Below are 57341 nucleotides of genomic sequence, written 5' to 3' on the forward strand. Positions count from 1 at the left end.
GACCTGGGTTGTCATTCCGGGGCTGCGAAGCAGAACCCGGAACCCAGAGCCGCCAACGTCCCAAGCTGAAGAATTGTCGACGGTTCTGGGTTCCAGGCTCGCCTGCGGCGCCCCGGAATGACAAAGCCGGGTGACACGAGCAGTCTCCAAGATCGTACCATGGCCGATCCCGACAGAGTATCCGCTCTTCCCGCCTCTCTCACCCTCGTCGGTGCCGGCAAGATGGGCGGCGCCATGCTCTCGGGCTGGCTCGCCGGCGGCCTCGACCCGACGCGCACCAGCGTCGTCGATCCGGCGCCTGCGCCCGGGATCATCGATCTCTGTGCGGGGCGCGGCATCGCGCTCAATCCCGCGCGGGTTCCGGCGGCCGACGCGCTGATCCTGGCAATCAAGCCGCAGGGTCTCGACGCGGCAGCCACCGCGCTCGCCTCCCTCGCCGGTCCCGACACGCTGGTCGTCTCGATCCTGGCCGGCAAGACCATCGCGGACCTCAAGGCCCGATTGCCCGGCGTGCGCGCCGTGGTGCGGGCGATGCCGAACCTTCCCGCGAGCATCGGGCGCGGTGCGACCGGCGCCGTCGCGAGCCCGGAGACGAGCCCGGCTCAGAGGGCCGGCGCGGACGCGCTCCTGCGTGCCGCCGGCCTCGTCGAGTGGCTCGACGACGAGGCGCTGATCGACGCGCTGACGGCCGTCTCTGGCTCCGGTCCGGCCTACGTCTTCCTGCTCGCCGAGGCCCTGGCGGAAGCCGGTGTCGCTGCGGGCCTGCCGGCGGAGATGGCGGCGCGCCTCGCCCGCGCCACGGTCGCCGGCGCCGGCGCGCTCCTCGATCAGGACCCGCGCGATGCCGGGCAGCTGCGACGGGACGTCACCTCGCCCAGTGGCACGACGGAGGCCGCGCTCACGGTCCTGATGCGGCCTGACGGCCTTCCTGCGCTCATGCGCGAGGCCGTCGCCGCCGCGCATCGCCGGGCCGGCGAGCTCTCCGGCTGAGCCCGCCTCTAACCGATCCGCGCCCGGCACCTACATGAGGAGGCCAGAGGAAGAGGATCGGAGCACCATGGACACGTCCCCGCCCGCAGCGACGCCGCCGCCGCCCAAGCTGCCCCCGCGCGAGGCGGCCGTCGAGGCGCTGATGCGGCTCGCCGCCGAGCAGCCCTGGAACGACATCGAGATCGGCGACATCGCCCGCGAGGCGGGCCTCAGCCTGGCCGAGTTCCGCGACCTGTTTCCCTCGAAGGGCGCCGTCCTCGGCGGCCTCTCGCGGATCATCGACCGCAAGGTGCTCGAGGCCGACAATTCCGACCTCGCCGACGAGCCGACCCGCGAGCGCCTGTTCGACGTGCTGATGCGCCGCCTCGACGCGATGACGCCCTACAAGCCGGCCCTGCGCCGCATCGCCTATGCCCTACGCGGCGATCCGTTCTCGATGCTGGCGCTCAACGGCGTCGCCCTCAACTCGCAGCGCTTCATGCTCGCCGCCGCCGGCATCAACACGGAGGGACCGCTCGGGCGCCTCAAGCTCCAGGGCGTGGTCATCGCCTTCGCCCGCACCCTGGAGACCTGGCTCGACGACGACGATCCGGCGCTGGCGCGCACCATGGCCCGCCTCGACCGCGAGATCCGCAACGGCGAGCGCTTCATGGAGCGTGCCGAGGATGCCCGCCGCCTGACGGCACCCCTGCGGGCGATCGGCCGCTCGCTGCTGGAGCGCCGGTCGAACAAGGGGATGCGGGCGCCCCGCAACGAGGACGACGGCAACCCGCTGGGCGGCGATCCCGCCGCGGCGATCTAGGGCTCGACCCGCCGCAGCACGAAGGTCGTGCCGATATCCGGCTCGCGCCGCCAGCGACCCTCGCCCGCCGGCACGAGGTCGACGCTGTGGCCGCGCTTCGCCGTGAGGGTCAGGCGTCCCGATGCGTAGCGCCATGCCACCGGATCGAACACGGTGACGCCCCCGTCGCGGCAGCCGTCGCGTATCCGCACTGGCGCCCGCCCCGGGTCGCCCTCCATCAATTCGAGGCGGCAAACGTCCTGCTCGCGGTAGCGGTCGAGGGCGTAGGTGCCCGGAGCGGGTCGCTCGCCCGGGGAGAGTGGCTCCGCCCGCGACGGTCCCGGATCTCGGCCTGCCACTGACGCCTCCGGGACAGCGGGCGATGCCGGCGCCGGGGGCGGCTGCATCGCCGCGATCTGGAGCGGAACCAAGCTGTAGGTCTCGCCGCCATCCGTCCGGGCGACCAGACTGCGCTCATCCGGACGGCGGGTGAAGAGAAGGATCGGGCGGACGTCCTTGTCGACGAGGCGGACCACCCCGTCGGCGAACAGCCATCCCGCGATCCCGCTGAGGATGGGCAGCGCCTTGCGGCAGCCGGCCGGGAAGGAGAGGCGCCGCCCGGCATCGATGCGCTCGGCGCCCAAGGTCAGGACGCAGCGGCGGGTGCCGCCGTCGCGGGTGAGGTCCCAGGTGCCCGGCACGCCGGCCAGGGAGTCTGGTAGGCTCGGCACGAAGGCGGCGTCCGGTGCCGGTGCATCCTGCGCAAGAGCCCTGTGACCCGGGCCTGCGCCGCAAAGCAGGGCCGCAAGGAGGAACGTCGCGACCTGCGTCCTCATGGCCCGCCGCTCCAGGGCGTCTCCGGCACCGGCGTCAAAGGGCCTTTGCCGGCAAACCACGAGATGAGGTTGTCGACGACGAGCCCTCCCATGGCTGCCCGGGTATGGACCGAGGCCGAGCCGACATGCGGCAGGAGTACGACGCGGTCGAGCGCGAGCAGCGCCTCCGGCACGTGCGGCTCGTTGGCGAAGACGTCGAGCCCGGCGCCGAGGATCGTGCGGTTCCGGAGCGCCGCGATCAATGCCGGCTCGTCGATGAGGCTGCCGCGGGCGATGTTGACGAGGATCCCCTCCGGCCCGAGCGCCGCCAGCACCGCGGCGTCGACGATCCCCGCGGTCCCGGGACCGCCCGGCGCGGCGATCATCAGCGTGTCCACGGCCCGGGCCAGTTCGATCAAGCTCGGGTGATAGGCGTAGGCCACGTCTGGGACCCGGGTCCGGTTGTGATAGGCGATGCCGACGCCGAACCCTTCGAGCCGGCGCGCGATGGCCCGGCCGATCCGCCCGAGGCCGAGGATGCCGATGGTCCTGCCCCTCAGGGTCGCCGTGAGAGGGTAGGAGCCCTTCGGCCACAGACCGGCCCGCAGGTGCCGCTCGGCCGCCGGCAAGTCCCGCACCGTCGCGAGGAGGAGGCCGAGCGCGATGTCCGCGACCTCGTCGGTGAGCACATCCGGGGTGTGGGTAACCACGATGCCGCGCGCCCGCGCGCCCTGCGCGTCGATGGTGTCGTAGCCGACGCCGAGGCTCGCCACGATCTCGAGCTTCGGCAAGGCGTCCATCAGGGGACCGTCGATAGGCGATTGCGCCGCCGCGGCGATGCCCCGGATGCGCGGCCCGAGGCCGGCTTGCAGCGTCGCGAGGTCCGGCGCCGATCCGACCTGGTGCAGCGTGAATTGGGCACCGAGCGCGTCCATCACCGCGGGCGGCATCGGCTTCAGCATAAGGATGTCGGCGGGATCGCGGCTCAAGGCGGCTCCTGGCAGAGGGGTGTCTTGTGGTTCCTAAAACGCGGCTCAGGCGCGGTCCAGCGCGGTCATGCCCCCTGTTCCCGGCAGCCATCCGCGCCTTGCATCGGCGCCGGCCCTTCCGAAACGCATCGCCCGACATTACTAAGGGAATTCAACGAGACAGCGACCCCGAGCCCCAAGCGATCATGACCGCGCCGCGCACCCTTTACGACAAGATCTGGGACGACCACGTGGTCGACGTCGAGCCCGACGGCACCGCGCTGCTCTACATCGACCGGCACCTCGTCCACGAGGTCACCAGCCCCCAGGCGTTCGAGGGCCTGCGCGCGGCCGGCCGGCGCGTGCGCCACCCCGAGAAGACGCTGGCCGTCGTCGACCACAACGTCCAGACCTCGGACCGCCGCTTCGGGATCGAGGACCCGGAGAGCCGCATTCAGCTCGAGGCGCTGGCCGAGAACGTGCGTGACTTCGGCATCGAGTTCTACGACGCCCTCGACCGCCGCCAGGGCATCGTCCACATCATCGGCCCCGAGCAGGGATTCACGCTGCCTGGCCAGACCATCGTCTGCGGCGACAGCCACACCTCGACCCACGGCGCCTTCGGCGCGCTCGCTCACGGCATCGGCACATCGGAGGTCGAGCACGTGCTCGCCACCCAGACGCTCTTGCAGAAGAAGGCGCGCAACATGCGCGTGACCGTCGACGGCACCCTGCCGCTCGGCGTGACGGCCAAGGACATCATCCTCGCGATCATCGGCGAGATCGGCACGGCCGGCGGCACCGGCCACGTCATCGAATATGCCGGCGAGGCGATCCGCGCCCTCTCGATGGAGGGGCGGATGACGATCTGCAACATGTCCATCGAGGGCGGCGCCCGCGCCGGGCTGGTGGCGCCCGACGCCACCACCTTCGCCTACGTGAGGGACCGGCCGAAGGCGCCGAAGGGCGAGGCCTTCGAGCGGGCCCGTGCCTATTGGGAGAGCCTGGCCACCGACGATGGCGCCACTTTCGACCGCGAGGTCCGCCTCGACGCCGCCAGCCTGCCGCCGATCGTGAGCTGGGGCACGAGCCCGGAGGACGTCGTTTCGGTCTCGGGCCGGGTGCCCGATCCGGCCACGATCCCCGACGAGAACAAGCGGCAATCCAAGGAGAAGGCGCTCGCCTATATGGGCCTGACGCCCGGCACCAGGGTGACCGACATCACTCTGGACCGGGTCTTCATCGGCTCCTGCACCAATGGCCGCATCGAGGATCTGCGGGCGGTGGCGAAGATGGTCGAGGGGCGCCGGGTGCATCCCAACGTCTCGGCCATGGTGGTGCCGGGCTCCGGCCTCGTGAAAGCTCAGGCGGAAGCGGAGGGGATCGACCGCGTCCTGCGGGATGCCGGCTTCGACTGGCGCGAGCCGGGCTGCTCCATGTGCCTGGGCATGAACGCCGACCGCCTCTCGCCGCTCGAGCGCTGCGCCTCGACCTCGAACCGCAATTTCGAGGGGCGCCAGGGTCCGCGCGGCCGCACCCACCTCGTCTCGCCCGCGATGGCGGCGGCGGCGGCCGTGGCGGGCCGCTTCGTCGACATCCGCGAATGGCGCGACGCCTGAGGCATGGGCGGACGATCGGGGCGGATTCCGGATTGACGATCCCGGCCGCCCCGCCTAAACGACCCCATCGTCGGTCGCGCACGCCCGACGGGCCCAGGTGGCGGAATTGGTAGACGCGCTGGTTTCAGGTACCAGTCTTGCAAGAGGTGAAGGTTCGAGTCCTTTCCTGGGCACCATCAGCGGCCTAAAGCGCTGATCCGCATAGAAGTTGTGTAGAGTCAGTAGGTTGGGACTGCCCGTTGGTACAGACGGGTGGTACAAGTGCCTCTTACGATGACTCGTCCCTTCAAGCACCCCGTAACCGGTATCTACTGGCTTCGTCGGGCGGTGCCGGCAGATCTGCGTCCCCTTCTCGGCAAGAGAGAAGAGAAGCGAACCCTCGGAACGCGGGACCCGGTTGAGGCACGGAAACGCCACGCCGCGGAGCTCGCGCTGCTCGAGGAACGCTGGGCGGCAGCTCGCAACACGATGGGCGACGCGGCAAAAGCGTCCGCCGGTTCAAGCCAGCAGCTTGCAAGTTTGACGGAGGGGCAGGCGCACGAGCGTGCGGCCTGGATGTATACGTTCTGGCTGAACGATTACCGTGACCGTCCGGGTGAGCAGACCTTCTGGCCGACGGCCCTGTACGACAAGCTTTGGATTGAAGTGCCAGCTTGGCAACCATTCTTGGATGCCACCGAGGAGCACGGCCCTCCAGATCCACCCCCCGCGGCTAGGCAGGAGGACAAGCGCCTGAAGGCTCTGCGAGAATGGTGCTTTGACCATGCTGACGACGTCCTCGCCGTAAACGGATTGGTCGTTGCAGAGCCGAGCCGCCTCCGACTGGCGAAGGCTATTGCAGCCGCGGTCCAGCGGGCCAGTTTGCGCCTTGAACGTCTAGCGCTGGGTGAAATCGAGGATATCTTGGTGCCAAGGAATGATCGGCGTGTCCACTCTGCTTCCGCTTCGAGAGCGTCAGTCAGCTTCGACGAGCTGGTGCGCGGCTGGATCGCCGAACGGAAGCCAGGGCCGAAGACGATCTATGAGTGGTCGCGCGAGGTGAGGAAGTTCACGACGTTCCTCGGCCATTCGGATGCTGATTGCGTCACCCCAAAGGATGTGGTGCGTTGGAAGGAGGCGCTCATCGAGCAAGGTCTCTCTGCGAAGACGATCAGCGATGCCAAGCTCGCGGCGATTCGAACTGTGCTGCAGTGGGGCGCTGATAGTCGTCGACTGTCCATCAACCCGGCCGAGCGCGTCAGGATGGACGTGAAGAAGTCTGGCAAAGGCCGGCTCGGGTTCTCGGACGCTGAGGCTGCTATCATCCTGAGTGCTGCCCTTGCCGAAACAAATCCGGTGCTGCGCTGGGTTCCTTGGCTTTGTGCCTACTCGGGAGCACGACTATCAGAGGTATGCCAGCTGCGAGCCGAAGATGTGCGTGAGATCGACGGGTTCTGGTGCATGGTCATCGACAGCGATGCGGGATCAGTGAAGACTGCAGCTTCAGAACGAACGGTCCCTTTGCACAAAGCCGTGCTGGACACCGGCTTTGTTGAATTCGTGCGGAAGGTTGGCCGCGGTCCTCTCTTCGCGGATTTATCACCAGACCGGTTTGGCAAGCGCGGCGGCAACGGTACCAAGATGCTGGGTCGCTGGGTACGAGGTTTGGGCCTCACAGACACTCGGCTGGCACCGAACCATAGTTGGCGACACCGCTTGAAGACGCTTGGACGCCGTCATGGCTTGGCGCTAGATATCGTGAACGCAATCACCGGTCACGGCAGTCGGACCGTCGCGGATCGCTATGGGGAAGTCGAGGTTGCCGCGATGCAACGCGAGCTGACGAAGATCCCAGAATTGCCCCTCAAGCGTTAACGCCCGAGGGCCGCGCGCTGGTGGAAGCAGTTAATCGACAACTCGCCATTCTCGCGGCTGACGCGGTCTAGCTGTGGGCGGCCAAGTCGCCTTAGGGTCAGGACTCACTACCGGGGCAGCCAGAAGATGACCGTCGCCGCGAGTGCGATGGCGGACATGAAGGTGTGGGCGCACCGGTCGTAGCGGGTTGCCACCCTGCGCCAGTCCTTCAGCCGGCCGAACATGATCTCGATCTTGTGGCGGGAACGGTAGAGCTGTTTGCCGTGCCGGATCGGGCGGGAGCGGCCCGAGCGACCGGGGATGCACGGACGTGTGCCCCTGTCGCGCAGCGCCTGCCGGAACCAGTCAGCGTCGTAGCCTCGATCAGCAATGAGCACGGGTGCCTCCGGCATGGCGGGCAGCATGGTCGCCGCGCCCTTGTAGTCGCTGACCTGGCCTTCGGTCAGGAGCAGAACCCGCGGGCGGCCTTGCTCGTCGCAAACTGCATGGAGCTTCGAGTTCAGGCCGCCTTTCGTGCGCCCAATACGGCGCGGAACAGCCCCTTTTTGCGGAGCGACGCCGCGGTCCGGTGCGCCTTTAGGTGCGTGGCATCGACCATGAGCTGGTCCGGCCTGCCGCCCTCCGCCGCAAGCCCGGCGAAGATGCGGTTGAACACGCCGGCTCGGCTCCACCGGACGAACCGGTTGTAGAGCGTCTTGTGGGGGCCATAGGCGGGCGGAGCGTCGTGCCACATCAGCCCGTTCCGGATCACGTAGATGATGCCCGACAGCACTCGCCTGTCGTCCACCCGCGCTAAACCCCGCTGCAACGGGAAGAACGGCTCGATCCGGCGCATCTGCGCCTCTGAAAGCAGGAACGGCTCAGCCATGAGGGCACCTCCGGCACCCCGAATCCGCTACGCCGCGAGCCGTTCCACACGAGCGTTATTGGGTCCTGAGCCTAGTCGTCTACAACATCTTTCACGCGTCGTTTTGCAACAAGCTCGCCGTCAAGTTGAAGCTTTCTCACGAGAGCGCCAAGGCAACTACTCAAAAGCACGGGCATAACCCTTTTCCTTGTAGCGGCTGATCGATACTTCCATTTCGTTTCCGTCGTCATACTTGACAACAACGCGATCTTTTTCAGGTGTGTCACCCTTCAGCCGATAAATGCCGTGGGTCATCTGGAACTCCTGGTGACTACGCATGTCAACGATGTTGGAGGCGTGAACCGGACGGTCTAAGCCGAAGCTGAGTTCAGATGGCCCTTGATCTTATTAGTTCATCTACGGCGCCGTTGCGATTGCGCCTAACATCAACACGCGCAGTTGTATGCTGCGGCCTGACAGCGAAGATAGTGACTCTCTTCGTGTTCAGTTCGCCGCAATTGCTGGTTTCCAACTGCCTGAAGACAATTCGTCGGTCATGATCCGGAACTTGTCCAGAGCCACGACCACCACGCGCTGCCAGAAAGCATGCTGGGCCGGCTGTCGGATCAGCTCGAAATGCACTTCGTCAGACACGTACTCCACTACGGCAAAGCGTGCGACATCATTCAGCTGTGTGCAAAGAAAACTGTGAAGGACGGCGTCGATCTCGTCCTCCGTCGCGTCGGAGCGGTTGGCAAGCTCCCGTAGGGCCTGCAGGCACGGCTCAGCATCCTGCATGGTCAAGCGTCCAGCGCCTCGGGCTTATGCTCCGGCCGCGCCTTCACCGCTGAACGCGACCGACCCGCTTAGCTTTCGGCGATACCCCTATCACGTACTAGCTTGGCCGCAAATGAATCGCGGCGCCTCCAAAGCACCCTTCCTCGCGAGGCAATGCAGCGGGTTGCCGTCATCATGTGCCTGAGGCTGCCGCGTAGGGCTGATGAGACGAAACGCCCTTACTGATTTGCTAACTGTGTCTCGACCCAAGCTGTGCTGCTGTACCTTCAGAGCGGCATGGCCCTGCTGGCGATCGGTGACACCGCTGGTGCGGCCGCTCGGCCCCTGGTGCGGCGCAAGACGGTAAATTCCTGCGAGGTTCGGCTATCGGACAACGCTCAGCGCACCACAAGACCCAGCAGCTCGCAAGCAGCTTCGTTCATGGCGACCCGCGTTGAGGCTCATCATGTCCGACGATTTCGACAGGCTTCGCGACGAGTTCAGGAGGTTCAGGATGGTGCTTGCACGCATGGTCGAGGCCAGCGATGCCGTGCTGCAGGGCACGTCGGTTGCCAAGGCGCTGATCAACGACGGTGTCCCCGCAGGCAAGGGCAGCCTCTTCCAGCTACAACTCAACCACGAGATCCGCGTCTTCGAGAAGCGCCAGGAGCTGACCAGACTGATGCAGCGCTACGATCGGCTTCAGGGGAGTTTCTCCACGATCTGACGGGAAGCTCATCTTCTCTCAGATAGCGGCCGTCAATACAGCCTTTGTCGTCTCATCCTGTACAAAGTCCCCCGGTGTGTAGCTGAGCACTTCACTGAGTTTTAGGCGTGCTCGCGAGACACGGCTCTTGATCGTGCCGACCTTGCACTCCATCACGGCTGCAGCCTCGTCGTAGGACAGGTTCTCGACCGCAACGAGCACGAGAGCATCGCGCTGCTCCGAGGGCAATTTGTCCAGCGCCCGCCACATGTCCGCCACGTCCAAGCCATGTCCTTGCGCCGGTGCGATACTGAGCTTGGACTGATAGACGCCGTCGGCATCCTCAACCTCCACGCCCTTGCGGCGGTACTCCGAGTAGAAGGAGTTGCGCATGATCGTGAACAGCCAGGCGATGAGTGTCGTTCCCAGCGTGTACTTGTTGCGGGATTGCCAGGCTTTCAGCAGCGTCGTCTGCACGAGATCGTCGGCCGCCGGCGCATCCCGCGTGAGGGAGAGCGCGTAGGCGCGAAGGCTTGGCAGGTGTTTCACGAGACCTGAGCGCATCTCGGATGTGAGCGCTTCGCCGTGGGCGATGAGCACCGCATCGAGTTGTTGTAGCAAGCCGGCGAACACGTCGGGTGGATCAGCCGATCTGAGTGTGTCGCCGAGATGATTGCGTGCGTCGGCTGGCAGGTCTGCTCTGCGTGTAGAGCGCTGATCGATGTGTGATGGCGACACGAAGCTGCGTCTTTCTACGACCTGTCAACGCTGCCCGAGCACCGCGCTTGCATGGATCTCTGCTCGGGCGACGTCATGCGGCAAGGCTATCGCATGACGCGTCAGGCTGGGCCCATGTCCAGATGTCCCGGTACCTGTGAAGTCCAGTTTCAGGTCGTCTTGTCGTGCCGGCCGTGAGGGTTGCTCGTCAAGCGCTTCACCGAGGAAGTCGGTGCTGGTGAGTTTACGCATGGCTTCATCGCTGCCCGCGATCGTCACCCTGACATCGCAGCGGCCATCGGGATGATGGAACGAGATCGTTACAGGCTTGGCCGCACCGAGCACGGCGACCAGATGCTCCACCTCGTCGATGAAGGTCTGCCTAGCCCCGGCACTCAGCCCCCGCCGTACGAAACTCCGTTTCGTTCTCATCATGAACCTCTTATCTTGGGATGCCTTGGCATTGTGCGAGCGACCCGCCCCGAGCGCTAGCCGGCGCCCGCTTCGCCGAAGCCGCGTTGCAGCGCGGTTCTTTGCGCTCTGACGCTCGCGCCGCGCTTCTAATGATCCTGTGCCGAGACGGGGACGTATACCCCCGATGCCAAGCTCCATCAGATGCTCGAGGCTGTCCAGAGTGGGTTCAAGTCAGCGTGGCAGCGCTCTAGCGTTTCTGCCACCGTCACAAGCTCATGCGCACCCATGTTTCGAAGGATCGACAGCGAGCCGGCCAGCAGGGCTGATCCCAGGCCATTTGGCCACCTTGCTCGGCGCCTTCGGCCTGTCCTAGGCTAGGACTATGATGGACGACAAAGCTTTTGGCGGAGAGATCGAGATCGCCTTGTTAGATAGGGCCATAGACGCGCTGCGAACTTCCGGTCGCTTCGTCCGGAAATTGCCCGGCTCACGCGACAGCTACTTTATCGACGACGGCTCGCTCCTAACGGCAGCGCAGGTGGTGGCGCTCGCATGGAGCGCCGGCCTAATGGGCGGGTCCGAGGGCATGCAGTAGCGAGGACCGGAACACGAAAGCGATATCTCGATAGCACATCCTACAAAACGCTTTGGCGATGAAGGTCGGCCGGCGATACGAAATCGACCGGCGTACAATGCAGGCGGTCTTCGGACGGCAGGGCGTTCTGAAGGCATGGCGTACCCCGGAAGACGACTTCTTGGATCAGCTGCGGGGCGTCGATGTCAGCGCTTGGCCGTGCAGGCAGGACGTTTTTACCGATGCTTCAGGATCATGCAGTACGAAAAGCCGGGCAAGCCTATCTTAATAGCCCGGGACCGATGCTAGACAATGACCTGCCAGCCTACCTTCGGCGATCTATTGCGCCGAGGTGCGATCACCAAGGCCGACATTACTAACGTCGTCGACGCCTACATGACCAATCTTCAGCTCAGACGGCTGAGGGTGGGCGATGCCTACTTAATCGACCCTGCTGCCGCCGTCCGGGAATGCGACCACGCCATTCTGGTGCTCGCCGACGCTGAGATCGAAGATTGTCGTAAGCGGAGTGCGGTCCGCACCGCGCTTCTACTTGCTCACCCTATAAAGGCGTGATGGTGCAGCCATGCGAAGACCGCGAAATGTCGGGATGGGCTTTAGCATGCGGGGGGCGGTAACGATCAGCGCAGCGCTTCGAGTGAAGCGAGCGGACGTTGAGATGGAAGCTTAGTGCCTCGACAAGTATTGCGATGTCACTACTTATTACAGTTGTGTACTGACAGGCAAACCCGAACGAGCAAGAGGCGCTGGTCGATCGTGCAATGAGGATGATCCAGGACGTTGTAAATTCGCGCTAGTGGTATGAATCTGAAATGTTTTTGCGATTTGAGGTGACGGGATCGAGGCTGCTTTGGTCCTATGATGGAAGGCAGCCGTAGTGCGCGGTCGCAAGCCGGTTTTGCTCACGCTGAGCGACGAGGAGCGCGCGGCGCTGGAGAGCATCGTGCGCCGGCGCGGCAGCGGTGAGGCACTCGCTCAGCGTGCCCGCATCGTTCTGGCCTGCGCCGAACCGGACTCGACCAATGCGGGCGTGGCGCGAGCGCTGGGCGTGAGTCGCTCCAGCGCGATTGTTTGGCGCCAGCGCTTCCTGGCCCACCGGCTGGAGGGCCTCGTCGACCAGCCTCGCTCAGGGGCACCGCGCCAGGTCGGGGATGATCAGATCGAGCGCCTGATCGCGCTGACCCTGGAGACTCAGCCCGACAACGCCACGCACTGGTCGACGCGGGCCATGGCCCGGCAGGCCGGCATGAGCCAAACTATGGTCTCGCGTGTGTGGCATGCCTTCGGCTTGGCGCCGCACCGGCAAAAGACCTTCCCGCTGTCCTCCGACCCGGCTCTCGTCGACAAGGTGCGTGACATGGTCGGCCTTTACATGGCCTCGCCCGACCGGGCGCTGGTACTGTGCGTGGACGAGAAGCCCCAGATCCAAGCCGTCGAGCGCACTGCGCCGGTGCTGCCGATGCGCCCCGGCCAGCCCGAACGCGCAATCCACGACGACAAGCAGCACGCAACCACCGACCTGTTAGCAGCGCTGGACGTGAGGACAGGCACCGTGATCGGCGCTCGCAAAGGTCGGCACCATGCGGTCGCGTTCTGCGCCTTCCTGGACGAGGTCGAGGCGGCGGTGCCGGCCGAGCTCGACGTGCACCTCGTTCTCGACAACGCCGCCACCTACAAAACCCGGCTGATCTTCGACTGGCTCGTCAAGCGCTCGCGCTGGCACCTGCACTTCACTCCAACCTCGGCTTCCTGGCTCAACCTTATCGAGGGCTGGTTCGCGCTGCTGACCCGCAGGCGCCTGCAGCAGGGCGTGTTCACCAGCACCGCCGACCTTGGGGCGGCGATCCACGCATACATCGACCAGACCAACGCCGACCCGAAGCCCTTCGTCTGGACCAAGACGTCCGACGCCATGGCTTGGCCGACCCTGAGGCGGAGTGTGCCTTGATGCGTAACGCCGTCAGCACGGCGATCCTGATGAGCCGTCCCTCCAAGGCATGAATGCCGACGTGGCGAGCGCGTCTGGTTACGGCTGTGCGGGCTCCTAGTGTGAGAGCACGGTGTCGGCTGAGCTTGGGCCGACCCCCTCGGGCACGGGCACGTCCGTGCTGCCGTAGCGCGCGTTCAGCATCAGGTTGGGGCCGTCATACAGGTTGATCTGGCGAGCCACGATCACGGTGTAGGCGGATTGGTCCGCCACCGGCTTCTTGGAGTCTATGATCAGCCGACCGACAGGCAGGTAGATGGTGCCTAAAAGCGTGCGCGCCTCGTCGCTGATAATCCGGTACTCGCGCAGACCTAACGCACCCTCAGGCGCGTTCTTCGCCTTGCCCTTGCCGCTGGCCGGCAAAGGAAGCGAAATCGGGCTTGAGGTCTCCGGGTCCTCGGAGAACAGCAGCCCGGCCATGTCACCGTCCCTGGGCGCAGTGAGGCTTACCACACTATCCTGGTCAAACAGCAAGCCTGCCTTGTCGCCGGTGAAGTAGAGGCTGACGTTCGTACCCGCGAGCGAGCCCTTCTTGTCGACGATGAGGGGACCATCCTTCATGATGTAGGTACCCGGCCGCAGGGTCACCGATGCCTTCTTCGTTAGGCGTAAACCACCGCAATAGGTGCCCGGATCGAGGGTGACGGTGCCGCTCACCACATTCGATCCATAGGCGGGATCATCCGGGCCGTCGTCGCCCTTCTTCGGGTTCGTGTAGGTTGGGAGCACGATGCAGGGGCCAGGTGATGGACGTGCCCGGCCAGCCAGTGGGTCCTTCAGCGGCGGGCAACCCGTGGCGGGCGGCGGCGTGAAGTTCGCGCTGCTGCCCTTGTAACCGCCCGCCGTGCAGGTGGAGATCGAACTGGCCACGGCGTTGTTCTCCGCCTGGATGCCGGCCGAGCTCGTGGAGTTCGAGTAGAGCGAGCAGTCGGTGGCGGTGATCCGGGCCGAAGCCTCCAGGTGGAAGGCCCCCTGGCGCGTCGGGTCGAGCGCGAGCAGGCAGAGGCGTGTGGTGCCGGCGAGCTTGGCGGTGGAGTGCACGACGAGCTCCACCTGCGGCACGTTGAGGAGCTTGCCGAAGGCGAGCGGCACGCTCTCGCGGACCGTCACCTTGACCGAGGAATGGTTGCCCAGCACCTCGGCCTGGACCTGCGGCTGGCGGTCGGTCGAGGCCTGCGCCTGACCCTGGGCCATGGCGATGGCCGCGCGGATGGCGGCCGCGTCGTCCGTGTTGGCGAGCTTGAACTGGTTGACGCCCGCGATGCTGCCGCCGTCGGCGGCGCGCTGCAGCTCGGTGCGGCGCTTGACCAGCGAGCCGTATTCCAGGGCCGCCGAGGTGAGACCCATAAGAACGGGGATTGCGAGCGCAAAGATCAGTGCCACCCCGCCATGATTGTTCCCAGTCAATGCTCGTACGTAATGGTTCATGGCTCGCGCTCCTGATCGCACGAAGATGCGAGGGCAGCTCCTTCCAAGTTCTAAATCCTGACGAATGAACTCGGGTGTTACTCACGATTTGAACGGAAGGATTCGAACAAAATTACTAGCTTATGTTTGTTTGTATGACTCCATACCGACGACTGTAAGTGACTGGATCTAACACGCACGTACCGTCGGTGGCGAGCAGTGCGCGTCTCGCACACTGCGCTGAGACTTCGATTGAGTGCACCTTACCGTGCTGCCCTGAGGCGGCTAAGCGGCTTCAGAGCTGGTCGCTCATGAAGCGCGGCGGCGCGGCGATGATCGGGAGGTCTCAGCTTCTGGTGCCGTAACGGCTGCGGCAGTGCTGTCGGCGCTTTCGTGCGAGGCGGGTGCCGGTAGTGCAGGTATGGGCCCAGCCGGCGGCCGCTCCTCGCCATGCAGAACGAAGCGGGCGAAGGCAGGGCGACACGTTCTCGTACTCGTTGATGATGCGCACCGTCGCGTACATCTCGGGCTTGAGCAGGTTGTTGCTGTTGTCGATCTCGCCGCGCACGACGATTCGGCGCGTCGCCGGGTCGACGGAGGTGCCGATGAAGTTCACTCGCGCCTCGAAGACCCGGTCCGGATAGGCGAGGACCCGGAATTGCAGCCGCTCGCCCAGGCTCACCTTGGCCGCGTCGGGCTCGCGAAGCTGAGCCACGAGCCAGACCAGCGACAGGTCGCCGATGACGTAGGACGGGTCCGTCCCGCCCGTGGCCACGTATTGCCCGGGTCCGATCTTGCGCTGGATGATCGTGCCGCTGAGCGGTGCGTTGATCATCGTCTCGGCATTGATCACGCCCTTCTGCTGGAGCGCGGTCATGTCGGCATCCTTGAGGCCGAGGATGCGCAGCCGGTTGCGCACCGCCTCCAGTCCGACCTCCGCGGTCTTGAGATCGTTCGTGGCGTTCGAGAGGTCGTTCTGCGCGGTCTGAAGCTCACGCAGGGTGAGAAGCGGCGAGACCTCTCAAAGGCAGTTAGGCAGATCGCCATTACCGCGATGATGCCCGTGCAGGGACAAAGATTATCGGTCCGGAGGTCCGAACCATGATCAAGTGTTACGGAAGATGCGCAGGCGTTTTTCGACAGTATGTTGGGTCAGTGCGTATGTGGTTAATAGCAAAGCATGGGAAACACCTAAGTCGAATTTTTAGTGTCTGTAATCTCGCGCATGAGGGTACATAAGAAGCAAAATGATAAAATGTTCAACCGCGTGCGACTTTGTGAAAATGTGACTGTTCTATTTGGCCTTCATTCCAACTGAGCCACAAACACAATTCCTTGATCGTAAGTGAGATGCAATGCATGGCAAGGTCCAGCGACGCCGCCACATCCTCGCCACTTCGGGTTGCAAGTTCAAGATGCCGCGCGACGAAAACCATTCTCTCGCAGCCGAGAAAGCCGGCGCTGGAAATCAAATTGTGCGCGTCGCGGCACACTGAGGTCGCCGTCGAGGACTTCTCGTCGAAGGAGGTTTCGAATTGTTTGATAAGGCTCCTGACGAGTCGAAGAACACTTTGAGAACCGATAAGGTCCCGGACCACCGCGAGCTTGGCGTGATCAAGAATCGTTATTTTGGAGGAATGTGCGGCGAGTTCTTCTGCCTTTTCGCCCTCAACAACTGGGTATCGCGGAAGATCAGGTGGTGTCGGTCTGAGTCTATCACGAACAGCTGTGTCGCTCTGCCTTGAATGTGGTGAAGTGTTGTCGGCAAGAGGGACAATAGTGCGGCTCGTCAGGACATCTGCGCCGAGCTGGGATATCTCGAAGCTGATGAAGTCATCCGCCGCCTCTGCCTCTACAAGACCGTCAACAGTTAATCTCATAACTGCATCTATCAGTCGTTTGCCTGTGAGGCCGAGTGCGTATTCTGAGCCATATCCGCTATCGGGCGTTCCGTGGACCGCGTGCGTGCGAGAACTGACGTAGAGGAGAGCGAGCAATTGCAGTGCGTCGGAATCAAGTGCCTCGATGTTGGGACGCAGCTGCTTACGACGTAACGAAAAGTTTCGAACTGTCTTGGCCACAGCAAGCCACGATGCTTCTTCTTCGATTCGGAAAGAAATATCGCACAACGCCTCATGACGTCCCGATACGTCGATCGAAGGGAGCAGGAAGCACGGCACCTTCTCGCGAAGTGCCATCAGTTCTCTTGCACTTGCATCGTCGATCACGAGGACCGCATCGGCGTTCGTCTCATCGGCATCGATGAGTTCGAAGCAGAGCCTGAGCGCTGCCGCATGTTGGGCGGGCACCTCGGTGGGCAGTATCGTTCTTGGCAGCCCTGAGAGGCCGAAACGCTGCCATCGCAGCAGCGGATTTCTTCGGCCATGCTCCAGGGTTGCGATTTGGGACGGAAAGGATCGATCGACTGGGTTGACGGCCGGAATAGGAAGCTTCGCGCTGAGCCGGTCCAGGGCGGCATACAGCACGGCCGGCTGGATCGGCTTTACGAGGATGGCGTCGAACAAGCCGTCGGAGCCGCGACGGGCCGCCAGCCCTTTACGGTCGGCGGTGATTCCGATGAGGGGCACATGTGTCTCGGCGGATCTGCTATTCAACTCGCGGAGGAGGCGAGCTAAGGCGTAGCCGTCCATCTCGGGCAGATGATAGTCGAGTAGGACGACATCGTATCGCTGGTCGTTGAAGGATCTGAGGGCACGAAAACCGTCGGCCACGATCTCGACGGCATGGCCCTTGGCTCTGCACAGTATCGAGACGACTTCCTGCGCGAGGGAGTCGTCCTCAACCAGCAAAATGCTCAGTCCATCCATTTCCCGCTCTCCCTCGCGCCCGTCGTCTGAGCGACTTCGCATGCAGGCCGTAAGCATCGAAACATCGATCAAGATCGGCAGTATGCAGCCAAGTGAAGTTTTTCCGTACTTAGCCGAGTCCAAAATATATCTGGCATTCGCAAACCAAGACCGCTAACGGATCGCGAGCTCAATCTCTAGCTTATCGGCGCTTTAGCTGAAATTTCTGTCCGCATCGAATGCAAGTTAAGCCAAGTCTTGGGCTGATTTTTATGTGCAAAGAGGTAAAGCAGATCTGGTTAAAAGATGATTTAATTGCCAACGTAGTCCAGCATATATAACGGCTTAGGCCGGACGGCATACCGCGTAGTACCTTAAGTCGTAGGCGAATTTGCCGTATTGATCATCCGTTATGTTGTTAGGCGTGTTGCGACGATGGGAAAGTTCGATCAGGTTTCGAATGGCTTCCTGCAGTGCGTAGTGGCAAGCCCCGAATAACTCGGGCGTCGACCTCGGAGATGTCCGAGCTTAGATCAGGCTGTCGGCCCTGCTAATGCCGCGATATGCCGCCAAGCCGACACGCAAACCTTTCCTCTATGGGTCTTTGTGGCATGCCTTGCCGATTGCACTTGAGGAGCTGCGAAAGATGCGGTCAGTTGCAACCCTGTGATGGTCAGGAATGAAGGGCCTACTCAACGCAACACTCGATTTCGTCAGCGACGGAATTCGTACTTCGCCCTGGGTCTTTGCCGTGACACACGAGCGGCTGTTTCACACCGCATGATGGAACCGGCCGCAGCTACCATGAAAACCTCGAGCTACTCGAGAAGCTGAGCGCCTCGGACCGCCGCCGCAGACCTATTCGCGACCTTTAAAGTTCTGAGTAGGGCAGCGATGTGCACCTTGACAGTGCCTTCGCTCAGAGAAAGCAATCGGGCGATCTCTTTATTCGATTTTCCAACCGAAACAAGTCTCAGGACATCGCATTGCCTCTTGGTGAGTTTTGAAACCAGAGCCGCGTCATCTTCGACCGTACCGCTGGACTCCTTAGACGATATCACGGATTTTCTCATCGCTTGTGGCAAGAGCATGTCGCTGGGAAAGCCGTCGGATGGGATCGTTGCAAGAGAGGAGGGTACGAAGATCTGTCCGGACACGATTATTTCGATGGCTTTTGCGAGTTCGCCGACACCGAGAATTTTTGGAACATACCCATGTGCTCCGGCCTCCAAAGCCCGAAGTATGTTGATCCGGTACGCGGATCCGGAAACGATGGCGACGCGAACTTCGGGGAAACATTCCCTAACCGCGCTAACGGAACTGGCGTCGGCCATTCCCGGCATCTGAAGGTCGAACAGGGCGAGGGAGATCGCACCGTCCATCTCGCCCAAGCGGGCAAGAGCCTCATCTAAAGAACCGGTTTCAATGACCGATTCAAATCCTAGACGTTGAGTCAGGATGGCGCTTGCGGCAATCCGGAAGAACTCGTCGTCGTCCGCCACCAGGGCGCACCTGTTCTGCAACGATCGCTGGTTCATGGTTTCCACAGTTCACCTTTACGCGAACGCCGGTCGCGGCTGTGGACCGTTCACGGGCTTCCTACCTTGCCGCCTCCCGCTTGGCGACCAGCGGCGCCGCTCGATGCGCCGAAAGCTTGAATGCGTTACGTCGATTGTCCCGCGTGCGGCCAAGGGTGCGTCATGGAGAGCGGCCACCGATGCGCCTTGACCAGTGGGCACGTCGTTCGCAACCCTCCGATCGATCTTCGCAGAGATCGGCGACGGCAAGTGAATGCCTGATCTCGGGACCGAGGTCATGCTGTGCGTCAGCCGGGTCCGAGCACTCGAACGAACGTGTCTCGATCTACGGTGGCTTCAATCCGTTTCAGCGTTTCGTCGTTCGTCACGGCAGAGACACCGCGTGGAGAAACGGCGATGTTGACTCCGCTCTCGCAGTGTCTGCATGACACGAAGCCAAGGAGTTCAAGTCGAACAATCGCTGCCGTAAGCTCTTCGCCCGAGTACCCAGTGACGTATTCGCTGGCTGAGTCGCCCCGGTTCATCTGTATCACGATCTCCTTTCCTGCCGTGACGAGGAGGCTCATGAGGCGCCATGAGATCGGATCGAAGCTCGAAATAGGCTTAATCAGACGGCTGCGCTGCATCGCGAAGCTCAGCTGCGCTTCAGCGACCATCGACCACGATGCGGGATCGTCGATCTTGAAATGGGTGTCGCAGGAGCCTTGGAGATGCCCCGACAGATCGGCAGAAGGAATAAGTTGCGAAGCCGACGATCTTCGGTGTTGCGCCAGTCCCTCAAGCCCTCCTTCGTTCAACACCAGTACGAGATCGGCTTTATCCGGGCTTGCGGCAAGATCGAAGCACTGACTTAGCGCTTCCGCTTGTTCCGTAGTCGCTGCCGGAAACGCGACGATCGTGGGACGGCCCTTCAAACCTCGACGGCGCCAGAGGACCGACGCGATGTCGAGCAAATCCCCGGCGTTCCCTCCACCGCCCAGTGACTCCATGCAGATCGAGGTGTCGGCGGCGCGATCGGACAGCCTTGAATGTGGCTCGAGACTGCCGAGCAGCGCTTCCGGATCGAGCGGTTTCGGCAGTACAGCGTCGAATAGCTTGTCCGCACCCCGACGAGCAGCGAGGCCGTCCTTGTCCGACGTCATGGCGATGAGCCGCAGGGGCTCACCGCCTCGATCCCCGATTTCCCTCATCAGACGGGCCAAGGCGTACCCGTCCATCTCTGGAAGATGGTAGTCGACGAGCGCAAGGCGATGGCCGGCCTCGCTTAGAAGGCGCAGCCCCAGGAAGCCGTCGCACGCCACGTCGACCCGATACCCCTTGGCTTCGCACAGGAGTCGGATGAGGTCTTGAGAGATGGGATCGTCCTCGACGACCAGGACCTGCTTGTGCATCGTATTTCTCTGCCGAACACTTGTTGCGGGCCTGCGTGGCGAACCAACACGATCCGAAGCGGATGATCGATTGCGAACGGTACCTCAGTTTCGCGTCGCGGCGGCGTTCGGCTTCGAGGGACCGCGGAAAGCTTCCATCGGAAGATCGGCGGCAATGGCGCTTGGCGCGGCTGCAGCAGATCTGAAGGTGCCAAGACCCGTCGGCATACCGGGTGTCGCTGGCGCCGGGAAAGTCGCGGGCTTCGATCGCTCCGCACGGGAGGGCTCCGGCAGCAACGTGTCGCTGGCGAGGTAGCGCTGCCGTGGTTCGTTCATTGCGACATTCGCGATGGGCTGTCGAGGCGGCGTGGTGGGCATTTCCAGGCGGCTCCGATTGATCCGCTGCCTTGGTTGCCGGGGAGGCTGCGACGCGGCGAAAACCGGCTGGTTCGGTCGCAGGAACGGGGTGCCCTCCCTCCGATGCACCAAGCGGATCCGATCAATCGCCGCGGCCATCGCCTCGAATGTGATGTCGCTGCGGCAGAGACGAACCCGGAGGGAGACGGAGCTCGGTGCCCCCTCCCGATCCGCGCTCTCCTTGGATTGGCCGAGGTGATCGATCCACTGCCAAGCGTACAAACACCGCGTGCCACCGCGAGTCCGCCCGATCGCCAAGCCGTAGGGTCCGTAGGCGTTGGCGGCAGGACGCGTGACGACCTGCATGTCGGTATCGGGAAAATGCTCGACTATTTCCGATCTGATGCCTGCCTCCGTTGGCTTCGCAATCTGCTGCGGATCGACGGCCCTGGTGTTGAGCGAAACGAACAATGGTCGGTCGGCATTGCGATGTTGTACGACACGTATGAAGTTGGCCTGGCGATCGCCGCGAGCTGAGGAGGCTAACTCGGTCGTCTGCTCGACGACCTCGTTGCCGACGCGTTCCCGAGGAAGCGAGGGACGGCCCACCCAGTCCGGCAGAACGGCCATAGGCGCGACGCCTCCGAGCGTCCCCTCGCCTCGTGCGAAGGAACGCGAGACGGCAGCGTCCAAGCTCGCGAACTGGCCCACCCTAGTGTTCGCGACGTTGTCGCGTCCCGTACAGGCGCCGAGCAGAACGGGGAGTATGATTAGGACGAAGTGTCGGATCATGGCTGGATCGCTCGGATCGTCATGGGAGATTGAGGATTGACGCGTGCATTGGTGGAGAGCGTCCGGTCCGGCGACGTTCCGTGTGGCTCATTCGCATCCGGTACGATCCCTCGGGTCTCGGAGTGCCAGAGCGTGCCTATCGGTGGCGGCTGTTCAGCGGCGATCGTGCCGCTTGCCGCCTCGGCACCGTTCCAACCGACCTTGAGAGTGAAGCCGAAGCGCTCGTAGGGCATCGCGCCGACGCCAGGGACGCGTCGAGCCACGACCGATGGCCGGCCCATCGACCGATCGGGCCATCGCAGATCAGCCACCGCATCCCGACTGGTCGCTGAAGAGGGTGCGAACCGCAGATCGTTCTCCATCTGCACAGCGATGGGAAACTCATTGCGCTTGACGAGCGGGGCCGCGGCGGGGCGTGCGAGATCTCCGGGCTGTGGGACCACGATTCGGGTCCGGCGTGCGTCGACCGGAGTTACGAGATCAAGGTACTCGGCCGTGCGCACGGAAGGGATTTCGTTGGCGCGAATTGCTTTTGCTTCACAGGCAAGCGGCTTGTCCTCGGGCTCCCGAAACAGAAGGTCGACCACCTTCGGGAACAATCCGTCGTAGCGGTTGACGACTTCGACGAACTCGCGCTGTCGCTTCTGGCGTCGCAGAGTCAATGCGTAGCCGTAGACGGTCGCTTCCTTCGGAAACCAGGCGACGGCCCTCTTGAACCAATGCAGCGCGGTTTCGAACTGGCAGGTGTTATACGCATACCAGGCGAGCGCCTGCGCACCCTCGCCGGAGGCGACAGCCGCCACGACCTGGGCATAGCGGAGCAATCTCTCGGCCTCGATGGACTCCGGCGTCGAGCGCGTTAGATCCGCTTCGAGGATGTCGAGGAACAGCAAGGTGTTGTTGACGAGCGGCTCGCGCCAGGCATAGGCGACCTCCTCCGCTTCCCGCCTATGGCCGAGTTGGCGGAGCGTATGGGCGAGACCATGCGCGATCATCGCGTCGCCGCCGCGCGCGATGGAACGCTTGAACCAGGTCAACGCCTCGGGGAAGTCGCGACGCTTGAAGGCGTGCCACGCCACGAGCCCTGCCTGATTTGGATCGTCGGCCGATGCAGCGTAGACCTCGAAGACCGCAAGTTCGGTACTTGACAGGGCGACATCCGGCACGTCGTGGAGCCGCGCGCTAATCCGCGCGCGGGTGATGTCGATCGCGATGGCGTCAAACTCGCCCGGCTGCCCTCGCGCGAGAAGCTTTCCGACGTCCAAAACGGGGAGGACCGCCAATCCCCGCAGGATCGTGGCACGCCGCTCTTCCGGCGTGGTCCGGGGTGCCGCCATGACACGCGCGAGCAGCGCGTTCGCCTCGCTGGTTCGATCTGCCCGGGCAAGTGCTTCGGCAATCGCCCAGGCAAGTTCGACATCGGTCTCGTCGATATCCGCCGAGCGGGCACGCACCAGACCGACGAGGTCGATCCATCGGCCGGCATGGGCGAGTCCAAGTGCGTCAGTCCGCAACTCGCGATGCTTCATCTGCCGGCTTAAGGCATGGGACGGTCGCCACTTCGCGTCGGTCCGCGAGCGGGCGGCGAGCGCTGCGCGCAGCTCGTCCAGCCGGCCCGCCGCAAGCATGTCCCAGTACGGTCCTTCGTCCTCCTGGCCGGGCTCCGCCGTCCACAGATCGGCGGGAGGCTGCCAGCCTGGATGACGACGACGCAGCCGCTCGGTCTCGGCATCGACGCGTGCCGTCAGCTTCTCGGCCGCGTAGTAGCGAAGCGCACTCTCGTCGGGTTTTGGCGCGGATTCGGCGTGGCGCCTCGTCATCAGGATCGGGGACTGCGCCATCGCCGGTCCGGCAGCCAGCAGAAGCAGAAGGGTCAGCGCGCGACGCATGTGGGATACCTCATGCGAGCCGCGGCAAGCGCCAGCATGTGCAAGGTGACGGGATAGTAGTGTTCGGTGGCGACGCGGACCGAGCGAAGCGAAGCGGGCAATGGAGTGCCGTCCGCCGCGCATGCCGCGAGCGATGCAATGGCCGCGTAACCGCTGTCTCGCATCCACTCAATGGTTCGGCCGGTGCTGGTATCCACCACGGGCAGCCCTCTTTCGTCGCGCTTCTTCCAGAGCGCCAGAAACGGTCCGTAGAGTTCGGGAGAGGAGACGCCGGCCCACGCAAGGTAGAGGGGGATGCGTATGGAGTTGTAGGCGAAGGTCGGAGCGAAGCCTTCGGCTGCACGCGGGCTCTCGCCTCGGAGCGAGATCCATTCCGTCGGCAGCCGATCCGTGCCGAAACGTGCAGACTCGACGAGCCGGCGGCCACTGCGGGCTAATCCCATCCAGTCGAACTCCGGAGCGACACGGGCCATCCGGTCGAAGGCCGGGAACACCCAGTAGGACAAGTTGATGACAGGACCGTCCTCCCGGTCCTCTGCCGAGAAGCCGAAGATCCCGGGCAGCAGCAAAGGGCCGTGCGCCACCTTCGGCAGGATCAGCTTGCGCCCGAGCTCCACCGCAATCCGACGACCCGCGACGCGATGCGAGGGATCAGACCAAGCCTCGACGGCCTCGACAAGCGCCCAGGCGACGAGGAGATCTCCGTCGGACGCGTCGTTCATGTCAGCGACGGCCGGGCGCTTGTCGGGCTCCCAGCGCCAGGCGAGGAGTTGGTCGTCGCGCACCATCAGGTTGGCACGCGTCCACGTCCAAATCCGTTCGAAGGCAGCTCGGTCATTTGCCGCGACCGCGAGCAGCATGCCGTAGCCCTGACCTTCGCTGTGACTGATGCCGCCGTTCGCCGTGTCCACCACACGACCCTGCTCGGTGACGAAGCGGGACTTGTAAGCTCGCCAAGCCTCGGCATCGGCCAGCGAGCCGGCGAGCGGAACGAGCGGTTGCGCGACAACGCCGGTCGCCATGGCCAGAAGGATCAGGAGGCTTGCAAAGACGTTCATGGCGATTTCCGTCCGAGGCTGCCGAGGAGCCAATGTGTCGAACCGGCAAGACAGGCTGCCACGAGTAGTGCGAGGAGCGCGTAGAGTCCGGCGTTCAACGAGAGCCATCCGGCGGCAATCCGGCGAAGGTTGCCGATCGACAGAGGTGCGGTGGCGACGTAGCGGGGGGCGTCAGGCGTCAGGCTCGCGATGGCGCCGGAACCCGACAGGGTGGCGAGGCGCCCCTCTGGCGCATGCCAGACGCGTGGGTGGACCAAGCACCTCATGGCCATTTCCAGCGACGGAGCGTCCGACGCCGTTGCGACGGTGAGGACGTCGTCCGGCTCGGGGCCGGTGATGGCCTGCGCGACGACCCCGAAGGCGCGGGCGAAATCGGCGGCTTCACGGTTGCGCGAACCGCCGACTGCTTCGGACGGTGCGGTCGCCCCATCCCAGGCGTGACACGCTTCGATGCCGTCCTGGCGCAGAAGGCGCCGTTGGCGCGCCGCACTGCCGTAGGCCGTTTCCGGCGCCCCGCCCGCCTCCAAGGGGAGCCGCGTCCGCCACGCGTCGCGCAGGAGATTGGGGTCAATCCCGGCCGCGGTCAGGAGCGAGGGGTCGAAGGCGCGGGCAGGCGCGATCGCGATCGTGGGACCTGACCCACTTAACCGGGTCGCGGAAAAGCGAAACGGAACGGGTTTGCCGCCTGCGCGTGCAAGCCTTGCTGCTAAAGTGGCCGCAGCCGCCATCGACGAACGATCCGGCGCAGGCACGAGGAGGGTGGTCGGACGATGCGCGGCTGCATAGGGGTAGCCGGCGCCGAACGTCTGTCCGATGTCGGGCTGCCGAGCGATGCGAGCCAGCGGCGGCACGACAATTGTGGTCGAGGCGGACAGCGTCATCCGCTCAGCCTCGGGTGTGGCTGCCACAGGGCACGTCGCCTCCCCCTTGCGAGGCAGCTGCGTGGCGACGACGATTCGATTGAAGCCCGGCCGCATGAGACGCAGAGGCAGGAAGATCGTCTTCCTTGTCGGCTTCGTAGCGTCCGCTTGGCCGAGCTCGACGCTGGCGGCGTTGACGCCGTTGATCTCGGCAAGGATCTTTGCATCCGTGGCTAGGCCGGCCGCGTACCGTCCCGTGACCTCAAGAACGAGCTTGGCGTAGTCGGCGACGAGCACGTCGTGCGGTAGAAGAAGATCAATGACGATCCGGTGTTGACGCCCCGTGAAGGAGACGTCGGCGAATCCAAACTCGTGCAAGGTGATGCGCTCGCCGCCCTCGACCGGTCGGCCTGCGGCATCGGCCAGGACGCGCAGGCCAGGCTTGGTTCCAAGGGGCTTCGCTTTATGAATCGTAGCGAGACGCGCGAGAGCCTGCTCGACTTCGGCTTCGGTCGTACCGGTTGCCAGGAGCGTCGGGCGCCTGTCCGGGCGCGAAGGCAGGAGCGCCAAGTGCGGTCCGACGATACCCTCAACGGCTCTAGGACCGAGTATCGACGCCATCGTGCCTGCCGTACCGACGGCGAAATTGATGCCCTCCGTGCCGCCTGCAGGGGCCCCGAAGTCGACGACAGGCTGGACGACCCGACCCGCAAGAACGAGTTCCTGAACGGCCGTCAGCAACCGTTCGACCGCCACCTCGGTCAAGCGCTCCGTTCCGTGAACTAGTCGGATCGGAGTCGCACCGTCCGAGGCAACGCCGAGAGCCGGCAGATCGCGCAGGTCGGTGATCGTACCGGCGCGCTCGGTGCCGACCAGAAAGCCTGTGCCGTCGACGTCGATCTGCGTCCACAGCTCATACGTCGCTGCGAGCGTGCAATCGACCCGGTGCCTCTGGTCCACGGACACGCCGACTGCGTTGTAGCCGGGCACGAAGCGACCGGGCGGGATGTCGAAGTGAATGGTTCGGATGCCGCTCGCGCCCTCCACCGGCGCGGTACCAACGACCTCGTCGTTGATAGCGAGCGTGATGGTCGATGCTTCCGGGAGCACCGAGATGGCGGACAGATAGCTTACCGCGAACCGACCCCCGACACGCGCTTCGGTCTCCGTGACGTAGAAGGCCCAAGACGCGCGACCGTTCTCGCCCGAGAGCCGAAGGCTGGCCGAGTTCGGCTGTGGTCGCCGGATATTTCGCGAAGGCAGCACCGAAGGAAAGTTCTCTGCCTCGGGCTTGGGAGACGCGTCGAGGGAGGGCGGCAGAACGAAAGTCTGGGTCGGCCCGCTTCCTGAGAAGACTTGGGCGATCGCAGCCGGCATGGCCGTGCAGGACAAAAGGCCTGCCGCAAGGGTGATGAGGGCGACGCGCATGACGAGCCTCACGCTGCCTGGCGGGTTTGAGCGCTGGAAGGAAGCGGACGGGAGGTCTCGGACCTGTCTGCGAAGGGTCGCTCCGTCTCGTCGAGCTTGTACAGCCATTCCATCCACTTGGCGGGATCGAAATCGGTGCTGGTCGATGCCTCGGGCGCAGCTTCCGAAGTTTCCGCGACGACGCTCCCGCCCAACTCTTGACGCCCGAGCGCGGCAACGACTTCGCGCCAAACGTCGGCCGCGAGAGCGGGGGCTTCGAAGAAGGGTTGCGGCGGCGAAGCTGCAGCGGCGACGAGCTGTCGGGACGGGACGCCCTGATCGACTACCTGGACATCCAGAAGCGTCGACTGAGACGTGTCGTTCGCCACACGTTCCGCGAGCGGTTGCACGACAGCTGCCTTCGCCTCGGCAATCGCGCGAGCTCCAGTCTCCGCCGACGCGATGGATGTTGGCCGTCTCGCAAGAGCGTAACGCATCGCTCGGATCGGCTCGGTCAAGCCCCAGGTGAGAAATCGCAGACTTCCGGCGACCAGGCCAGGCGACCGACGACGACCGGCAAGAAAGGTTTCTAACGCGGTGGCGTCGGCGTACATGAGGTCGGCGAGGGCACGGAAGTCGCGATCGGCAAGGCTCGCGAACGTCACGATCCGCGTGTCGACGCCCGCCGTCCCGGAGACGTGAAAGGCGAGGGCGTCCAAGGACGACCTCGACGGAATGGACGTACCGACGAGGCGGCCGTCTCCGCCTGTCGGCCAGACGCTTCCGTCGCTCCGCCGAAGCGTGCAGCCGCTGACGGAGATGCTCTCGATGGCGACGGCGAACCGGTCGCCGTTCAGTTCGACCGTGCCTTCGCGCGCAACCCGCAGACTTGGCCAGCGGTCGGGCTGTCGGCGCTCGGCGACGACACCGAGTGCGGCTCCCGCGACCACGAGATTGAAAAGGCACCAGAGGCCGACGACGATCATCAGGCCCGTGACCCCGGGTTCGTAGAGATACCGCCAGGCTGCGGTAGCGACGCCGAGTGCCAGCACTGCGAAGATGACGAAAAACGGAAGGGCCAGGCTCGAAAGGTGGTTTTGATCGAGTGTCCTCCCCTTGGCCGTAACGGTGAAGCTCGGCTTGCGGGGAGCTACGATAACCGAAGCGATCGAGCGGGCGAGATAGACACCTTGCACGTACTCGTAAAGTTCAGAGACCCAGGGCCAGCGTACGTGTCCATAAAGATAGTTCTGAAGCATCAAGTTGCCGGCGACATACATCGCCGTGAATGCAAGCGCTTCATCGATGGAAGACACGAATATCTTTACGTCGAAGAAGATGTGCAACAGGGGGGCCAGCATGAAGACCAGGCGAGGAAGCGGAAACAACCAGAACAGCATGCTCGACAAGTAGCCGAGGCGTTGGATTGGCCTCAGCCCCGGCTTCATTAGCGGGTTTTTCAGGATGAGGATCTGGAACATGCCCTGGCACCAGCGCGCCCGCTGGCCGATGAAGTCGGCAAAGTTCTCCGGTTGCAAGCCTGCGATCAACGGCGTGTCGACATACGCACTCGTCCACCCCCGCGCATGAAGCTCGAGCGCGGTCTCGCAGTCTTCGGTGATCGTGATCCCAGAGAAGCCGCCGACTTCATCGAGCGCCACGCGTCGTAGAAGCGCGGCGGACCCGCAGAAGAACGACCCGTTCCACTTGTCGAGCCCACGTTGTGTGACTGAGTAGAACATCTCGTTTTCGGAGGGCATGCGCTCGAAGGTGCGCAGGTTTCGCTCGATCGGATCCGGGTTGAGGAAGACGTGCGGCGTCTGAACCAGGAACAGCTTGGGATCGGCGGCGAAATGCCCGATGGTCTCGCGCAGGAAACTCCGGAAGGGCGCATGGTCGGCATCGAGAACGACGACGATCTCACCGTCCGACGAGTTCAGACCGCTGTTCAGGTTGCCGGCCTTGGCGTGCTCGTTACGCGCGCGGGTCAAGTAGCGGGCGCCCAGGTCCGCGCAGAGCGCCTGCAAGCGTGCTCGGCGCGCCCTCGCGCCTGCGGCCCGGTCCGGATCGGCATCGGCGCATTTCTGGTCCGTGCCGCCGTCGTCGAGGAGCCAGACGGTGAAACGATCGCGTGGGTAGTCGAGGTTGCATGCGGCGGCGACTGTGGTAGCGAGAATCTCGGCATCTTCGTTGTAGGTCGGGATGAAGATGTCGACGCTCGGGAGGTCCTCCTCATCAACCGCCGAGAGCTTCGGGCGCACGAGCGGGTCGGCGTTTATCGTCAAGCTCACCGCCAGGATCACCACACAGTAAAGTTCGGCCGCGAGCAGGAGGAGCCCAAGGCCGAAGCTGACAGAATCCTCGGCGGAGGGCAGCGTTTCTGAAATCCGCCAGTAGACGTAGCGGAGCACGACAAGGCTTCCGAGCGCGATGAAGCCCATGCGCGCGACGCCCCTACGCGGCGCTACGAGCCACAGCGCGGCCATGCCGGCGAGGGCACTAAGGCTGAGAATGAGCTGCGCCTGGACGCTGACCGGATGAGTCAGGAAAGCCAGCGCGAGCGCACCGGATGATCCCCACGCCGTCCAACGCAAACCTACAATCGCCCGAGAGCGGATCTTGGCGGATTCGCACCGCGGCGATGCGGTTTGCGGTGCCGATAGGACGGAGGCTGACGTCGCAGGCATTAGAAGCCTGCTCGCATGTCGACGGTCGTATAGAAGCCGGCTTTGTTGGCCTGATCGTGCAGATAGCCCGCGGCAAGACCGAACTGAACGGCGCCCACCTGCATTCCGGAGAGGTGGGCGCCGACGCGCCACTGCCGGTAGAAGTCATCGCCGAGCAGAGCGAATTCGGGGCCGACATAGCCACCGGCAAACGTAGCCATCCCGGCCCGGACGCGACCGAAATAGGCGTTGAACGTGGTGGCGTAGGAGCCCGTCGCATGGATCATGGTTCGGGCGCTCGGGCGAGCATAAAGGTCGAGCGCCGCCTTAGCGCCAACCTCCGTTCCGGCGGGAGTCGCGATCAAGTCCAGCCCCGACACGGCGTTGTGGCGGACATTCAGTCCGACGAAAGCGGAAAGGACCGCGTCCGGCCAGACCCAGGCATAGCCCGCCATGGCCGCAACCTCGGCTTGTTGTCCGATCGTCGCGCGTCCCGCGACGGTCGGGGACCGATAGGAGCCGATCAGGCCATCGAACCGCAACCGCGGACCACTGTGGGTAAGCGTACCGACCGGAGCGGCCGTCAGCGTCGCGCCTGCGAACTGGGATCCTTGCGAACTGAGCGTGGTCGAAGCGTCGACGGCGACGATCCAATCATCGCTGCGCTCGGACGGCTCGGCGCCCCGATACCAATCAGCGGCGTGGGCGGACGCGCCGTAAAGCACGGCAAATGCCGCCGTGAGCCATAGCAAACTCTGTTGCATGTCGATACGCCACGAAACCTGCAGAACGACTGCAACGTTTGTCGGGGGCGGTTAAGGAAAGCCTCTTGGAAGCGCTCGGATGCACCACGCTGAAGACCTAAGCCGAAAGACATAGGTCGTCTAAAATCGTTCTTCGGCGGATATCGACGGTGCGTTTTCCGGCTCCAACCTGCAAATCCTTGGGGTCGTTCTTGTCCCAGCCGTATGCAGTGCCGCTCCTAACGCGCGCCTTGGCTCCTTACGCCTCGTCCAAGGCGGAGGCCGAGCGCGTGCTGCTCACGGCGAACGGCTCCCGGCCCGGTTTCGAGACGCTCGCGCTGCGTCCGCCCCTCATCTGGGGCGCAGGCATGCCCACGCTCGACCACATGGTCGAGCGCGTGCGGGCCGGCCGCTGGCAGTGGGTCGGCGGCGGCGGACAGGCCATGTCGACCTGCCACGTCGACAACCTCTGCCACGCGCTGCTGCTGGCCGCGGATCGAGGCCGAGGCGGCGAAGCCTACTTCGTCTCGGACGGCGAGAACGGTACGCTCAAGAGCGTGATATCCGACCTCCTCGGGACCCGGGGGGTCGTGCCGGAGGACCGGGCGGCGCCGTTTGCCGTCGCCTGGGCGATGGCGGGCGTCTTGGGCGTGGTCTGGGGTGCGCTGCGCCTCAAAGGCGAGCCCCCGCTCACGCGCCAGATGCTGCGCCTCATCGGCAAGCCGTTCACGGTCCGCAGCGACAAGGCGGGGGCTGAACTAGGCTATCGTCCTCGCATTACCTGGGTCGAGGGGATCTCGGCGATGCGGCATGTCTCACCCGACGCAACGGTCTCGGCGAGCGCCTTGGTCACTGGCAGCCAAACAGGCCCGTCGCACCTCGCGCCCAAGATCTCGTGACGGCTGTGCGCGACCGCACCTTCGCCGCTGCGAGTTCGAGCGCCTGATGCTTGGACCCATGGTCAGGAGATGACGATGTTCGCCTCAGCCGCCGTCCGAAGCCTGCTCGTTTTAGGAGGAATGGCCTTCGTTGCCGCCGCGCAGCCGGCGGCCGGACAGACCATCGACGCTTCTTATGGCGCTAGGCTTGCTGGGGTCTCCGTCGGGCAGGGCAGGATCAGTGGCGCCGTGACCGCCTCGTCTTACCGTGTCAGCATCTCGGGCCGCTACTCCCTGCTCGGCTTCGGCGGCACCTTCGAGGCCGGGGCCAACGGCGCGGTGGCGGGCGGCTCGCGTGTGGTGCCCGAGAGCTATCGCACGACGGGCTCCGGCCGACGGACACGAACCACGATGGTGACGTTTCAGGGCGGCAACGCTGTCGACGCGCGCATCGAGCCGGCGCTCGATGCCGAGGAGAAGGAGGGCCGTGTGCCGCTCGACGACAGTCACCGCCGTGACGTGGTCGATCCTCTAAGCGGCCTCGTCGCCCAGGTGCTGCGCGCTTCGCTCGGCGACGATCCCTGCGCGGGACTGGCACGCGTGTTCTCAGGCATCACCCGCTTCGACGTGAGTCTTGCCCCTGCGGTGAGCAAACCCGACGGTGAGCGCACCTGCCAGGCAACCTACCGACCCATCGCCGGTCATCGTGCCGACGGCTCGGTCGCGGCCGCCGGTCGGGCGATCACCGTAGCCTACCCGGTAGCAAGAAGAGCGGGCGAGGCACGGCTGCCGAGCCGCATCGAAGTTCCGCTCGCCGTCGGTACGCTGGTGATCGAGCGGGTGCTATAAGGGTCCAGTGGCGGCTGCGTGACGGCGCCCTGCGTGGTGGCGGTGCAGGGGGGGCCTGTCGTCACCCGAGGTGATCAAGGTCAGCGGCACGGCGGGCGAGCATCGCGCGGTCATGGGAGGCACTCAGGGAAAGCGAAGCCGCCTGGGAGCTGGAGAAGCGCTTCTGGCTGGAGGGTCCCTCGGTCTACGACGACCTGCTCGATCCAGCGTGCCTCATGGCGTTTCCCGGCATGGGAGTGATGCGCGCGACCGACATCCTCGCCAGCCTCAGGGAGGCGCCTCGCTGGACGTCAGTGGTAATGAGCAACCGGGCGCTGGCCCGGCCTCGCCGGGACGTGCTCGTGCTGGGCTACACGGCGGAGGGTCACCGGGACGGCTCGGAGCCCTACCGCTGCCACTGCACGTCGACCTACGTGGAGGACGGCGGACACTGGAAGCTGGTACAGCATCAGCAGACCATGGCGGCTTGAGACCCGGCATCCGTTCCGACCCAGCCGCGGAAGGCCGCCTTGTCGTCCTCGAAAGTGGACCTCCGCAGGTTGCGAACCGCAGCCGCAAGCCGATCCCCTAACCAGCCTGAACCTGAACAGGTCAGGCCGGTTCAGGAAGGCCACCGGCCCAATCCGAGCGGATGCCACACCAGGGTTCGACAAGGCACCCGACATCGCGTCAGATTGGCGGAGAACCGATCCCGGGTCCTCGGAGGCGTTCATGCCGACCTACACCTGCCAGGCTGCACCCGCCCTACTCACGTCCTCGCGCAGGACGGCCCTCGCGCGCGCGATCACGATGGCCCACGCGGAGGTCACGGGCGCACCGGCCTACTTCGCCCAGGTGATCTTCCAGGAGGTTGCCGATGGCTCGCACTTCATCGGCGGCGCGCCGCTCACGGACGACCACCTCTTCGTCTACGGCCGCATACGTGCGGGGCGCCCTGCCCAGATGCGGCGTGCCCTGATCGAGCGCCTCGTGGCAGACGTCGCCGCCGCTGCCGCCGTTCCTCCCTTCTCGGTGTGGGTCTACCTCCTGGAGCTGCCCGCGAGTGCCATGGCCGAGTTCGGGCGTGTCCTGCCGGAACCCGGGGATGAGGCGGCTTGGGCGGCCTCCTTCCCTGAGGACGAGCGCGAACGCATGACCAGCCTCGCTCAAGGGACCTGAGCATTCGTCCGACGATCGTCGTTCTCGAAGGTTCCGCAATGGTGGACGAACCCATCGACCCTCCCCACAACGATAGGGAGAGCCTGTCCCGTGAGTGGGCCGATGCGGCCGTGACTGCGTGCCATAACCTCGGCTTCGACAAGCCGCCGTCCCGCCTCAGCCCGGAGCACTGGCAGCAGGTTCTGGCGAGTGTCGCGGCCCGGATGCGGATGCGCGGGGTCTCGCCTCCGACGGGGTGGGAGAGCGCCCTCGCGCGGCAGGTCGGGCGCGATGTCGAGTGATCCTCTCCCTGCGTCGATGGGCGACGGCCGCCCCTTGTCTGCTGTCGCGAGCATCATCCTTGGAGAAGGCTGACGACGTGAACGCACGCGACCGACGCCTTGCATGGATCGGAGTGACGGGCGGTCTCGTCGGCATCCTCGTCATGAACGTTGCCCCGCTCGACGCGCTGCTTCCCGTGAACCGCGCACTCTTCGCTATGGTCTGTATCTTGCTGGCGATCTGGGTCGTCTTGGCCATAATCCCTGACGGCGACGGATCATGACGAATATCGTGGCCACACGTCTAGGAGCGATACGCGCTTCAGCAGAGTAACCGTCTCAGAAAAGTGAGGCCCGGCGCTCGCCCCGCATGGCAAAATGCAAGCCTGGCGCGCCAGTGAAGCGGTCAGGCTCGTAGGTGGCAAACTGGGTGGCCTCGCTGCCCATGATCGGGGGATGCAAGACAGCGAGGCCGTGCCGTTCACCTGCGGTGCTCAGCGCCTGCAATCTGCGGGCCGGCCTCGGTTCTCGCAATCACGTACACTAACCCATCATGGAAAAAGCCTGTTGCGGTGCGTGCCGGGCGAGCAAATTGCGTAGGTGTCGGAGCCCGCGTCAGTGTGTTCAGGGCGAACCGTCGAACGGGAGGCACAGGGCGAGCATGACGACGGCAAGGGACGAGGACGGCATCGCCTCATGATCCAGGGCAATCCTGCGACAGCGTCGAGCCGTGCATCAGCCACAAGGGTCGACACCGAATGAGCCGCGGCATGTGCCCCACAGAGCGCGCGGCGCATGAGGTCGTTGGGGAGTTCGCTGCCGTTGCGGTATTCCTCCGGATCGGGTCCGGGGTCGCCGGGTATGGGAGAGACGTTCGGCGCGGTCAGGTTCGTGGGCCCCCTTGCCTCGTTCGAAGCCATCGCAGGGTCGAGATTGCCACGCAGACTAGCTTGCGCCAGGGCCCCACGTTGATCTCAGCGTAACGGCCCTAGCCCACCAGGCTGGTAGGTTTGATCCGCCCCTCCTGACGCCACTACGATACCTGCGGGCGCTTCACGTTACGGAGGCGCGCGAACTTGAATTTAGACGCTATGTGCTGGTGCGAGGCCGTTGGCTGGTACTATTGCTGTCAAGGGCGAACTTTCGCGAATTGCGTCGAGGCGAACAGTACCGCCCTTGGTCGATGATCATGGGAAGTGCTATGTCGTAGCTGCCGAGCGAAAGTCTCTGCTCCGGGTGGATCGCTTGTTTCTGTTCGCTGTTTCGGCGAGTCCTCGGACCTGCAGAGAGCCAAAAATCGGGAGCAACTCTGCCTGCAATGGGGCGTATTGCCCAGGCATGAGCGGTGGTATACCAGTTGCTGCTGGGGAACTGGACAACGGCGGCTGAGCGTGACGCACCTTCAGTGGCCACGTGCCAAGTCGGGATTGATCGTGATGGTAATTTCGTCTCCGTTGCGAACACCGATGGCAATGGCTTCTAGAAGGCTCGCAGTCCCTTCCCGCCCCATGCCCTTCATCATCTCCTCAACGGCCACCATGAGCATGCCGGTGACGGCCGGCTGGGCGCCGGCATCTTTAGTGGCCTCGGCGAGCGCTTCACGCCAGGACGCAGCAATCGCGCTGCCGACCATCGCTTGCAGCCCCTCAATCGTCGGGATGTCGTCGGCCATGGCAGTTCTCCAATGCTGTTCGGGTATCCCGATCTAGGGCAGCGTAGCTCGCCGGCACTTCGCGCATGTCGAGTGGGGCAAGTGCCCCGGGGCGCGTCAACTGCATCGGCGAGCGCAACACCGTTCGCTTCCGCTCGCGTCAGGCGGGCCTTCAGCTCCGCGTCGCGAACTCCGGGCGAGACATGTGCGACAGTCGTGAGGCATGTAGCGCGAGAAGTCATCGAGCACCGTCGACAGGTAGTACCAGCCCCAGCCGTCGAACTTCAGGTAGGTGAAGTCCGTCTGCCAGAGCTGGTTGGGTGCGGTAGTCTTGTTGCGGAACTCGTCGGCGGCTTTGACGACGATGTAGGCCGGGCTGGTGATCAGGTCCTGAGCCTTGAGTAGGCGATAGACGGTCGCTTTCGAGACGAAGTATCGTCGCTCGTCGGTGAAGCGCACCGCCAACTCGCGCGGGCTGAGCTCCGGCTGTTCCAGGGCGCGGGCGACGATCTGCCCGCGGACCTCATTCGGCAGACGGTTCCAGACCCGGCCGGGTCGGGACGGACGATTCGCCAGGGCCTCGGGGCCGCCGCGCTGATAGGCGTCGTACCACCGGTAGAACGTCGCCCGGGTGACGCCGAGCTTCTCCAGGGTGGCGCGCACCGGCAGGTGGGATTGCTCGACCAGCCGAATGATCTCCAGCTTCTCGGGGGCCGGGTACCTCATGCCTCGTCGCCCCCCAGCCCCGCTCATGCTTTTTTTGAGCAGGCGGTTCTCCAGCACGAGATCGGCCACGACCTCCTTCAGCGCGCCCGCCTCGCGGCGCAGATCCTTGACCTCGTCGGCGGTCGCGGCGCGGGTTGTGTCGCCGGCCAGCCGCTTCTTGCCGGCTTCCAGGAACTCCTTGGACCAGCCGTAGTACATCGAGCTGGCGATGCCCTCGCGCCGGCACAGTTCGGCGATGCTGTCCTCGCTGCGCCGGCCTTCTCGCACGATGCGGATCGTCTTCTCAGACGAGAACTGCCGACGTGTGGCCCGGCGGATATTCTTGATCACCGCTCCTGCCGGCTTCCGTGCCGGCCCGGATATCTGTTTCATCTTCGCTCCTGAGGGCTACGATGAACCAGCCATCCTCCGTTCGTGAAGACCCTCAATCTGTCTCAGGTGTGCTGACGGCGGACAATGCATTGGCAAAACCGCCTTAGACACGAGCGGGACGGGGCATCTAGGAGGTATCCCGTCTGTCCCGCTCACTCCCTGACAAGGCGTTCCAAAACAACTCGTCAAGGCGCCTCGGGACCGCGGCATCGCGGCTGCCCAGTTCAACAGAATTTGGAAAGAGATTAGCGACGGCAAGCGAAACGCTGCTGTAAAGGCAGCTGGTTACCAGGTTCTTTTTATAACTAACAAGAACATCGTCAACCGATAGAGAAAAATGGACCAGTCCGTTAGCGTTGTGGCGCTCTCCTGACACCGGCTGCCGTCATGTCCAGGGTGGATGACATCGCGGACACGCTACTTCAAGCCAAGCCCGACACTACGTCGTGATGGCTCTGGATGGCAGCCTTAAGGTCAAGCCGTAGCCCCTGCTGTCCTCAAAACTGATCATAGCTTCTGGCGTGATCGCCTTCTTAATCTGCGCAGGCGTAGCTTTGGCGGCCGGACTTCCACAAGAAGCGGAGACTTTGTACAGGCTGGCCAATCTTGTGTGGACGGACAGGTTCAAGTCTCGCAGGTTGGGATGGCGGCACGTGGTTGTTTGACACGAAAGCCGAGACAATCTTGGCCTTAGCTTTGCTGAATAACTTCTGCTTCTGTCCGCTCAGCCATCGCGCACCTTACCTGCTGGCTGATCGGCATCGTCTAACAAATGGTGATCCGGGATCAACGGCGTGACGTTGACCTCCGTGCGACGGATTCGGCATTTAACTGCCGGACCGTGCAGGGCAAGCGCCTTGCGCTGGGCATGCAGCAGGTCCTCTACGCACGCTCGACTTCGAGGTACCCGATGACCCCCGAGGCATCTTCCGTGTAGGCGATCTTCCGGACCTCTGCCGGTACGAGTTCCCTCGCGAAATCCTCCACTTCCTGCCGCGTCCTGTAAAGAAGATACCAATCCATGAAGACTTCCATGTAGGCCTCCTCACGGACGCCCCATAGGAAGTTAGGGATCAGGAGGCGCCCACCCTCGTTTAGGTGGTCGAAGAGGACACGGGTGAGGCGTGCCGCAACCTTTTCTTCGAGGTAGTCATACAAGCCAGCGGCGTACACCAAATCGAACCGTCCAAGATCCGTCTTGCCGGCCAGGATGCTCCGAACATTGACTTGTTTCGTTTCGACGGCCGCTGAGATCGATGTGCTGTACTTGTCGACGGTCGCGAGGCTCAAAGGATCCTGATCGATCGCCAACAGGCGACCGACACGCCCCTTCCTGAGCGCCATGCTCAACTCTGCTTCACGAAGATGGCCGCTGGCCACAGCCAGGATGGACGGCGCCTCGCGGCGGTCGGCGGCCTCGTCAATCTTCGCCGCCAGGATCGAGCGCCGGGCACGAACGGCCTCGCAGGCCGTCACGTCGACGGTCAAGGTCATTACCGTGCGCCCAGCGTCCGTTGCGGCCTCCCGCGCAGCCGTCGCTGCCGGGTGCCGGTAGACGAAGTCCAGAAGCCCTGCATCACCCGGGTAGCCCCGCGGCTTCGTGAACGAGTGGCGGGTGAAAGGACATTCGTGCACCAGTCCTGCAACGGCGTGTCCGCGGGCTGCCGGAAGGACCGCCTCTCGCCAAGTCTTGTCGCTGAACGTGTCCTTCAACAAACCTAGCAAGTCGATAACGGCATCCGTTACCTTCGTGTAATCTTGCGCCGTCCCAAGCTCGAGGATCGCGTCGAAGGCACGACCGACATCATCGGCCACGACAGGGTGCAGCGCTTCTGACACCGTTGCGGCGAAACGCTTTCCGGCTGCATCCGGGTAGGCGTATTCCCGGAGCGACGCGAACGCATTCAGGCGATTGTGCGCACCATTCAGTGACGCTGCCCCCGCTGCCATTTCAGTTTCCTTGAGCCGGCGGAGGCACGCCCTCCCGCAACAAGCTTTACCTTAACGAATGGTTAAGCTTTGTCCAGGGACGGGCTTGGCAGCCCGTCGTTTCGAGCCGGCTTCGTCTCAAGGCAGCTGGTGGGAGACCATGCACATCATTCGGAGTTGCCGCGCCGGCGGGCGTTCCAGTACGACCATCGGCTTAAGCGCTCCCTTGTCGCTTGATCTGAGCGGCCGCTCGCCACAGGCAGCTTCGGCCGGCCGGGACATCCGGAGTGACGCTTCGGCGGCATCCAAGGCCGACCGACGATCCGCCGGCCGCGGATGCGTGACCCGCGTTCTCTTGGGTTAGGAGTTTGGACAGCCTTTGCGGGTAGTCGTGGCGCAACAACCGAGAGCCGCGATGAGTACAGCAACAGTAGATCTGCTCGATCTGGAACTGGGCAAACGCTGGTTCGAGCGGCGTTCGCCTCCATTACATGCAGCATTCAAGGCGCATCACTCGCAGGCCGTGCGGGCCGAGATCGCAAGCGCATGCACCCTCGTGGGCCTCTTGTACGTCGCCTTCGGTGCGATGGACGCCCTCTTGATCCGGGACATGCTGCCCTACGTTCTCACGCTGCGCTTGTGCATCGGCGTGGTTTACGTGGGTGGAATCCGCTTGCAGGCTCGGCATGGGGTCGACGCACGCATCCTTGAACTGCAGTGTTCCCTCGGAATATATCTTGGCTTCGCGGCGTGGCTTTGTCTTGCAGCGCAAAGCAGCGATACGGAAAACATCCTGTATTACGCGGGATACGGCCTCATATTTATGCTGGTAGCCAATCTATTTTTCAACTTTCGGTTCGAAGTTGCCCTACTGTCATCGGGCCTCATAACACTCACTTTTCTGGTTTGGGCCTTTACATTTACTGATGATCAAGATTACTTTGTGTGCTTCGCATCCCTATACATACTTAGTTTCGTTCTAACAGCTTTTCTGAACTTCAAGCACAATCGAGAGCGCTATCGCGTGCACTTGAACGCTCGCAGGGCAGACCTGCGTCAGCGCGAGGCGGTCCTTCGTGGGGAAGAACTCTTTCGGTTATCAACGACAGACGCGCTGACCGGCTTGGCGAACCGGCGCGCGCTTGATGATGTCCTGCAGGAACTCTGGCACGGGTATGTGACGACACATCATGCGTTCGGCGTGATCTTGATCGACGTGGATTTCTTCAAGCTGTACAACGATCGCTACGGCCATCAGCAGGGAGACCAATGCCTGGCCGCAGTCAGTCAGGCGATGCGGTGCATCGCGGAGCCTCATGGCTACGCCCTTGGCCGCTTCGGCGGCGAGGAGTTCGCCGTGATGTTCCAAGCGGACTCCGCGCGACAGGTCGTCATTTTCGCGGAGGAGGTCCGGCGAACGGTCGAGGCGTTGCGGATCCCGCATTCGGCGAGGCGCGATCAGTTCTCCATGGTCACGGTCAGCGTAGGAGCAGCGTTCTCGGCGGATGTCGCAGGTGAGAAGCCCGAGCGGACGATCACGGCGGCTGACCTTGCGCTCTACGTCGCCAAGGAGGAGAGAAACCGCATCCACCTGTATGACCAGCGGATGCATGCTGCCGATGCCAACGACGATGTAACGGCAGAGTTGCTTCGGTCGGCCGTCAAGGAGGGCTTGGTCTCCGTGGTGTTTCAGCCGATCGTTGACGTGAGATCGGGTCGCATCTGGGCCGCGGAGGCGCTCATGCGTCTGAAGGATCGGCATGGTCGAGCGATATCGCCCGACAGGTTCATACCGCTGGCCGAACGCACCGGGGCCATCCATGAACTGGGCGAGTGGATCCTGCGCGAGGCCTGCGACCTCCTCGCGAACGAGCCCTCGCTGCCGGTCGTCAGCGTGAACGTGTCTGCGAAGCAGATCTGTGATGCCGGCTTCGCTGATGCCGTCGAGGCGATCGTGCGCGCCGCGAAGATTGAGCCGGCGCGGCTGGCTCTCGAGATCACGGAGGGTGGACAGATCAGCGGCAACCCCGAGGTTTCCAGGTTAATGGGTAGGCTGTCCGCGATTGGCATCCGCGTGTGGCTCGATGATTTCGGGACGGGGTTCGCGGGTTTGACCTGCCTAAGTGAACTACGATTTGATATGGTCAAGATTGATCGGTTTTTCGTACAGAACTGCAACACGTTACGCGGTGCAAAGCTGTTAAAGAACATCGTAGATCTCGTCGGCAGTTGTGCGCAGAGCACCATCGTTGAAGGGGTCGAGGAGGCTGAGCAAATCGAGCTCGTCACGTCCTTTGGGGTGGAACTGTTCCAGGGGTATCACCTGGGTCGTCCGATGCTGAAGCAGGAACTCGTGAGTAGGCTGCAGGGCGAGGCCGAGGCGGCATCGGCCGCCTGATCCTCTTGCCTCGTGTTCGTTGATCGCCAGCGGATCCAGGCTGTGGGGCGCGACCAACATCTTAAGCCGGAAGGTGCGGGCACCGAACCGAGCCTCGAGCTGGTCGAGGACTTGCCTCTGCGCACGCCAGTCGGCCTGCCGGATCGTGTCGCCGAAGGGGGACTCGTCCGGCCGGGTCACGCCGGGTGGGTCCGGCGGGAGCCGTGTGGTCCGACGGGCATCCTCGCAACCGCCCACGGCCAACAGCATCGCCGCCAGCAACAGGGAGCTTACGGCCACCCTCATCGCTTGGCGCGATCCTGCTTGAGGTAGTTGCCGCCGTTGATGACGAGCAGGCGGTCCGAGCCATGCTCAGGAGCGAACAGGCTGAGGCGCTCGCTGCGGCCGTCATCGCCCAAGAGGGTGAGCGCATGCCCCATCACCTCGTAACGGCCCTCCTCGAGGAGACGCTTGTTGCTGCCCGCTAGTCCGGTTGTGCCGGTGCCGGTGTCGGTGGACGAGGAGAAGCCCACGCCGCCGGTGCGGCGGAAGCGTCCGTCGCGCGAGAAGGAGAGGGTGCGCTCGACCGCGATGCTGCCGGATGAGAAGGCACCCGACCCGCTCTGGGCGAAGAGGTAACGCCAGGTGCCCTCGAACGGGCTGCCCTCCGGCAGCGGCGCGATGCGCCGGTACTCCGCCTCGCCGATGACGAGGTCCTCGCCCTTGCGCGTGAGCGGCTTCTCCTCGCGCGAGAGCATGCCGAAGCGGTTCTCCACCTCGGTGAGCTCGATGCGCTCGGCTCCGCGCATCCAGCGACCGGACAGCCGATAGGTGCCGCAGTCGGTCGGGGTCGCGCGACAATGCTCGGCGAGGGTGAGGCCATCCTTCGGGATCTCGCGGCTGTAGAGGCCGGAGGGCGCAAACATCATGATCTCGTTCTCGGCGTAGAAGTCCGTGCCGCCGAACGGATTGGGTCGGATGCCGGTGCTGAGGTGCGTGTAGGTGCCGTCCAGACCACCACCGTCCTTCGGCGGCTGCAGGGCGAAGGGACGGTCGTCCGGACCGGGCCGCAGGGAGCGCACCACCGCCTCGAACTCGGCCTCCACGGGCTTGGCATCGTCACTCGACAGCTGCAGCGTGGTCAGCGAGAGGAAATGATGCGCCCTCGGGCTGCCGACGCCGACGAAGACGCCATCGGCGCGCACCTCGTTCGGCTGCCCTTCGTTGGCGCGTCCGCAGCAACGCCGCTCGAAGGCGAAGGCATGCCCGTTCACCGTCACGCCCGTGCCCTTGGTGATCGGCTTCTGACGGGCGAGGGCCTTGAGGCCTGCGACGTAGCCCTGGAACGCGGTCGGGAAGGGGGTGTTGGGCGCCGTCGGCTTGGTGATCTGGATGAGCGCCGCGCCGGGCCGGCGCCTGCCCTGTGCTGGATCAGACGGTAGTGTCTTCTGCAGGATGACGCCGTCGCTGAGATCCTTGCGCGTCCAGCCCTCCGCGGAGCCTGGGAGAAGGAGCGTCATGCCGTAGATCGTCGTTGCCTCGGTGGCATGCACCCGATCTTCAGGAAGGACGAACCCGAGGACGAGCGTGGCCGCGACGGCGGCGCACATGGACCAACGCTGACCCATGCCTCGATGACCTCTCCCGTTCGAGTGTACTGAGCCGGTGATTGCCAAGGTGCGTGCCCAGTACTCCCTCATTTTTTACCTGCAAACTTCCGACCCTGTGTGACCGGCGTCGCCCAGGCAGCACGACATTGCCAACCTTGTTGCCTTCGGCAGGTCGCCGGACCGGACGTGTCCGACTGAGGCGCTGCAACCCCGGCTTGGCGGTCTGCTGGCGCTACCACGCGTCCGGGGTCATTAAGCGATTTTCGCCGACAAAACGGCGTCTGTCTCTCCCACGTGAACGCGGGGCACCTTGGCAGCGACATCTCTGCCCTCTAGGCAGCCCCGATCACGTGGGAGAGCATGGCATGATCATCTGGTCTGGCTGGGGCGCGCTGACCGCGCTGATTGCAGGCGCAGCCCTTTTCGGCAGCATCTTGCTCGATCCCGCCCTTGCGCGACTAGGGGTGCCTACACCAACGGGCGTCGTTCTCGTCTGGGTGGCTGCGGCCGTTCTGAACTGGATCCTCGGTACCCGTCTGAACAACCGGCCAGGACGCGAACTCGTCGATCCTCGCACCGGGCAGGTTGTCGTTCTGCGCCCTCGGCACACCCTGTTCTGGATCCCGATGCAGTACTACTCCGTGCTGCTCCTGCTGATAGGAGCGCTCGCCGTACTCGGCTCGCTCGGTGGCGGCGTGTCACGAACCCGGGTCTAGGGTGTGATGCGGCGCGCCGACCAACCCAGAGTTCTCAGCCTGCAGGACGCAATTGACGTGCACGTTCGAGAGTCCGAGCGCATCGGCGAGATCGAAGGCCGCTCGTGAGCCGGGCTCATCCCACAGCTGGCGCCACGACCATGGACAGCATCAGGCATGGCCTGAGTTGCCTGCGCATGCCGTATGCTCTGGAAGCCTCGACGCTACGCTCCGGCGCATCGAGTAAGGTGAGAGCGTCGGCATCAGTGTCCTCGACGAGATCCTCGTCGAGGAGCTTACATCATCGACCTGTTGTTTGCGGAACGGGTTTCTTGAGAATGCCTGCTGTCCGGACTCGTAGACAGCCACTTGTTCAATGCCGTGAATAGTACGTCTCGCTTGAACGGTTTGCCGACATGGTCGTCCATCCCGGCCGCCAGGAACTGACGGACTTGCTCCGGCAGAACGTTGGCCGTCATGGCGATAATCGGTAGCCGTGTTCCTGGTCGCTCGTTTCCACGGATGAGCCGCGTTGCAGCAAGGCCATCCATACCCGGCATCTGCACGTCCATCAGCACGAGGTCGTAGCGCTTCGCCTGAACCGCCTCGACCGCGCTCGCGCCGTCGCCGATGACATCGACCCTGTAGCCGCCGGACTCCAGGACCAAGCGCGCAAGTTCCTGATTGATCTCGACATCCTCAACGAGGAGCAGATCCCTCCCTTCGCTGGCGCGGTCGATTGCCTTGGCGCCAGGAATGTGAAGCTCCGCGACCAGCCTCGTCCGCGGTAGGACCACCGTGAACCAGAACGTCGAGCCGCAGCCCTCGTCCGAGAATACCCCGATCTCGCCGCCCATCAACTCGACCAGGCTCCGGCAGATCGCCAGCCCGAGGCCCGTGCCCCCGAAGCTGCGGTTGATCGCGCTGTCCGCCTGGCTGAACCGCTGGAACAGACGGGCCTGCTTGTCCTTCGGAATGCCGATGCCTGTGTCGCTGACGGAGAACCGGAGGCGCTCGCCCTGATACAGGCTGGCCTCGTGACGTACGCTCAGCGCGATGTAGCCCTCGTGGGTGAACTTGATCGCGTTGTTGAGAAGGTTCAGCAGGATCTGGCGCAGCCGGGCCTCATCGCCGAGATACGCCGACGGCAGCCTCGCATCGATCTTCACCTCGATGTCGAGCGGTTTGTTGCGGATCGAGCCGCGGCCGATCGAGACGCAGTTGTCGACGAGCGCGGCCAGGGCGAATGGCCTCTGCTCCAGCTCAATTGCGCCGGACTCGACCTTGGCGAAGTCGAGGATGTCGTCGACGATGGTCAGGAGCGCCGCGCCCGCCGACTGCACCAATTTCGCATGGCGGCGAACGTCGCCCGGCAGGTCCGCCTCTCGATCGATGATGAGGCCGGTGAAGCCGATGACAGCATTGAGCGGCGTGCGGATCTCGTGGCTCATCGAGGCGAGGAAGTCGGTCTTGGCCTGGCTCGCCTGGTCGGCGCGCGCCTTCGCGAGCTCGGCCACCTCCTTGGCATTGCGCAGTTCGTCGGCATGCCTCTGGCGCTCCGACACGTCGCGGATGGCCGTGATGATGCGAACGTCGCCCTCAGTCTGCACGTACTGGAAGGCGGCCTCGGCCCAGATGTAGGCGCCGTCCTTGCGCTTGAGCCGGTAGATGACCGATCCAGTCGATCGTTCGGCGTTCAGGCCGCGCGTCGTGGCGAACACCGTCGCGACGTCGTCCGGGTGGATCCACTCGCGCATGGAGATCGCGTGCGCCTCCTCCACCGTATAGCCGAGCATCGCCGTCACGGCCGGCGAGATGTAGGAGCGTTCGCCGTTGGGACGGCCCAGCACGATGAGGTCCGAGCCGTGGTCGGCGAGCAGGCGGTAGCGGGCCTCGCTTTCCTTGGCCGCGCGCTCTGCGATCCGCAGGTGCGTGATGTCGCGGGCGCTGGCGAAGATGCGACTGATCCGACCGTCAACACCACCCTCGCGCAGCGGCACGTGGATCAGTTCCCAGGTCTGACCATCCTGAGCGCTCGACGCCCCGTGCTCGTAGCGCATCGGCTTGCCGGCAGCGAGCGTCCGCTCCAGGTCGGCGCGTGCCCTCGCGGCGGCGGCGGCGGGCAGCACCGCCTCCAGCGTCCGCCCACAAACGCCATCGGCTGCCACACCGATCGCCTCCGCCGCGCGCGGATTGAGGTCTTCCAGCGTGAACGAACCGTCCAGCCCGACCTGATGCACAAACAGCAGGTCGGTCGCATGATCGAACAGCCCGCGAAACAGCGTCTCGGCCTCGCGCGCCGCATCCTCGGCGCGCGTCAGGTGCGTGATGTCCGTGAAGGTCTGGAGTACGCCCCCGTCGTCGAGCGGCACCGTCCGGATCTCGAGGACGTGGCCGTCGGCGCTGCGGCGTTGGCAGCGGACGTCGCTGGAGCGGCGGTCGTCATCCAGGTGCCACGCCGACTTGGCCTCGCAGATCAGGGTACCCCAACGGCGCGCTTGCCGCTGATGCTCCCGGACGAGGCGGTAGCTCGGCCCCGACGCCATCAGGTCGTTCGGCAGTTCGAGGAGCTCGCTAGCCCGCCGATTGGATACCGCAACGTGCCCATGAGCATCGACCAGGATCAGGCCCTGGTCCATGTTGGCGAGCGTCGCCTCAAGAAGCGTGGTCTTGCGGCGAAGGTCCATCTCGACGGCATGCAGACGCGTGACGTCGCGCGCGATCGCCACCAGCCGCTCCGGAGCGCCGTCCACGCCGCGGATGGCGGTGATCAGCACGTCGACGTGCAGCACGTTGCCCTTGCCGGTCAGGATCGGCGCCGTGAACCGCGCCGGCACGCCGGAACGAGCGAGCTCGACCATCTCCGCGGCGAGGCCACGCGTCTCCTCGGGCCACATCTCGACGAACGACTTGCCGATGACTGCATCGACGTCGTCGACCTCCATGAGGCACTGACCGTTGCGGCTGATGAACTCAAGGTGGCCCGACAGGTCGAGCACCTTGATGCAGTCGCCCGAGCCGTCGATGACGCCGCGCAGGAAGGTCTCGCTGTCCCGCAGCGCCCGACCCGCCTCGACCAGCGGCTCGACGAAGATTTTGCGTCCGGCAAGCCAGATCGCGCCGGCGAGCAGCGCGCTGATCGCCAGGAACAGAAGGCCCGAGCGGAGGATGGCCGCGTCGATCGGTGCCAGGACGGCGCCGCGGTCGAGGCTGACCATGAGCCGCGCCCCGGTCTCGGGAAGGCGCAGGTAGCCGAAGATGCGCTCAACGCCGCCGATCCCGCGTCCCTGGTACACGCCGGAATCGTGGGTCAGCGATTCACGCACGGCGTCGACTTGCGTCAGATCTTTGCCGACGATCTCGGGAAGAGCCGGGAAGCGCGACAGACCCCTTCCCTTGTCGTCGACGAGGAGGATGGTAGCCCCGTTGTCGCGGCCAAGGTTGGCCGCCAGCTGGTCGAACCAGCCGAGGTCGAGATTGACCATCAGCACCGGCGGCGCTGTCATTCCGACTGCTGTCGTCAGCGGCAGCGCCGCGGCGATCGTGGGCTGCTTCCGCACCAAGGAGACGTAGAAGTCGCTGAGTGTGAACGCAGCGCTCGTCAGCGTCTTGCGGTACCAGTCGCGTTCGGCGACATCGAGCCCGATGGCCCTGGACACAGTCGAGCAGGAGATGCGTCCGGCTGCGTCGACGAGGAAGAAGCCGGACGCCCAAGGGCGGCTGGCCAGGACCGTGTCGAGGAACTGGCTGCATGCCTCAGGAGAGCCATCGACGACCGCCGGCACACGCGCCAGGAGATCCAGTGTGTTGCGGGCGTCACTGATGGCATCCTGGTAGCGTTCGGCGCCGATGCGCGTTGAGAGCTGCACGCCTTCGATCGCCTCCGCGATCAGGCGCTCGCGTTGATGCAGCAGGTCGTAGACTTGGAAGGCGGCGAGCGGTCCAAGGGCTGCCAGCACGAGAAGGACGAGCCGGGCTCGCAAGCCGATATGTCGGCGACGGGGAGCATGGACCGACATGGTTCTGGGTCGCCAAAACGAGGACGCGATGGCATGCCGCGGCGCATGCGCGGCGCTGCCAACCGTGAGCAAACAGCAATTGTCTTAAAACAGTTGACCACCAGCGTCAGATGCGGCGGCAATCGCGATGCTTTGCAAGACCCCTGCATACGTGACGGGTCACACCATCGGACGACGCGCGTTCGATCATGCTCAACAAGGTCTCATGAGGCGCGGTGTTCGCCGGCGTCCTCGTGGCACTTGTCATCCAGCTGCGCCCGAACATGCTCGGGATCGGCATCGGTGCGGCGAGCAGGTGTGGCGGCGGACGCGCGGCCGGGCCGTCAAACGCTTAGGGGCGAGGCAGCACAAAGACGGTGGTCGCCAGGAGTCGGACGATCGCATCTGCGCCGAGAACTCTGTCTCAGTCGCAGAGTGTGATCAATGGGGATCGTTGAGAATATGGCCAAGTTTTAGCCCCATTCTGAACTGTAGCCTGCGTTCCGTTTGATTGGGGGGCCGTCCGATGACGATACTTGATCCCGTAACCGGCAAGCTCGTAACAATTGCGGTGCCACAACCCCGCCCGCGCTGATCCATGGTCATGCTCCGGGTGTTCAAGCGACCACGACGGGGCCTACACCCTTCCGCAGCTATAGAAACGACCTCGTATTCACCCCTTGGCAGGCAGCAGCCGAAGCAGGCGGTCGCGCAACGCGTCAGCCGTGAAGGGCTTGAGCAGGAAGTCGTCCGATCCTGCCCTCTTTGACGCCATCGCAACCTGATGCTCGCGGCTTGCCGTGACGAGCACGACACAGATTGCGGCAAGCTCCGGTGTGCTTCGGATCGCACGAACCACCTGCAATCCGCTCTCGTTCTCAAGCTTCTCGTCAACGATCACGAGATCGAACCGGCCTGCCTGAAGCTCGCGCATCGCCTCGCGGCCGGTGTCGCACACGGTGATGTGCCTGAAGCCGATCCTTGCGCACACGGCGGCGATGATCTCACGCATGACGAAGAGATCATCCACGATGAGAACGTGGAGATCGGCGAAGTGCTTTGTCTCGGTGACCGAACCGTCTGACATGCTGACCAAGCTTTGCACAATCCAGTCGCTTTGCCCGAGATGGATGGTTCGAGCAACTGCTCGATCAGAAATCGGTAGGATCATCAAGAGCAAAACCAAGGCAGTTGGAGAGCGACGATGTCGCGACACTGGAAAACGCGGTCGCCGCCGCAAGGCTCATCGCCGAACGGCTGGAGCATCATCCCTTGTTACTGGTCGGGGCAGATGCCGTGCGTGACACGACTCATGCATTTCTGCACGACCTGTAGACCATCGATCCAGCTTCTGATCCCGGCGATACTGAGGCGTGAGGACGGAGTAGGCGCGGATGGTCACCTTCGTGCCGCCGCTGCGTTGACGACGCATGACGAAGTCCACGCAGGCCCTCGCCGAGGCACAAGCGATCACGGGCAAGCTGCGCCGCCACCAACGCATCCTCGTCGATCTCGGCCGGTTGGCTGCCCAGAAGCTCGACCTCGACGGCTTCCTCGCTCAAGCCATCGCGCAGGTGGCCCGCGCGGTGGAGATTGACCATGTCAAGGTGCTGCGCCATCGCGCCGAGCGCGCCGACCTTCTCATGGTGGCCGGCACGGGCTGGAAGCCGGGCGTGGTCGGCCACGCCCGCTTTCCCACCGATTTCGCCTCAGCGCCGGGGCGCGCTTATCAGACCGGCGAGCCGGTCACCGTGGATAATCTGGCGCACACCCCTGACCTGAAGCCAAGTCCGACGCTGACGGAGCACGGCATCGTGGCGTTGGCGAACGTGTCCGTCCCCGTCGATGGCACTTCCTGGGGCGTGCTGGAAGTGGACTCGACGGTCCCGCGGGACTTCAGCGCGGACACCGTGCAGTTCCTGACTGCCACCGCAAACCTGATCGGTGCCGTGGTCCACCGTGACCAGATCATGCGGGCCGAGGCCGAGCGGCTCGCCGCTGCGGCCGCCGAGACCAAGGCGCAGGCAGTGCTGCTCACCGAGATGCAGCACCGGGTCAAGAACAACCTCCAGATCATCCTCGCGATAGTCGCCATGCAGAAACGGCGGCTGCCGCAGGAGGCGGCTCAGCGCGCGCTCGACCACATCGCCAACCGGATCACTGCGATCTCGCTGGCCCATGACCAGCTCAACCCGGTTCAGAGCGCGGGCGGTGCACGCACCGTCAACCTCGCCAGCTACCTCGAAGCACTCTGCGCGGCCATTCAGCAGCAGCACGAGGGCACGGTCTCCATTGCCATCGAGGCGGACGACATCGACCTGCTCATCGACCGTGCCGTGCCGCTGGGATTGTGCGTCAACGAGTCGGTGGTAAACGCCGTCAAGCACGCCTTTGGGGCTGACGATACAAGTGGCCGGATCATGGTGCGGCTCACCGCTGGCATAGGTCGGGGCGAGGCGCGGTTGACGGTGGCCGACAACGGGCGGGGCATTGATCCCGAACGACCGAAAGGCTCGGGCACACGCCTCATCCAGTCGCTGGCCGCTCAGATCGGCGGCACGGTGGAGACCGCCAGCTCGGATGAGGGCACGACCACCACGGTCGAGTTCCCGGTCGTGACCTGAGGGGATATGGAGAACGTCAGTACTAGCTCCGGGTCACAGGATCTTCGCACGCAAGAGCTGCTACAGCTCGCGCCGCAAGGAGCGTCGACTGCGCGGTATCCTCCTGGCACCTAGGGCACGGTAGCGTCGCGAAGGCGCGTGCAGCAGAACATCGAAGTGGAGGTTTAGGGGCTTTCCTCCCAGCTGATTGGACCACTCAGGTCACGTCCTCCCCAACGATGAACTTCGGGTTGACCAGATCGCCGAGGTTAGAGTCGTTCGCCATGTTGAATAGGTAGGGCCGGCGAGGCTCAGCGGCCAAGCAGCCCGCCACCTGATCCGATCATAGTCCAGCGGTAGCCTGTCATCATATTGGAGGGCGGCGGTAAGGCTGGAGTGCGAGTAAGGAGGTCGCCTTGACCCTGGCATACCAGCCTGCAACAGTTCGACGTCATCCCAGGACGCTCTCAACAATCTGAGTCCCCCCGGTTCACGCCGTGATGGGTCTTTTTGCTACCGTCCTGCGGCCAGCGATTGAACATTTGGGTCCGCGGCAGCCTCAGCGCCTCAGAACCGTCGAGCTGGAGCCACCCGCCAAAATGAGCGTTGCCCGCCCATTCACACAGCGCTTGGTCCTCTCTTGCTCGGATATGCGTTCTGCGAGGCCGATGGGCTCCTTGTCGGATGGTCGCGAACCGATGTTTTTCGCCGGTCCGGTGCTTTCGCCCAGCTGCTTGGTCTCCTGCTGGGGTGTTCAGCTGGCACCATCGCTGTGAGCTGCGCGATCACCTAACCAGACGTCGTCCTGCGCTGTCGCTTTGATCTTAGCTCTTCATCGAAACATGCCAAGGCACAGCGCAATCTATTGAGCTAATGGTCGCTCCAGCCGGTGGGCTGTCACGATAGCATTGAATGAAATCGGTGCTAACCCAGCACCGAACCGGCTGTCATGACAATCAGGCACATTACGATGCTGGCGAGCCCAACCATCAGCGAGGAGCCAATGGTGGTGAAGAGGCGCCTCACCCCTTCAACAGCTGCGCGAGCATGGTCGCCGCGGCAGCAATAACCCATGTAAATCGAACGAGAAAATCTCTAAATAATGAAGAGAATATCTACTCATATTTTTACTATTCATTAAGTGTCTGCTTCGGATATTAGCTCGCAGATGGCACATTATTGCAACACTTCGGAGATGCGAGATGGCCGAGCGCCGGCGTGTACAAAGGCAGCCTTGTGACTTACCTGCACGTATCTTCGTGCCCGGCTCAAGCAAGCCTATCAAATGCAACATCACGGACATCTCAACACGCGGAAGCTTCGTGCGCACGAATGCCCATGACTTCATCCCTCCAAACTTTGATCTCGCCATCGGTCTGAGCAACCTACCGCGTGCTTGCCGCATCGCGCGCTATGAGGCTGATGGTCTGGGCGTCGAGTTTCTTGATCCCGTGCGTCGGGAAGTCGAAGAGATCCTCGTCGAATACGCGTTCAAGGAGGAACTGGTGTTTGAGGCGCTCAGCCCCTCTCTGACGGGTGACGCAACGATGACCAGGGTACGTCTTCGTCAAACGGTGGACGCCCTCATGGAGCTGATTGAGCGTCGCCATGCCATGAGTTGGCAGCACGCCGATGCGGCCTGAGCTGGAGAGTTGATGGCCTACACCCTTCATCGTCTTGCAGCCGGCAGCTACGACCTCGCCCTCGATGATGTCATGGTGGGTTCTGTCGTTCGGGAGGTTGGGCCAAGCGGGCACGGCAAAAACGGCACGGCGAGTTGCTGAATGACCTGCCGGCAGTGCTGAAGCAACCGCCCTTCACGCAAGCAGAACATCACTCTCCGACGCTTGACGCCGCGCTGGCAAGGCTCGGTGACGCCTCAGTGATAGAGGATAACTGAGGTGCTGCTGCTCCGAACCTTAGGTGTTCTGGGTCCGCGCGGCTCTCGCCATGCGGATGAGTTCGTTTGCAGTCAATTTATAGGCCGGTAGGTGCAACTCCGGCTCAGAGCCAACCACAAGACCTGGGCGACCATTGACCAAGCCGGTTGCGCGGATCGTCAGATCGCGACTTCGCCTGAGGCGACGCAGCCTAGCGGCCTTCCCTAAGGTCTGTTCGGTCATTGCGGCTCCTCAGGCAAATCATCTGGGCCGAAGTTAGCAAAGCGTGGCTGTGAGCGACATCCTCGAACTGGGGGGAGCACCGTCACGCGACATGGAACTGCGAAATCCGTCGCTGGGTCTGTCTCAGGTACGTTGAGCCTGCAGGGCCTCAAGCGCTGCTTGCAGCCGTGGCGTGAGACTATCATGCCAAACGGCTGGGAAGGCCTTCTCCAGCGCGATCGTGATGCCTCGCCCGCATGAACACCTTCGACTGCTCGGGGGCGGGGTCCAGATGAGAGAACGAATCTGCGCCATGGCTTCGCCTTCGATGACCGCTCCTGTCTGCTCAAACTGCGCGCTCACGAGCAGCCTGCCTCCCCGTTAGGATGAGCAATGGTCTGAAGCCTGCAGAAGTTTCACCTTGACCGCGCTTGATGGTCACCGCTGCCGATGTGGAGCGATCTAAAGCACTGCCTCACGGGCCGGTGTAGCCGAGCGCCGCGGCTGCATCCTTCAGCCGAGGCATCGAGGCGGCGTAGCGCATCGACAAGGTGCTGCCGGCTGGAAGCGTTCGGACAGCGTTGGCGTCGTCCTCGTTGTCGGACGACCGGATCAGGATCGCGCCCAAGTTGGCGCTCTGGATCAGTGCGGAGATGCGCTCGGCATAGCTCAAAGGCTCATCCGTGCTCGTCGGCAGCTGGACCATCACGACCGCGCTTTCAGCAAACCCAGCCCGTCGCAACGCTTCAGCCGTAGTCTCTGTGTCTTCCAGAACGTCGTGAAGGTAGGCCGCCTGCAGGACGGCTGCGGGATTGACCTTGAGGCCGTTAGTCAGCCGCGCATGGCGAGCCCGCGCGTCGGCCGCCGCAGCCACACGGTTGATGTGCCGGATGTGAGGCTTGCCACTTTGGTCCAGCTGCCCAGAATGGGCGTTGGCTGCGAAGCGATGAGCGTCAGAGGCCGTTGGCACGTCAACTCCTCAGCGGCCGTCGGCAGGATCGTGGTGCCGAACGGCCAGCCCCCTGAGTGACGGGTATTCGGGATTGGATACAGCTTTGCTCAGTCGGCCGTCGAGGCGCTCGCGCCGTTCGCTCACGACGTACCTCGGGTGAGCTGCTGCTGCTCGTACTTCAAGCCAGCGTAGAGCCGACGCAGCCATTGCTGCGCCTCCCGTTCACGCGCCTGGGCTGCTCGGGCCAGCTCCTCAGCTTGCTGCAGCCGCTCCTCTGCAAGACGCAGGCTCGTCTCAGCGCGATCGGCACGCAGGTTCGCCTCATAGGCTTCCGCTTCAGCCATCTCGGCCCGCCGTTCAGCCCCTTCCGCTTGCTGAACGGTGCGTTGGATGAGGGAATGCGCCTGCTGCACGATCGCCTCGGCTCGGTCCCGCTCACGACGGACTTGCGCGCCAACATCGCGGATCAGCTGGAGCGCACCCGGCCAGTCCGGATCCTGTAGGTCCGCATCTGAGTCCAGAGCCTCAAGCTCAACAAAGAGCGGAACGACATTCGGAGAGGTTGTCGATGCCGGCGAGATCAGGGCCGCTGATGACGCACTTCTCGTGCGTGAGAACGCAGCCGGGGTTGTCTCGACCGAGCCCTCGTCGGAATGATCCGACTCACCCGACATCAGCCATGAGGATCCCTGCATCATCGCGGCACCTGCTTCGTGCCTGGCTCGACCACGAACTCGTGAGAAATCGTGTCGTAGACCCGTGCCAGCCACTCCTCGGCGACGCGAGCACGCTCCTCAGCCGCCGTCACGCGCTCGTCGGCAGACTTGAGCAGCTTTTCAGTGCGAGCCTCCATCTCAGCAGCACGCGCATCGGCGGCGCGCACACGCTCAGCGGCGGCCTGAATGTCCTCCCGGGCACGATCCAGGAGATCCTGAACGCGCAGTTCCTGCTCATGGGCCTGTGCCTCGACTTCGCGGGTGTGCGCAGCAGCCTCACGGATGCGGTCGATCAGCTTAGCCCAATCCTTTGCTGAGGATCGCCGAGGCGGCGGCGCCTCGCTCTCAAGATCATCGAAGGAGCCCACCAAGCGCAGTACTTTGCTCAGGCTGCCGTCCCCAACTGCGGCACGGACCTCGATGGCAGGTGTCACGTCAGAAGTAAGGTCCCAGGGTGCTCGCTTGATCGGATCCATGAACATGACACCTCTCACAACGCAGCACACAACAGACCGCTCGCTGAGCTTAGAAGAGGTTTAAGCAGTATATTTCCGACGTCAATGCGTAGGTCTCGGGTTAAGCAAAGGGGAGGGCGCACGCGCTTGGCTGATGCTGTTTTGCCACTTAGCTGAGTGAAGTAGCCCCTTAACTGGCCGGACAGGGCCTCGCACTCATGGAAGTGTGATGCCTATGATGGACCCTACGGTGAGTTCTTACGGTCCTGCGCGCGCCGAGCATGTCGAGGTGATCACGTCGGTACAGCGGCGGCGACGCTGGTCGACTGAGGAAAAGGTGCGGATCGTCGATGAGACGTATCTGCCCGATCAGTCCGTCTCGCTCGTGGCCCGTCGCCACGGCATCAGCGCCAACCAGCTCTTCACCTGGCGCCGCCTGATGGCCCGCGGCGCGTTCACGGCCGCGGGCGCGGGCGAGGAAGTCGTTTCCGCTTCCGAACTGCGCGCGGCTCGAGCCATAGATCCGCGAGTTGCAACGGCTCCTGGGCAAGAAGACGCTGGAGACCGGGATCCTGCGCGAGGCGATGGAACGGGTCGTTCCCCTAAAAAACTGCCGTTGCGCGTGACCTCGTGGCCGGAGGGCGGTCGGTGAGCGCGGTGGCCTCGGCCTTGAATGTGTCCCGCCCGCACCTCGCCTCCTCTCGGCGGCCCGTGGCGCGGCAGCGCGAACGTCCCCTGCGCCCGGCGTGGATCTGCCGGCTGCAATCCGGGCGCTCATCGTCGATCTACCGACCTACGGCTACCGGCGCGTGCACGCCCTCTTGCGCCGGCAGGCCGAGCGGGAGGGACGACCTGCACCGAACGTGAAGCGGGTCTATCGCGTGATGAGGGCGCATGGCCTCCTACTCCAGCGCCACGCTGGTGGTGCCGAGGCGTGCCGTCATGAGGGCAAGGTGGCCATGGCCGCACGTAACACGCGCTGGTGCTCGGACGGGCTGGAGATCGCGGCAGAGAATGGCGAGCGGGTGCGCGTCGCCTTCGCGCTCGACAGTTGCGACCGCGAGGCGATGAGCTACGTGGCGACCACGGCGGGCATCACGGGGGAGGACGTGCGCGACCTCATGGTGGCCGCCGTCGAGCACCGCTTCGGGCGGGTCAACCAGGTGCCGACCCTCATCGAGTGGCTGACCGACTTTCGCCAGCTGCTATCTCGCCCGCGACACCCGCCGCTTCGCCCGCGACATTGGCTTGGTGCCGAAGACGACGCCCCTGGAGAGCCCACAGTCGAATGGCATGGCGGAGGCGTTCGTACGCACCCTCAAGCGCGACTACGTCCGCGTCTCCGTTCTGCCGGATGCCCAGAGCGTGCTGCGCCAGCTACCACTTTGGCTTCCCCACTACAACGAGTTGCATCTTCACCGCGCGCTCGGCTACCGCTCGCCGCGCGAGTTCATCGCCCGATCAACCCAGGAGACCCTGTCCGGTCTTTAGGGGGCAACAACACCATCTGATTGCCCTCGATAACCTTATGTGAAACTACTTAAGTAATCAATCCGGAGTGGGCGGTGAAAACGCTCCTCACGTCAGGGTCTGATGCTCGTCGGCATCGCCTGCCTGGCTAGTCTCGCCCTGCTTCTCGAAATGGTGCGCCGCGCTTCTGAGATCGAATGAGCTGAGGCGCCGTTAGCTCAATAGGTATGTGGCCAAGCTCATAGCGCCCCAGCCTAAGAGCCCAGTCCAGGCCACCGTTAGCAGCCCACCGAGCGCCAGCACCGTCAGGGTAAGTAAATCACGCCCGCTGGTTCCGGTCTGCCTTATGACTTCTGATGACTGTAAAGCCTGATCAAGCTGCATCGCACCGCACCCCTATCAAAGCCTCAGACTGCCGTTCGTGATTACTTACGGAAGCATCAGACAGCTTGCGAGGAAGGCGCCTTGGACAATCACAAAATTAGCTATGATTCAGCGTGACGCGCGGTCGTCGCTTGCGTCGAAAACTAAGCCCGTGATGTGCCGCATGGTGTGCCCCCACCAAGGATCACAGGTTGGCTGATTCGGACGCGTTTCACAATAACGTGAAATACGCAGATGGCTTCACTTGGGCCGTCTTCTGCAGTCGCAGGCAGCTTTGGTCCAGACACAAGACGCATTTCTCTAGAGGTTGAGCAAGTCGCGCCCCAGCTTTACACGATATACCGGCGTCAGCAGACATCGAGCGGGCTGAACGATGATTAGCTTTGACGTCGAAGATCAGGGGGAGGCGCTCATCGGCAGGGCAGTCTATCGTTTCCGCTCACCCGGCACCCCCGCTTCCGCGTGTTTGTGTGCGTGAAGCGATAGCGAGCTTGACGCTGGCATACCAGCCTGCGAGGCTTTGTTCGCCCTCCTCGGGGCGCATTCCCTTCTAGCCCCGCCGGCCTACGCCGCGCGGGGCCTTTCTTCGTATCCCGCCCCAATCCAAGCTCCACTGTTCACAGCCTTGATCCCGCGCCCCGATCTTCTGCACAGGGCCTGCTCTTGCCCAGTCCCCTCTCCGTACGATGGTGGAACGCCACGCCATGAAGGTCGCTCAGAGTTCTCGAAGTTGAGCATTTTTGAGCCTGCGCTCACTCCTGCGAACTGGATCATGAGAAAAATATTGCTTTTCGCGTCGGCGGCATGCTGCTAGAGCAGCGCACCCAAGAAAAAGGGCCGCCCCGAAGAGCGGCCGAAGTCTAGGGAGGAAACGCCCATAAGGGCAGCGGGATTGCGACGCCATCGCAATCCCGCACTGCAACAATGGTGCGTTTGGCATGCCAGCGCAACCTCTTATGTTCATTTAGAACCCGCCGGGCTTCTGCCGGGCGGGCTTTTTCTTGGATGAGTCTGCCGTCAGCACATACGCAGCGGTAGAGCCATGTAAATCGGGTTTGGATCCGCTCGATTCGGCGCGGATGGGATGGCCTGTTAAGGTCCAGCTATCGTCGGCTTCCAATCTCAGGCGCGACGGCTGAGAGACGCGCGCACTCCCGCCGTACTCTATGGGAGCTTCGCCATGTCCGAAGTGGCTACCGCTGTGAAAAATACACCTGCCTATCGCGCCCTGGTGTTGGCGCCGGATGGCGCAGTTGTCGAGATCCACTCGCTCATTGCCGCAGACGATGACGAAGCTCTAGCTTTAGCGAGGTGCATGGTAGACGGTCACGCCATCGAGATCTGGGATGGCTTGCGGTTCATCGAGCATATCGACCCTGCCCAGACGCAGCCGTAAACGCTCGGTTCGGAACGATTTCCAACTTACGTAGTAAATACCATCATGTGACAGTTTCGATGTGCGTGGCTTTAAGTACGCCCGCGCATGACTGGTGAGGGCAGGACGTGGCTCGCTACTTCTTCGACATCAATGGCTGTGGCACGGCCGAGTGGGACGATGTAGGCATTGAGTGTGCGAGTCACGCCGAAGTTGAGCAGCGCACGCGGAATTTGCTCGCCGAGTGCTTGGATCAGCCTGACGCGGGTGCCTATGGACACCAGGCTGCTTCGGCAATTGTCCGACTTGAGAACGATGACATCGTTCTAACGGCGACTGCCAAGCCGGGCGAGCCTACTCATCTCAGATGGTCGAGATCGTGAGTTTGCAGCTTCACTGAGCGGCATTGCCGTCACGTGAGATCGCATCTGCATGCTCTGCCAATCGAGATGGTGACGATCACCGCTCCGTTGCCTAGGTGTTTGATCCCGCGGTGTGGTGGTACGATTGATCACCACGCTGCGAGGGATGGGCTATGGGCCAGGTTCTCCATGGAAGCGCCACCACGACGGAGGCAGTCCGTCGCGCGATCCAGCTACGTGAAGAGAGCGTAAGGGCGCTGGCCAAGCGCTACGGCGTCAGTCCGACAACGGTCCAGAAGTGGCGCAAGCGGGCGACCACGGCGGACGCTCGGATGGGTCCCAAGGAGCCGCGCTCCACCGTGCTGACAGCCGAGGATGAAGCGGTCATCGTCGCCTTCCGCCCGCACACGCTGCTTTCGCTCGACGACTGCCTCTACGGCCTTCAGCCGAGCATC

General features: G+C 63.8%; 50 protein-coding genes, 1 tRNA gene and 2 pseudogenes (1 of these 53 running past the window's edge). 26 read left to right on the top strand and 27 right to left on the bottom strand.

Annotated elements, in window-relative coordinates; translation table 11 throughout:
* The first annotated feature begins 159 nt into the window (after window positions 1–159).
* The gene (gene proC, locus MFF55_RS15290; RefSeq protein WP_238244969.1) at window positions 160–990 is read left to right on the top strand and encodes a pyrroline-5-carboxylate reductase; all 831 of its coding nucleotides are present in this window, start codon (window positions 160–162) and stop codon (window positions 988–990) included.
* 67 nt (window positions 991–1057) lie between these two features.
* Window positions 1058–1792: a TetR/AcrR family transcriptional regulator gene (locus MFF55_RS15295; RefSeq protein WP_238244970.1), complete on the top strand. Its 735-nt coding sequence runs from the start codon at window positions 1058–1060 to the stop codon at window positions 1790–1792.
* On the opposite strand, the gene MFF55_RS15300 is transcribed toward MFF55_RS15295, so the two are convergent.
* Both MFF55_RS15300 and MFF55_RS15305 read right to left on the bottom strand, forming a co-directional pair.
* On the bottom strand, window positions 1789–2607 hold the full coding sequence (locus MFF55_RS15300) for an AprI/Inh family metalloprotease inhibitor (RefSeq protein ID WP_238244971.1): 819 nt from the start codon (window positions 2605–2607) through the stop codon (window positions 1789–1791). The genes MFF55_RS15295 and MFF55_RS15300 overlap by 4 nt on opposite strands.
* A complete protein-coding gene (locus MFF55_RS15305; RefSeq protein ID WP_238245024.1) occupies window positions 2604–3548 on the bottom strand; it encodes a 2-hydroxyacid dehydrogenase in 945 nt (314 codons plus the stop codon). Before MFF55_RS15305 ends, MFF55_RS15300 begins: the two co-directional genes overlap by 4 nt.
* A gap of 212 nt (window positions 3549–3760) precedes the next feature.
* On the opposite strand from MFF55_RS15305, the gene leuC reads away from it, so the two are divergent.
* The 3 genes from leuC (at window position 3761) to MFF55_RS15320 (ending at window position 7027) form a co-directional block, all read left to right on the top strand.
* On the top strand, window positions 3761–5173 hold the full coding sequence (gene leuC, locus MFF55_RS15310) for a 3-isopropylmalate dehydratase large subunit (RefSeq protein WP_238244972.1): 1413 nt from the start codon (window positions 3761–3763) through the stop codon (window positions 5171–5173).
* Window positions 5174–5264: 91 nt separating this feature from the next.
* A tRNA-Leu gene (locus MFF55_RS15315) sits at window positions 5265–5349 on the top strand.
* A gap of 97 nt (window positions 5350–5446) precedes the next feature.
* Window positions 5447–7027 (top strand): site-specific integrase, encoded by a 1581-nt coding sequence (locus MFF55_RS15320; RefSeq protein WP_238244973.1) that lies wholly within the window; start codon window positions 5447–5449, stop codon window positions 7025–7027.
* Window positions 7028–7134: 107 nt separating this feature from the next.
* Here the strand turns inward: MFF55_RS15320 and MFF55_RS15325 are convergent.
* The 3 genes from MFF55_RS15325 to MFF55_RS15335 form a co-directional block, all read right to left on the bottom strand.
* A protein-coding gene (locus tag MFF55_RS15325; RefSeq protein ID WP_238244974.1) for an IS5 family transposase occupies window positions 7135–7895 on the bottom strand; the annotation gives its coding sequence in 2 pieces (ribosomal slippage) (window positions 7135–7562 and window positions 7562–7895; 762 coding nt in all).
* A 156-nt stretch (window positions 7896–8051) separates the two neighbouring features.
* A complete protein-coding gene (locus MFF55_RS15330) occupies window positions 8052–8189 on the bottom strand; it encodes a hypothetical protein (protein WP_238244975.1) in 138 nt (45 codons plus the stop codon).
* A 189-nt stretch (window positions 8190–8378) separates the two neighbouring features.
* Complete coding sequence (locus MFF55_RS15335) at window positions 8379–8678, bottom strand: hypothetical protein (protein ID WP_238244976.1); 300 nt, start codon at window positions 8676–8678, stop codon at window positions 8379–8381.
* Window positions 8679–9117: 439 nt separating this feature from the next.
* Here MFF55_RS15335 and MFF55_RS15340 point away from each other — a divergent pair, with 439 nt between their 5' ends.
* The gene (locus tag MFF55_RS15340) at window positions 9118–9378 is read left to right on the top strand and encodes a hypothetical protein (RefSeq protein WP_238244977.1); all 261 of its coding nucleotides are present in this window, start codon (window positions 9118–9120) and stop codon (window positions 9376–9378) included.
* Between the two features lie 18 nt (window positions 9379–9396).
* On the opposite strand, the gene MFF55_RS15345 is transcribed toward MFF55_RS15340, so the two are convergent.
* Both MFF55_RS15345 and MFF55_RS15350 read right to left on the bottom strand, forming a co-directional pair.
* Window positions 9397–10095, bottom strand: coding sequence for a sigma-70 family RNA polymerase sigma factor (locus MFF55_RS15345; RefSeq protein WP_238244978.1), 699 nt, complete (start codon window positions 10093–10095; stop codon window positions 9397–9399).
* Window positions 10096–10119: 24 nt separating this feature from the next.
* A complete protein-coding gene (locus tag MFF55_RS15350) occupies window positions 10120–10509 on the bottom strand; it encodes a hypothetical protein (protein ID WP_238244979.1) in 390 nt (129 codons plus the stop codon).
* Between the two features lie 361 nt (window positions 10510–10870).
* Here MFF55_RS15350 and MFF55_RS15355 point away from each other — a divergent pair, with 361 nt between their 5' ends.
* From MFF55_RS15355 to MFF55_RS15365, 3 genes are all read left to right on the top strand, one after another.
* Window positions 10871–11083, top strand: coding sequence for a hypothetical protein (locus tag MFF55_RS15355; RefSeq protein WP_238244980.1), 213 nt, complete (start codon window positions 10871–10873; stop codon window positions 11081–11083).
* Between the two features lie 291 nt (window positions 11084–11374).
* Complete coding sequence (locus MFF55_RS15360; RefSeq protein WP_238244981.1) at window positions 11375–11638, top strand: hypothetical protein; 264 nt, start codon at window positions 11375–11377, stop codon at window positions 11636–11638.
* Between the two features lie 322 nt (window positions 11639–11960).
* Window positions 11961–13031 (top strand): IS630 family transposase, encoded by a 1071-nt coding sequence (locus MFF55_RS15365; protein ID WP_238244982.1) that lies wholly within the window; start codon window positions 11961–11963, stop codon window positions 13029–13031.
* Between the two features lie 96 nt (window positions 13032–13127).
* Here the strand turns inward: MFF55_RS15365 and MFF55_RS15370 are convergent, their stop codons facing one another.
* From MFF55_RS15370 to bcsS, 11 genes are all read right to left on the bottom strand, one after another.
* Complete coding sequence (locus tag MFF55_RS15370; protein ID WP_238244983.1) at window positions 13128–14498, bottom strand: pilus assembly protein TadG-related protein; 1371 nt, start codon at window positions 14496–14498, stop codon at window positions 13128–13130.
* Window positions 14499–14823: 325 nt separating this feature from the next.
* Entirely contained in the window at window positions 14824–15396 is a 573-nt protein-coding gene (locus MFF55_RS15375; RefSeq protein WP_465263327.1) for a hypothetical protein, read from the bottom strand.
* Window positions 15397–15736: 340 nt separating this feature from the next.
* Window positions 15737–17305 carry a response regulator gene (locus tag MFF55_RS15380; RefSeq protein ID WP_238244984.1) on the bottom strand — a complete coding sequence of 523 codons (1569 nt, stop codon included), beginning with the start codon at window positions 17303–17305 and terminating at the stop codon, window positions 15737–15739.
* 797 nt (window positions 17306–18102) lie between these two features.
* On the bottom strand, window positions 18103–18822 hold the full coding sequence (locus tag MFF55_RS15385; protein ID WP_238244985.1) for a LuxR C-terminal-related transcriptional regulator: 720 nt from the start codon (window positions 18820–18822) through the stop codon (window positions 18103–18105).
* A 287-nt stretch (window positions 18823–19109) separates the two neighbouring features.
* Window positions 19110–20213 carry a response regulator gene (locus MFF55_RS15390; RefSeq protein ID WP_238244986.1) on the bottom strand — a complete coding sequence of 368 codons (1104 nt, stop codon included), beginning with the start codon at window positions 20211–20213 and terminating at the stop codon, window positions 19110–19112.
* Window positions 20214–20297: 84 nt separating this feature from the next.
* On the bottom strand, window positions 20298–21179 hold the full coding sequence (bcsN, locus tag MFF55_RS15395; protein WP_238244987.1) for a cellulose biosynthesis protein BcsN: 882 nt from the start codon (window positions 21177–21179) through the stop codon (window positions 20298–20300).
* 158 nt (window positions 21180–21337) lie between these two features.
* Window positions 21338–23230, bottom strand: a complete 1893-nt coding sequence (locus MFF55_RS15400; protein WP_238244988.1) for a hypothetical protein — start codon at window positions 23228–23230, stop codon at window positions 21338–21340.
* The gene (locus tag MFF55_RS15405) at window positions 23215–24288 is read right to left on the bottom strand and encodes a family 8 glycosyl hydrolase (RefSeq protein ID WP_238244989.1); all 1074 of its coding nucleotides are present in this window, start codon (window positions 24286–24288) and stop codon (window positions 23215–23217) included. Before MFF55_RS15405 ends, MFF55_RS15400 begins: the two co-directional genes overlap by 16 nt.
* Entirely contained in the window at window positions 24285–26576 is a 2292-nt protein-coding gene (locus MFF55_RS15410; RefSeq protein WP_238244990.1) for a cellulose biosynthesis cyclic di-GMP-binding regulatory protein BcsB, read from the bottom strand. The genes MFF55_RS15405 and MFF55_RS15410 overlap by 4 nt, the downstream gene beginning before the upstream one ends.
* Before the next feature lie 8 nt (window positions 26577–26584).
* Window positions 26585–29149 carry a UDP-forming cellulose synthase catalytic subunit gene (bcsA, locus tag MFF55_RS15415; protein ID WP_238244991.1) on the bottom strand — a complete coding sequence of 855 codons (2565 nt, stop codon included), beginning with the start codon at window positions 29147–29149 and terminating at the stop codon, window positions 26585–26587.
* Window positions 29150–29241: 92 nt separating this feature from the next.
* Complete coding sequence (bcsS, locus tag MFF55_RS15420; RefSeq protein WP_238244992.1) at window positions 29242–29985, bottom strand: cellulose biosynthesis protein BcsS; 744 nt, start codon at window positions 29983–29985, stop codon at window positions 29242–29244.
* 230 nt (window positions 29986–30215) lie between these two features.
* Between bcsS and MFF55_RS15425 the strand changes: the two genes are divergently transcribed.
* The 6 genes from MFF55_RS15425 to MFF55_RS15450 all read left to right on the top strand — a co-directional run bounded on the left by MFF55_RS15425 (window position 30216) and on the right by MFF55_RS15450 (window position 33393).
* Window positions 30216–30863, top strand: coding sequence for an NAD-dependent epimerase/dehydratase family protein (locus tag MFF55_RS15425; protein WP_238244993.1), 648 nt, complete (start codon window positions 30216–30218; stop codon window positions 30861–30863).
* A gap of 120 nt (window positions 30864–30983) precedes the next feature.
* The gene (locus MFF55_RS15430; RefSeq protein WP_238244994.1) at window positions 30984–31691 is read left to right on the top strand and encodes a DUF3108 domain-containing protein; all 708 of its coding nucleotides are present in this window, start codon (window positions 30984–30986) and stop codon (window positions 31689–31691) included.
* 167 nt (window positions 31692–31858) lie between these two features.
* Window positions 31859–32161: a nuclear transport factor 2 family protein gene (locus MFF55_RS15435; protein ID WP_283206751.1), complete on the top strand. Its 303-nt coding sequence runs from the start codon at window positions 31859–31861 to the stop codon at window positions 32159–32161.
* A gap of 241 nt (window positions 32162–32402) precedes the next feature.
* Window positions 32403–32849, top strand: coding sequence for a tautomerase family protein (locus MFF55_RS15440; protein WP_238244996.1), 447 nt, complete (start codon window positions 32403–32405; stop codon window positions 32847–32849).
* 110 nt (window positions 32850–32959) lie between these two features.
* The gene (locus MFF55_RS15445) at window positions 32960–33130 is read left to right on the top strand and encodes a hypothetical protein (protein WP_238244997.1); all 171 of its coding nucleotides are present in this window, start codon (window positions 32960–32962) and stop codon (window positions 33128–33130) included.
* 59 nt (window positions 33131–33189) lie between these two features.
* Complete coding sequence (locus MFF55_RS15450; RefSeq protein WP_238244998.1) at window positions 33190–33393, top strand: hypothetical protein; 204 nt, start codon at window positions 33190–33192, stop codon at window positions 33391–33393.
* 1118 nt (window positions 33394–34511) lie between these two features.
* On the opposite strand, the gene MFF55_RS15455 is transcribed toward MFF55_RS15450, so the two are convergent.
* The 3 genes and pseudogenes from MFF55_RS15455 to MFF55_RS15465 all read right to left on the bottom strand — a co-directional run bounded on the left by MFF55_RS15455 (window position 34512) and on the right by MFF55_RS15465 (window position 37808).
* Entirely contained in the window at window positions 34512–34781 is a 270-nt protein-coding gene (locus MFF55_RS15455; RefSeq protein ID WP_238244999.1) for a hypothetical protein, read from the bottom strand.
* Between the two features lie 201 nt (window positions 34782–34982).
* Window positions 34983–35858: pseudogene (locus MFF55_RS15460) on the bottom strand (helix-turn-helix domain-containing protein); the annotation flags it as partial.
* Between the two features lie 882 nt (window positions 35859–36740).
* Window positions 36741–37808 (bottom strand): class I SAM-dependent methyltransferase, encoded by a 1068-nt coding sequence (locus tag MFF55_RS15465; RefSeq protein WP_238245000.1) that lies wholly within the window; start codon window positions 37806–37808, stop codon window positions 36741–36743.
* A 394-nt stretch (window positions 37809–38202) separates the two neighbouring features.
* Here MFF55_RS15465 and MFF55_RS15470 point away from each other — a divergent pair, with 394 nt between their 5' ends.
* Window positions 38203–40185 (top strand): putative bifunctional diguanylate cyclase/phosphodiesterase, encoded by a 1983-nt coding sequence (locus MFF55_RS15470; RefSeq protein WP_238245001.1) that lies wholly within the window; start codon window positions 38203–38205, stop codon window positions 40183–40185.
* Between the two features lie 281 nt (window positions 40186–40466).
* Here the strand turns inward: MFF55_RS15470 and MFF55_RS15475 are convergent, their stop codons facing one another.
* The gene (locus MFF55_RS15475) at window positions 40467–41792 is read right to left on the bottom strand and encodes a hypothetical protein (RefSeq protein WP_238245002.1); all 1326 of its coding nucleotides are present in this window, start codon (window positions 41790–41792) and stop codon (window positions 40467–40469) included.
* A 347-nt stretch (window positions 41793–42139) separates the two neighbouring features.
* Between MFF55_RS15475 and MFF55_RS15480 the strand changes: the two genes are divergently transcribed.
* A complete protein-coding gene (locus MFF55_RS15480; protein WP_238245003.1) occupies window positions 42140–42490 on the top strand; it encodes a hypothetical protein in 351 nt (116 codons plus the stop codon).
* 275 nt (window positions 42491–42765) lie between these two features.
* On the opposite strand, the gene MFF55_RS15485 is transcribed toward MFF55_RS15480, so the two are convergent.
* Complete coding sequence (locus MFF55_RS15485) at window positions 42766–45468, bottom strand: PAS domain S-box protein (RefSeq protein ID WP_238245004.1); 2703 nt, start codon at window positions 45466–45468, stop codon at window positions 42766–42768.
* Between MFF55_RS15485 and MFF55_RS27335 the strand changes: the two genes are divergently transcribed.
* Window positions 45448–46329 carry a hypothetical protein gene (locus MFF55_RS27335; protein WP_238245005.1) on the top strand — a complete coding sequence of 294 codons (882 nt, stop codon included), beginning with the start codon at window positions 45448–45450 and terminating at the stop codon, window positions 46327–46329. The two genes, MFF55_RS15485 and MFF55_RS27335, sit on opposite strands and share 21 nt — an antisense overlap.
* An 811-nt stretch (window positions 46330–47140) precedes the next feature.
* Here MFF55_RS27335 and MFF55_RS15495 read toward each other — a convergent pair.
* Window positions 47141–47554 (bottom strand): response regulator, encoded by a 414-nt coding sequence (locus MFF55_RS15495; protein ID WP_238245006.1) that lies wholly within the window; start codon window positions 47552–47554, stop codon window positions 47141–47143.
* A gap of 104 nt (window positions 47555–47658) precedes the next feature.
* Here MFF55_RS15495 and MFF55_RS15500 point away from each other — a divergent pair, with 104 nt between their 5' ends.
* From MFF55_RS15500 to MFF55_RS26835, 4 genes are all read left to right on the top strand, one after another.
* Window positions 47659–47802 (top strand): hypothetical protein, encoded by a 144-nt coding sequence (locus MFF55_RS15500; protein ID WP_238245007.1) that lies wholly within the window; start codon window positions 47659–47661, stop codon window positions 47800–47802.
* A gap of 95 nt (window positions 47803–47897) precedes the next feature.
* The gene (locus MFF55_RS15505) at window positions 47898–49091 is read left to right on the top strand and encodes a sensor histidine kinase (RefSeq protein WP_238245008.1); all 1194 of its coding nucleotides are present in this window, start codon (window positions 47898–47900) and stop codon (window positions 49089–49091) included.
* 1181 nt (window positions 49092–50272) lie between these two features.
* Window positions 50273–50713 carry a PilZ domain-containing protein gene (locus tag MFF55_RS15510; protein WP_238245009.1) on the top strand — a complete coding sequence of 147 codons (441 nt, stop codon included), beginning with the start codon at window positions 50273–50275 and terminating at the stop codon, window positions 50711–50713.
* Between the two features lie 12 nt (window positions 50714–50725).
* Complete coding sequence (locus MFF55_RS26835; protein WP_283206748.1) at window positions 50726–50854, top strand: hypothetical protein; 129 nt, start codon at window positions 50726–50728, stop codon at window positions 50852–50854.
* 793 nt (window positions 50855–51647) lie between these two features.
* Here MFF55_RS26835 and MFF55_RS15515 read toward each other — a convergent pair.
* The 3 genes from MFF55_RS15515 to MFF55_RS15525 all read right to left on the bottom strand — a co-directional run bounded on the left by MFF55_RS15515 (window position 51648) and on the right by MFF55_RS15525 (window position 53316).
* The gene (locus tag MFF55_RS15515) at window positions 51648–52142 is read right to left on the bottom strand and encodes a phosphohydrolase (RefSeq protein WP_238245010.1); all 495 of its coding nucleotides are present in this window, start codon (window positions 52140–52142) and stop codon (window positions 51648–51650) included.
* 122 nt (window positions 52143–52264) lie between these two features.
* Window positions 52265–52822, bottom strand: a complete 558-nt coding sequence (locus MFF55_RS15520; protein ID WP_238245011.1) for a hypothetical protein — start codon at window positions 52820–52822, stop codon at window positions 52265–52267.
* Window positions 52819–53316, bottom strand: coding sequence for a hypothetical protein (locus MFF55_RS15525; RefSeq protein WP_238245012.1), 498 nt, complete (start codon window positions 53314–53316; stop codon window positions 52819–52821). The genes MFF55_RS15520 and MFF55_RS15525 overlap by 4 nt, the downstream gene beginning before the upstream one ends.
* A gap of 217 nt (window positions 53317–53533) precedes the next feature.
* On the opposite strand from MFF55_RS15525, the pseudogene MFF55_RS15530 reads away from it, so the two are divergent.
* The 4 genes and pseudogenes from MFF55_RS15530 to MFF55_RS15540 form a co-directional block, all read left to right on the top strand.
* A pseudogene (locus MFF55_RS15530) lies at window positions 53534–54786 on the top strand (IS3 family transposase).
* Between the two features lie 1543 nt (window positions 54787–56329).
* Window positions 56330–56545 (top strand): hypothetical protein, encoded by a 216-nt coding sequence (locus tag MFF55_RS15535; RefSeq protein WP_238245013.1) that lies wholly within the window; start codon window positions 56330–56332, stop codon window positions 56543–56545.
* A gap of 107 nt (window positions 56546–56652) precedes the next feature.
* Window positions 56653–56907, top strand: a complete 255-nt coding sequence (locus tag MFF55_RS27170) for a DUF6894 family protein (protein ID WP_373874810.1) — start codon at window positions 56653–56655, stop codon at window positions 56905–56907.
* 152 nt (window positions 56908–57059) lie between these two features.
* Window positions 57060–57341 carry the start of an IS481 family transposase gene (locus MFF55_RS15540; RefSeq protein ID WP_238245014.1) on the top strand. The gene runs 669 nt beyond the window's last position, so 282 of the gene's 951 nt are visible here — the first part of the coding sequence; the start codon lies at window positions 57060–57062; its stop codon lies off the right edge, out of view.

This window comes from Methylobacterium iners, from assembly GCF_022179305.1.
GTDB classification, from domain to species: Bacteria; Pseudomonadota; Alphaproteobacteria; order Rhizobiales; family Beijerinckiaceae; genus Methylobacterium; species Methylobacterium iners.

Excerpts from the sequence above, each read along its gene's own strand:
- proC (WP_238244969.1), top strand. The coding sequence starts at position 160 with ATGGCCGATCCCGACAGAGTATCCGCTCTTCCCGCCTCTCTCACCCTC.
- MFF55_RS15295 (WP_238244970.1), top strand. The coding sequence starts at position 1,058 with ATGGACACGTCCCCGCCCGCAGCGACGCCGCCGCCGCCCAAGCTGCCC.
- MFF55_RS15300 (WP_238244971.1), bottom strand. The coding sequence starts at position 2,607 with ATGAGGACGCAGGTCGCGACGTTCCTCCTTGCGGCCCTGCTTTGCGGC.
- MFF55_RS15305 (WP_238245024.1), bottom strand. The coding sequence starts at position 3,548 with ATGCTGAAGCCGATGCCGCCCGCGGTGATGGACGCGCTCGGTGCCCAA.
- leuC (WP_238244972.1), top strand. The coding sequence starts at position 3,761 with ATGACCGCGCCGCGCACCCTTTACGACAAGATCTGGGACGACCACGTG.
- MFF55_RS15320 (WP_238244973.1), top strand. The coding sequence starts at position 5,447 with ATGACTCGTCCCTTCAAGCACCCCGTAACCGGTATCTACTGGCTTCGT.
- MFF55_RS15330 (WP_238244975.1), bottom strand. The coding sequence starts at position 8,189 with ATGACCCACGGCATTTATCGGCTGAAGGGTGACACACCTGAAAAAGAT.
- MFF55_RS15340 (WP_238244977.1), top strand. The coding sequence starts at position 9,118 with ATGTCCGACGATTTCGACAGGCTTCGCGACGAGTTCAGGAGGTTCAGG.
- MFF55_RS15350 (WP_238244979.1), bottom strand. The coding sequence starts at position 10,509 with ATGATGAGAACGAAACGGAGTTTCGTACGGCGGGGGCTGAGTGCCGGG.
- MFF55_RS15355 (WP_238244980.1), top strand. The coding sequence starts at position 10,871 with ATGATGGACGACAAAGCTTTTGGCGGAGAGATCGAGATCGCCTTGTTA.
- MFF55_RS15360 (WP_238244981.1), top strand. The coding sequence starts at position 11,375 with ATGACCTGCCAGCCTACCTTCGGCGATCTATTGCGCCGAGGTGCGATC.
- MFF55_RS15370 (WP_238244983.1), bottom strand. The coding sequence starts at position 14,498 with ATGAACCATTACGTACGAGCATTGACTGGGAACAATCATGGCGGGGTG.
- MFF55_RS15380 (WP_238244984.1), bottom strand. The coding sequence starts at position 17,305 with ATGGATGGACTGAGCATTTTGCTGGTTGAGGACGACTCCCTCGCGCAG.
- MFF55_RS15385 (WP_238244985.1), bottom strand. The coding sequence starts at position 18,822 with ATGAACCAGCGATCGTTGCAGAACAGGTGCGCCCTGGTGGCGGACGAC.
- MFF55_RS15390 (WP_238244986.1), bottom strand. The coding sequence starts at position 20,213 with ATGCACAAGCAGGTCCTGGTCGTCGAGGACGATCCCATCTCTCAAGAC.
- bcsN (WP_238244987.1), bottom strand. The coding sequence starts at position 21,179 with ATGGCCGTTCTGCCGGACTGGGTGGGCCGTCCCTCGCTTCCTCGGGAA.
- MFF55_RS15400 (WP_238244988.1), bottom strand. The coding sequence starts at position 23,230 with ATGCGTCGCGCGCTGACCCTTCTGCTTCTGCTGGCTGCCGGACCGGCG.
- MFF55_RS15405 (WP_238244989.1), bottom strand. The coding sequence starts at position 24,288 with ATGAACGTCTTTGCAAGCCTCCTGATCCTTCTGGCCATGGCGACCGGC.
- MFF55_RS15410 (WP_238244990.1), bottom strand. The coding sequence starts at position 26,576 with ATGCGCGTCGCCCTCATCACCCTTGCGGCAGGCCTTTTGTCCTGCACG.
- bcsS (WP_238244992.1), bottom strand. The coding sequence starts at position 29,985 with ATGCAACAGAGTTTGCTATGGCTCACGGCGGCATTTGCCGTGCTTTAC.
- MFF55_RS15430 (WP_238244994.1), top strand. The coding sequence starts at position 30,984 with ATGGCCTTCGTTGCCGCCGCGCAGCCGGCGGCCGGACAGACCATCGAC.
- MFF55_RS15440 (WP_238244996.1), top strand. The coding sequence starts at position 32,403 with ATGCCGACCTACACCTGCCAGGCTGCACCCGCCCTACTCACGTCCTCG.
- MFF55_RS15455 (WP_238244999.1), bottom strand. The coding sequence starts at position 34,781 with ATGGCCGACGACATCCCGACGATTGAGGGGCTGCAAGCGATGGTCGGC.
- MFF55_RS15465 (WP_238245000.1), bottom strand. The coding sequence starts at position 37,808 with ATGGCAGCGGGGGCAGCGTCACTGAATGGTGCGCACAATCGCCTGAAT.
- MFF55_RS15470 (WP_238245001.1), top strand. The coding sequence starts at position 38,203 with ATGAGTACAGCAACAGTAGATCTGCTCGATCTGGAACTGGGCAAACGC.
- MFF55_RS15475 (WP_238245002.1), bottom strand. The coding sequence starts at position 41,792 with ATGGGTCAGCGTTGGTCCATGTGCGCCGCCGTCGCGGCCACGCTCGTC.
- MFF55_RS15480 (WP_238245003.1), top strand. The coding sequence starts at position 42,140 with ATGATCATCTGGTCTGGCTGGGGCGCGCTGACCGCGCTGATTGCAGGC.
- MFF55_RS15495 (WP_238245006.1), bottom strand. The coding sequence starts at position 47,554 with ATGTCAGACGGTTCGGTCACCGAGACAAAGCACTTCGCCGATCTCCAC.
- MFF55_RS15505 (WP_238245008.1), top strand. The coding sequence starts at position 47,898 with ATGACGAAGTCCACGCAGGCCCTCGCCGAGGCACAAGCGATCACGGGC.
- MFF55_RS15510 (WP_238245009.1), top strand. The coding sequence starts at position 50,273 with ATGGCCGAGCGCCGGCGTGTACAAAGGCAGCCTTGTGACTTACCTGCA.
- MFF55_RS26835 (WP_283206748.1), top strand. The coding sequence starts at position 50,726 with ATGGCCTACACCCTTCATCGTCTTGCAGCCGGCAGCTACGACCTCGCC.
- MFF55_RS15520 (WP_238245011.1), bottom strand. The coding sequence starts at position 52,822 with ATGATGCAGGGATCCTCATGGCTGATGTCGGGTGAGTCGGATCATTCC.
- MFF55_RS15525 (WP_238245012.1), bottom strand. The coding sequence starts at position 53,316 with ATGGATCCGATCAAGCGAGCACCCTGGGACCTTACTTCTGACGTGACA.
- MFF55_RS15535 (WP_238245013.1), top strand. The coding sequence starts at position 56,330 with ATGTCCGAAGTGGCTACCGCTGTGAAAAATACACCTGCCTATCGCGCC.